Below are 56,314 nucleotides of genomic sequence, written 5' to 3'. Positions count from 1 at the left end.
CGAGGTCATCGCCGACGCGCAGGCCCAGGGCGCGGACCTGCTGGTCTTCCCGGAAGGCTACCCGCAGGGCTACCTGACCCAGGAAGGCCCCGCCCGCCGCCAAGCCCTGAACCTCGCCGGCCCCGCCTTCGCCGCGATCCTCGCCCGCCTGCCGCAGCCCGGCCCCACCGTCGTCCTCGGCCTCATCGAGGAAGACCACGGCGCCCTCTTCAACACCGCCGCCGTCATCGCCCACGGCCGGTTGCTCGGCCGCTACCGCAAGACCCACCTCCTGGCCGGCGAAACCTGCTTCACCCCCGGACCCGACACCCCCGCCTTCGAGGCCGCCGGCCTCCGCTTCGGGATCAACATCTGCTACGACACCAACTTCCCCGAAGCCGCCCAGGCCGTCGCCGCCACCGGCGCCACCCTGCTGGTCTGCCCCGCCAACAACATGATGCCCCGCCCCACCGCCGAAGCCTGGCGCGACCGCCACAACCCCATCCGCGGCGAGCGCTGCCGCGAGACCGGCCTCTGGCTGATCTCCGCCGACGTCACCGGCGAGCGCGATGGTCGTATCGCCTGGGGTCCCACGGCGGTCCTCAACCCCCAGGGCCAGGTGGTGGCCCAACTGCCGCTCGACCAGCCGGGGCTGTTGGTGTTCGACCTGCCGGGCCAGGCTGCATAAACCGGACGTCCAAGGAGCCGACCATGACCACCACCTCCCCCCAGACCCCCGCCCAGCCCAGCTACTGGAACCAGGCCGGCGGCCAGGCCTGGGTCGATCTCCAGGGGCTGATGGACGGCCTCAACCAGCCCATCGCCGACGCCGTGATCGAGGCCGGCTTCCCCGGAAAGGGCGGCTGCGTGCTGGACATCGGCTGCGGGGCCGGGACCACCACCCTCGACATGGCCAGGCGCCTGGGGCCCGCCGGCGCCAGCGTCGGCGTCGACGTCTCCGCCCCCCTGCTCGACGCCGCCCGCGCGGCGGCCCAGGCGCAAGGGGTCGCCAACGCCCAGTTCCTGGAGGGCGACGCCCAGACCTTTGACCTTGGAACCGCGGCCTACGATGCCGCCATCTCCCGTTTCGGCGTCATGTTCTTCGCCGATTTCGACCAAGCCTTCGCCAACCTGCGCCGCGCGCTCAAGCCCGGCGGCAAGCTCGCCTTCGTCTGCTGGCGCAGCCCCGCCGACAACCCCCTGGCCGGCGCCCCGGCCGACGCCGCCGCCCCCTACCTGCCGCCCATGCCCCAGCCCGACCTCAACGCGCCGGGCCGCTGGGCCTTCGCCGACCCCGAGCGCGTACGCGGCATCCTGGCGCGAACCGGCTGGCGCGACATCGAGATCGCCCCCCTCGACGTGGATACCCCCATCGCGCTGCCCGACCTGATGACGCTCAGTCTGCGCATGGGCCCCCTGGGCGCGCGGCTGCAACAGGCCGACGAGGCCACCCAGGCCAAGGTCCTGGCGGCGATGACCGACCGGCTGCGCGCCTGCGAGGTGGACGGCAAGGTGGCGATGACCGCCGCCTGCTGGCTAGTGACGGCGCGGGCCTGACGGAAGCCGCCTATCCCATTTGTGCGTCATCCCCGGGCTTGTCCCGGGGATCCATGATCTCCGCCTCGCCGCAGATGGCTTGGCCGACGCCACAGGTCCTTGCTGAACCACGGAGATCATGGGTGGCCGGGACAAGCCCGGCCATGACGATCAGGGGGATCGCCGATGACGCGCCGCCAGCGCATCCACCCGCGCCACCTCGTCCAGCCCGCGCGCCCAGTGGCCCTCCTCGCGGGCCCAGGCCAGCATCTTGGCGAACGCCGGGTCCCGCCGCTGCCAGGCCATCAGCGTCACATAGTGCGGCATGCCAGGGACCTGGGCGACCTGGCGCAGAGAGGCGCCGGTCGTCATCTGCGTCAGGATGTGGTCGAACAGGGCCGGGGTCAGGCGCGAGGGCTTGGCGCTGCGGCGCATCTGGCCGCCGAGCTTGGCCAGACGCAGGGCCTTGGCGAAGTCCGGCCGCAGCCGCTTCCAACGCCGGATATCCACCTTGCCCGGCAGGCCCTTGGCCGCCGCGATCTCCGCCATGGTCTCGCCGGACGCCGCCCGCTGGATGATCCTGTCGGCGATGGCCTCGGCATAAAACTCCCACTTGCGGGGCCGCATCCGAGCCGCCAGCGCGACCGCCTCGGCGAGAGCGGCCACGAACTCGGGCCGTTCCGATTTCCAGCGGTTGAATCGATCTCGGTTCGGCCACTCCGGGCGCCGCACCAGGTCGCGCACTGCGTGCCCGCGCTTCACCTCCATCAGGAAGGCTTCGGCGCGCTCGGGATCGAACACCGGCCCCGCCGTGGCGCTGACCTCCATGCCGCGCCGCCATTGCCTCGCGTACATCAGCCGATCGGCGAAGGCCTCGTCCTCCTTCGCCCAGCGATAGATCGTCTGCCGGCAGGGGAAGCCCGGCCGCTGCTCTAGCTGGTGCAGCCGCGCGCCCTTCTCCACCGCCTCACAGACGCGGACCATCATCTCTTTGCGGGGATAGGCGGCGGCCATGAGCGCAGGATACCAGCGAGAGGCGAAAAGAACAAACTAAGAACAACACTTCTCGCGAGCGAGGAGCGATAGCCTCCACAAATTCCGCTCATCCCGGCGAAGACCGGGACCCAGATTCACCCAGGGCCCCGGGAGATGGTCAGCCTGCGCACTCGGGCTTGCATGAGACCGCAGTGGGTTTCACCTGGGTCCCGGCCTTCGCCGGGATGAGCGGCTGTCTTGTCGAGCTAAGGACACCGCGCCCCCACGGTGAAGATTCTTTTCCAAACGGCGGAGCTTTCTCGCGACGGCGGCGTTTGGTTTTCACGGGGGTTGGTGACGGCCCCCTCCGAGATGATTTCCAGAGGGCCTTCCATGACCGCGACCACGACCCCCGCCGACAAGGAATTCATGGGCGAACTGACCGCCCTCATCCCTCACATGCGCGCCTTCGCGCACTCCCTGTGCCGCAACGCCGTGGAAGCCGACGATCTGGCCCAGGACGCCCTGCTGCGGGCCTGGAACAACCGGGCCAGCTACCAGCCGGGCACCAACATGAAGGCCTGGACCTTCATGATCCTGCGCAACCAGTTCTATTCCGACAAGCGCCGCTCGTGGCGCTCGACCCAGCTCGACCCGGAAACCGCCGAGCGGACCCTGGTGGCGGTCTCCAATCCCATCGCCACCCTGGAGCTGGACGAAGTCCGCCGCGCGCTGGCCATGCTGCCGGACGACCAGCGCGAGGCCCTGATCCTGATCGGCGCCGGCGGCCTGTCCTATGAAGAAGTCGCCGACATCTGCGGCAGCGCCATCGGCACCATCAAGAGCCGCGTCAGCCGCGCCCGCGACCGCCTGGCCCTGATCCTGGCCGAAGGCTCCTACGACCAGGACGAGGTCCTGCCGTCGTCGGCCATGTCGACCCTGATGAACACCCTGGACCGTCTCTGCGCCCCGCGCATGGCCGCTTAGCTAAAGAACCCCCACCCGGAGCTCTCGTAGCTTCGGGATACCGAAGAAGCCGCCGCTGTCCCCACAGCGGCGGCTTTTTCTTGGGCGCGACATTCCCACCCCCAAAGATCGTCATCCTCGGGCTTGTCCCGAGGATCCATGATCTCCGACGTCCAGAACGCGCGCGGCGGCGCCGTCCAGCTCGGGCTGGCGACGCGGCGCGTATGGATCCTCGGGACAAGCCCGAGGATGACGACTGGAGTTGAGCTAGTGCTGGCTTTCCGGCATGCGGACCACCAGGCCATCCAGCTCGTCGCTGACCTTGATCTGGCAGGAGAGGCGGCTGTTGGGCTCCACGTTCTCAGCGAAGTCGAGCATGGACTCTTCCATGGCCGACTTGGTCCCGGTCTTGGATTCCCAGGCGGCGTCGACATAGACGTGGCAGGTGGCGCAGGCGCAGGCCCCGCCGCAGTCGGCGTCGATGCCCGGCACGTTGTTCTTCACCGCGCCTTCCATCACCGTAAGGCCAGCCTTCACGTCGATGACGTGTTCGGTTCCGTTGTTCTCGATGTAGGTGACCTTGGCCATTTACTCCCCTTCGCCGCCTTAGGCGGCGACCTCTTTCATGGAAACCGATGGGTCCGCAAGCCTGTCGAGATTGACCGGTTTGCGGTTCCCGATGAGCTGACGGCCCATCATGTATTCCGGCGGGGCGTTGACCGCCTCCACCGATTGAACCTGATCGCCCTTCAAATGGAAGATGGCGAATTTGCCTGACGCAGGGTCCCCGCGCACCAGGATGTGGTCGGCGTCGAAGGGCAGGCCGGCGATCTGGAGCTTCAGATCGTACTGGTCCGACCAGTTCCACGGCACTTCGGGCGTGGGCGCCGGGCGCCCGGTGATGGCGGCGGCCACCTGCTTGGCCTGTTCCAGCGCGCTGGGCACGCTCTCGGGGCCGAACATCCGGTCATAGTGGGGCATCGGGCGGTGGCTGCAGTCGCCGATGGCGAAGATCGAGGGATCGGAGGTCCGCGCCTCCAGGTCCACCACGATCCCGCGGGCGGTGTCGAGGCCGGCGTCGGCGGCGATCTCGTCATTGGGCTTGCCGCCCACGCCGACCAGCACCGCGTCGGCGGGAATGACCCGGCCGTCGGCCATCTTCACGCCCGAGATCTTGCCGGCCTCGCCCACCAGGCGCTCGATATGGGCGCCCAGTTCGAAGGTGACGCCGCGGGCCCGGTGATAGTCGGTGAAGAAGGTCGACAGCACCTCGCAGGCGCTGCGCGACAGGATGCGCGGCTCGCGCTCGAACACGGTGGCCTCAGCGCCCAGCGCCCGGGCCGAGGCCGCGACCTCCAGGCCGATATAGCCGCCGCCGATAATCGCGATGTGGTGACCGGGCTTGAGGTGGCCCTTCAGCTGCTCGGCGTCGGCCGCCGAGCGCAGGGAGAGAACCCCCGCAAGGTCGGCGCCCGGCAGGGGCAGCTTGTTGGGCCGCATGCCGGTGGCGATCACCAGGATATCGTAGCTGAGCGTCGAGCCGTCGGAGAGCGCCACGGTCTTCTCGGCGCGCTTCAGGCTCACCGCCGAGATGTTGGGCCGGAAGTCGATCTGGTTCTCGGCGTAGAATTCCAGCGGCTTCAGCGCCAGGGAATCCCCGTCGGCCTCGCCCTTCAGCCAGGCCTTGGAAAGCGGCGGCCGCTGGTAGGGCGCGAGGGGCTCGTCGCCCACCATGGTGATGGGTCCGGCGAAGCCGTACTGGCGCAACAGGGCCACGAGCGTGCCGCCGGCATGCCCCGCGCCCAGAACCACCACGTGTGCGTCCACTGAACTCATGACAGCCCCATGCAGAAAAATGACGGGTGCGTCAACTTACCGAACAGAGTTCGGATGGTCAGACGACCCGTTCGGCCAGCGTCTTCTTGATCTCGGCGATGGCCTTGGCAGGGTTCAGGCCCTTCGGACACACCTGGGCGCAATTCATGATGGTGTGGCAGCGATAGAGCTTGAAGGGGTCCTCCAGGGCGTCCAGCCGCTCGCCGGTGGCCTCGTCTCTGGAGTCGATCAGCCAGCGGTAGGCATGCAGCAGGGTGGCGGGGCCGAGGTACTTGTCGCCGTTCCACCAGTAGCTGGGGCACGAGGTCGTGCAGCAGGCGCAGAGGATGCACTCATAGAGGCCGTCCAGCTTCTCGCGGTCCTGCGGGCTCTGGATCCACTCCTTCTGCGGCTCGGGCGTGGTGGTGTGCAGCCAGGGCTCGATCGAGGCGTACTGGGCGTAGAACATGGTCAGGTCGGGGATCAGGTCCTTGACCACCGGCATGCTGGGCAGGGGGGCGATGGAGCACTCGTGGCCCGGCTCGTCGGCGTGGCCGTGGGTGCAGGCCAGGGTGTTGCGGCCGCCGATGTTCATCGCGCAGGAGCCGCAGACCCCCTCGCGGCACGAGCGGCGGAAGGCCAGCGTCGGGTCGATGGTGTTCTTGATGTGGATCAGGACGTCCAGGACCATGGGGCCGCAGTTGTCGACGTCCACGTCATAGGTGTCCCACCGGGGGTTCTCTGTCCCCTCGGGATCGTAGCGGTAGACCTTGAAGGTCTTGGTCTTGCCGGACCCGGCCGGGGCCGAATGGTGGCGGCCCTTCTGGACGCGGGAGTTCTTCGGCAGGGTGAGCTGGACCATCAGAGCGCTTCCTTGGCGGCCGGGCTGCGGACCCGGCGAGTGAATTCTTGGGGGGACTGCCCCTCGCGGCGGGCGAGGATCAGCACCCCGTTGTGGCCGTCGTGGTGGGTGGAGACGAGGTTCATCTCCTCCACGCCGTGCTCATTGAGCAGGCGCACGACGGCGGACAGGTCGTAGTCAAACATCATCACCAGCCCCTTGGGCGGGGGCGGCGGCGCTTTGGAGCGGCGCAAGGCAGGCGGCACGAAGGCGCGCCAGCCGGTGCGGGGCGCGGGCCCCGGCTCATCGTGGCGGGCGTCGCGCCAGACCGTCAGCTGCAGGCTGAGCAGCCCGCCGGGCGACAGGCGCTCCAGCAGGTCCTCGATCAGCGCCATCCCGCGTTCCGGCGGGATGTGCTGCAGGACGATGAAGGAGTTGATCCAGCCGAACGGGCCGGCCGGCAGCTCGCCCACATAGGTCGCCACGCCGCGCTTGCGGGCCTCGTTCAGCATGCCAGGCGAGATGTCGTAGCCGATCGTCTCGCCGGCATAGGCCGCCATCGCCTCGGTTAGCCGCCCGGCGCCGCAGCCGAAGTCCAGCGCCCGGCCCTGGGGCGCCACGCCGTACAGCCGCTGGAACTGGGCGACCAGCCTGTCGACGTGGTCGACGCCCGAGCCGAAGAACTGGGCCAGGGCGTCGTCCGTCAGGTTCTCGGTCCGATAGCTCGGATGCGTCAGCACGCCCCAGTAGGGCTGGGTCGCGCCCAGCTCCTGCCAGTCGGCGTCTGTGTCGCGCAGGAGCGCCTGGACCGCCATGCTCGCCTAGTAAACCCGCGCCTTGGGCGGGATGTAGGCGATGTCATTGGTCATGGTGTAGTCGTGCACCGGCCGGTAATCGATCTTCACCGCGCCCGTCGCGTCGTCGAACCAGGTCAGGGTGTGCTTCATCCACTCGCCGTCGTTGCGGGCGGGGAAGTCCTCGTGGGCGTGGGCTCCGCGGCTTTCGGTGCGGTTGTGCGCCCCCACCACCGTGGTCACCGCCTGGCCGATCAGGTTGTCGAGCTCCAGGGTTTCCATGAGGTCGGTGTTCCAGATCAGGCCTCGGTCGGTGACCTTGAGGTCGGCGCGTTTGGCCTGAACCTCGTCGAGGCGCTTGACCCCCGACGCCAGGCTGTCGCTGGTGCGGAACACCGCGGCGTCCTCCTGCATAGCCATCTGCATCTCGAGGCGAAGCGCCGCCGTCGTTGTGCCGCCCGAGGCGTTCCGGAACTTGTCGAACCGGGCCAGGTGGGCGTCGGTCTCGGTCTTCTTCAGCTCCGGCTGGGTCGCGCCGGCCGTAATGGTCGCCGCCGTCCGCAGCGCCGCTGAGCGGCCAAACACCACCAGGTCGATCAGCGAATTGGACCCCAGCCGATTGGCCCCGTGCACCGAAACGCACGCCGCCTCACCCACCGCCATCAGCCCCGGAACCACCTTGTCCGGATCATCGCCGTCCCGAGTAACCACTTCGGAGAAGAAGTTCGTCGGAATACCGCCCATGTTGTAATGCACGGTTGGAAGCACAGGAATGGGCTCTTTAGTGACGTCAACACCTGCGAAGATCTTAGCGCTTTCTGAAATCCCCGGCAGGCGCTGGTGCAGAATCTTGGGATCCAGGTGATCCAGGTGCAGGTGGATGTGGTCCTTCTTGGGACCGACGCCGCGGCCTTCACGGATCTCGATGGTCATGGCGCGGCTGACCATGTCGCGAGGCGCCAGGTCCTTCACCGACGGCGCATAGCGCTCCATGAACCGCTCGCCTTCGGAATTGGTCAGGTAGCCGCCCTCACCCCGGGCGCCCTCGGTGATCAGGCAGCCGGCGCCGTAGATGCCGGTGGGGTGGAACTGCACGAACTCCATGTCCTGCAGCGGCAGGCCGGCCCGCAGCGTCATGCCGCCGCCGTCGCCGGTGCAGGTGTGGGCGCTGGTGGCCGAGAAATAGGCCCGGCCATAGCCGCCGGTCGCCAGGATCACCTGCTGGGCCTGGAACCGATGCAGGGTCCCGTCATCCAGCTTCCAGGCCGTCACGCCCCGGCAGACGCCCTCGTCCATGATCAAATCAAGGGCGAAGTACTCGATGAAGAACTCGGTCGAGTGGGCCAGGGACTGGCCATACATCGTGTGCAGCATGGCGTGGCCGGTGCGGTCGGCCGCGGCGCAGGTACGCTGGATCGGGGCCTCGCCGTAGTTGCGGGTCATGCCGCCGAAGGCGCGCTGATAGATCTTGCCCTCGGGCGTGCGGCTGAAGGGCACGCCCCAGTGCTCCAGCTCGTAGACCGCGGCCGGCGCGTTGCGGCAGAGGTATTCGATGGCGTCCTGGTCGCCCAGCCAGTCAGACCCCTTGACGGTGTCGTACATGTGCCAGCGCCAGTCATCCTCGCCCATATTGCCCAGGCTGGCGGAGATGCCGCCCTGGGCCGCCACGGTGTGCGAGCGGGTCGGGAAGACCTTGGAGATGCAGGCTGTCTTCAGACCAGCCTGGGCGCAGCCCAGGGCCGCGCGCAGGCCAGAGCCGCCTGCGCCTACGACGACGACGTCAAACTTGTGATCGATGAACTCGTAAGTCGCCATGGGACCGATCAAGCGCCTCCCAGCGCGACCTTGAGGATGGAGAACACCGCCAGCGAACCCGCCAGGCCGCAGACGAAGAGGTTGAGCAGCAGCAGCGCCGACTTGGTCAGGGTCTTGTGGATGTAATCCTCCACGATGACCCGCATGCCGGCATGCATGTGCAGGAACGAAATCGCCGTCAGCAGCACCATCAGCACGGCGTTGACCGGCTGACTGATCCAGGCGACCGCGCCGTAATAGTCGGTTCCCGCCAGGGTGATGACGCCGAACACGGCCCAGAGCACCAGGGGCACGAGGGCGACGGAGGTGATCCGTTCGGCGAGCCAGTGGCCGACGCCATGCTTGGCCGAGCCGAGGCCGCGGGCGCGGCGAAGAGGGGTGCGGTAGTTGTCCATCAGAGCGCTCCCGTCATCCAGGCTATGGCCCAGACCGCGAGCGTCGCGGCCACGGAGAAGGCGAAACAGGCGACGGTCACCATGTTGGCGATCGGCAGGCTGAAGCCCTTGCCCGAGTCCCAGACCAGGTGCTGAACGCCCTTGGCCAGGTGGTAGAAGATCGACAGGGTCAGGCCGAACATGACCACCTTGCCCGGGAGCGAGCCCAGCAGCTCCATAAAGGTCTGATAGGCGTCGGGACCGGCGGCCAGGGACATGGCCCAGCCGGCCAGGATCAGGGCGCCGACATAGAGCGCCACGCCGGTCATCCGGTGGAAGATCGACCCGGTCATGGTGACGTGGAATCGCCAGTGGAAGGCCAGCGGGCCGCCTGAGGTCAGGTGCGGCGACAACGGGCGCTCGCGAAGGCCGGTCGGGGTTTCAGCCATGACGGTTTCCAAGAGGATTAAGCGGCTCCGCTTTTAAGCGCCGGTCGCCCGGTGTCAACGAAGCCGGGACCAGCGGCGGCCCCCGAAGCCCGGGTGACAGTCGCGAACGCAGCGCCTCAAAACTTCGCTCAACGCGAAGGATGACCGGCTTCCACAAGCCCCGCAATCTGTCTTACATGCAGTCATCCTTCGCGGGAGACGAAGATGCGGTTTGATCTTGTGGACCTTCGGCTGTTCGCCGATGTCGTGGAGGCCGGCTCCATCACCCATGGCGCGGCCCGCAGCCATATCGCCCTGGCCGCCGCCTCGACCCGCGTGCGGGCCATGGAAGAGGAGATCGGCGCGGCCCTGCTGACCCGCAGCCGCCAGGGCGTGGTCCCGACCCCGGCCGGCCAGACCCTGCTGAAGCACGCCCGGCTGATGCTGGAGCAGTCGGCCCGCCTGCGCGAGGACCTGGGCGCCTATGCCGGCGGCCTGTCGGGCGAGGTGCGGCTGTTGGCCAACACCAACGCCTCGACGGAATTCCTGCCCGAGGCGCTGGGCCGCTTCCTGGCCGACAACCCCAAGGTCCGCGTCGACCTGGAGGAGCGGCTCTCCGACGAAATCGTCGGCCTGATCGCCGAGGGCGTGGGCGACATCGGCATCGTGGCGGGCACCGTGGATGTCGGCGGCCTGGAGACCTTCCCCTTCCGCTCCGACCGCTTCGTCGTCGTGGCGCAGAAGGGCCATCCCCTGGCCAACCACGCCCGCGTGGCCTTCGGTGAGGTCCTGGCCTACGACCTCGTCGGGCTGGAGCGCACCAGCGCCTTGCAGCGCTTCCTGGCCGACAAGGCCGCCCGCCTGGGCTCGGGCCTCAACCTGCGCGTCCAGCTCCGCAGCTTCGACGCCGTCTGCCGGCTGGTGGAGGCCGGCGTGGGGGTCGGCGTCGTGCCGCAGTCCACCGCCGCCCGCGTCGCCCAGACAACGCCCTTGTCGGTGATCGAACTGGAGGACGACTGGGCCGTCCGTGACCTCACCCTCTGCGTCCGCAGGTTCGCCGACCTGAGGCCGTATGCGCAGGACCTGGTGACGAGCCTGCGAGCGCCTTGAGCCGGAGTCGCCGCGCCGCTATGCAGGGCCGCGCGGCGCCCGCCGTCCGCACCCCGCGAAAGACACCGTGGCCTTCCTTCGCAACAAGACCGTCAATCGCCTGAACCTGCACTACGGCATGCACGCCCTGGCCATGAGCGGCGGCGGGGTGTTCTTCGCCGTCTTCCTGATGGACGCGGGCCTGCCCCCCGCCATGGTCCTGGCGGCCATCGCCCTGATCCTGGGGGGCCGCTTCTGTCTGCGCCCCCTGGTGCTGCCCCTGGCCAAGCGCTTCGGCCTCAAGGGGGTGATGATCGGCGGGACCTTGGCGACGGCCCTGCAATACCCGATCCTGGCGCAGGTCCACGGCCTGGGGCCGATGCTGTTGGTCCTCTGCCTGGTCTCGGCGATCGGCGACACCCTCTACTGGACCTCCTACCACGCCTATTTCGCCGCCCTCGGCGACGCCGAGCATCGCGGCCACCAGATCGGCGCGCGGGAGGCCCTGGCCTCGGTGGTGGGGATCATCGCCCCCCTGCTGGGCGGTTGGGCCCTGGTGACCCTGGGGCCCGCGGTCGCCTTCGGCGTCACCGCCGGGGTTCAGATGCTCTCTGCCCTGCCGCTGCTGGGGGCGCCGCAGGTGGCGGTGGCCGACACCGCGCCGGGCGCCATCCGGGCCTCGATGATGGGATTTGCCCTGTTCGCCGCCGACGGCTGGACCGGATCGGGCCTCTATTTCGTCTGGCCGATCACGCTGTTCGTCACCCTCGGCAAGAGCTTCGCGGCGTTCGGCGGCGCCATGGCCCTGGCCGCCCTGGCCGGCGCGGCGGCGGGCCTGCTGCTGGGCCGCCATATCGACGCCGGCCACGGCCGCCGGGCGGTGTGGGTGGCCTTCGCCGTCCTGGCAATCACCATCCTGGCCCGGGCCGGCGCCACGACCCCGGCCATGGCGCTCACCGCCAACGCCCTGGGAGCCTTGGTCCCCTGCCTCTACACCCCCACCCTGATGACCGCGGTCTATAACCTGGCCCAGGGCTCCCCCTGCGCGCTGCGCTTCCACATGGTCACCGAAGGCGCCTATGACCTGGGCTGCGGCCTGGGATGCCTGTCCGCCGCCGCCTTGCTGGCCCTGGGGGCGAGCCTGCCCGTCGCCCTGCTGCTGGCCCTGGCCGGCGCGATGACCAGCCTCATCCTGCTGCGCCGCTACTACACCGGCCTCCCCGAGATCGCCGTCGCGGCCTAGCTCTCCGCCAGCCAGTCCGCCGAGCGCATTTCCTGCAGGCGTGACGCGGTGCGTTCGAACTCGAAGGCGCCGTCGCCGGCCGGATAGAGGGCGATGGGCTCGGCTTCGGCCAGCACGATCAGCCGGGTGTGGGCCTCGTAGAGGGCGTCGATGAGGATCACCAGGCGCCGCGCCTCCTCCCGCCGGTTGGGCCCCAGCCTGGGCAGGTCCTCCAGGAACACGGTGTGGAAGCGCTGCGCGATGGCCACATAGTCGTTGGGGCCCAGCGCCACCGAGCAGAGGCTGGCGAAGGAGGCGCGCACCATGCCGCCCGCCGCATGGGGCAGGTGCACCTTGCGGCCCAGCACTTCCAGGGTCTCGCCGACCTCGGCCTCTTTCCCCAGCATATCGCGCCACAGGGCCTCGAAGCTGCGCGCATTGTCGGGATCGTTGGGGGAGAACCAGGTTCCCGCCGCCCGCAGCCGGTCCAGGCGATAGTCGTGCCCGCCCGCCACGCTGACGACGTCCAGGCGGGCCTTGATCATCTCGATGAAGGGGACGAACAGCTGGCGGTTGATGCCGTCCTTGTAGAGGGCGTCGGGTGTGCGGTTGGACGTGGCCACCAGGGTCACGCCGCGGGCGAATAGCGCCTCGAACAATCTCCCCAAGATCATCGCGTCGGCGATGTCGGTGACCTGGAACTCGTCGAAGCACAGCAGCCGCGCGCTCTGCGCCACCACATCGGCCACCGCTGGGATCGGGTCGTCGCCCCTGTGCTGGCCGAACCGGGCCTTGCGGGCCGCCGCGTCGCCCGACCGCCACTCGCCGATCAGCCGATGGGTCTCGCCCATGAAGACGTGGAAGTGGGTGCGGCGCTTCTTGGCCACTGGGGCGGTCTCGAAGAACAGATCCATCAGCATGGACTTGCCGCGCCCCACCGGCCCCCAGAGATAGACCCCGCGCTGGGCCTCCGGCTTGCGGAAGAAGGCGGTGAGGCCCGAGGGTTCGGCGCCCTCAAGGTCGCTTTCCAGCCGCACCAGGGCCGCGAGCCCCTGGCCTTGCGCCGGGTCCGGGCGGATCGCACCCGCGGCGAGGCGGGCGTCGTAGGCGGCTTGGAGCTGGGAGGCCATCGCCTTGGGCCTAGCCCGCGCCGCGTGGGATCACAACAGCGGGAACAAGCCCGCGCTCAGGATATGATCAGCGGCCGGGCGTAACGGCTCCGGCGGCCGGGGCGGCCTTCGCCACCTGCGCCAGTTCCTTCCTCACGAAGCGGTAGGTTTCCCGCTGCTCGCAGGCGCAGGCCCGCATCTCGCCCTTGGCGTTCCACCAGACGAGGGTAGGATAGCGGATGCCGACCGGGTCGCTGACCGTGACCCCGTTGTCCTTCAGCAGCGGACGCAGGTCCTCGGTCATCTTGCGGCCGGCCTCGATCACCGCGCTGCGGGCGATGTCGCCGTCGGCCGGGATGATTCCCGGGGCCGTCCAGGCATCAGGGACATTGGCCTCCCATTCCTCCATCAGCTTCCAGGCGCCGGGCGTGCCGTGGCGGATCCACAGCTCGGCCACCGTGGTCCGCTCCACCGGGGTGGACTTGGCCAGGCCGTTCTTGTCGCGCCGGGCGATCTCGATGACCCGGGTGTCGATCCCCTGCTTCTGCAGCGCCGGGAACTCCTCGGCCTTGAACCGCAGACAGTCGGGGCAGGTCCGGAACGAGACCATGTAGAGCTTGCCCTTGGTCAGGCCCGGCGAGGCCCAGCCGGCGCTTTCCAGGATCTTGGTGATTTCGGCCTGGTGCTTGGTGATGGTCTTGGGCCGCCAGCGCAGGTCGTTCTGCCAATAGGCATAGCCGCCCACCCCGGCCAGAACCACCACCAGGATCAGGATCGCCCAGGTCCGGAATTTCATCGCCAACTCCTTGTTCGGATCGACCTTAGCGCATCGTCGGGATGACGAAGGCCGAGTCCTCGCTGGCGCCCTCGGGCCAGCGCGCCGTCACCGTCTTGACCTTGGTGTAGAATTTCACGCCCTCCATGCCGTGCTGGTTGGCGTCGCCAAACGCGCTGCGCTTCCAGCCTCCGAAGGTGTGGTAGGCCACCGGCACCGGGATCGGCACGTTGATCCCCACCATCCCGACATTGACCCTGGCGGCGAACTCGCGGGCCGCGCGGCCGTTGCGAGTGAAGATGGCCACCCCGTTCCCGTACTGGTGCTTGGAGGGCAGGTCGACCGCCTCCTCGAAGCTCTCAGCCCTGACGATCTGCAGCACCGGCCCGAAGATTTCCTCCTGATAGGTGCGCATCGTGGGCTTGACCTGATCGAACAGGGTCGGACCGATGAAGAAGCCCTTCTCGTAGCCCTGCAGGGAGAAGCCGCGGCCGTCGGCCACCAACTCAGCGCCCTCATCGACCCCCATCTGGATGTAGTCGGCCACCCGCTGGCGGTGGGCGGCGGTGACCACCGGGCCGTACTGGGCGCTGGCGTCCGACGAGATCCCCACCTTCAAGGTCTCCATCTCGGCCAGCACCTTCTCGCGCACGGCGTCGGCGGTCTTGGCGCCCACCGGCACCACCACCGGCAGGGCCATGCAGCGTTCGCCCGCCGAGCCATAGGCCGCCCCGATGATGTCCTTCACCGCCTGGTCCAGGTCGGCGTCGGGCAGGATGATCCCGTGGTTCTTGGCCCCGCCCATGGCCTGGATCCGCTTTTCGTGCGCCGTCCCGGTGGAGTAGACGTAGTGGGCGATATCCGAGGAGCCGACGAAGCTGACGGCGGCGATGTCGGGATGGGTCAGGATGGCGTCGACGCTGACCTTGTCGCCGTGCACGACGTTCAGCACGCCCTTCAAGTCCATGCCCAGGGCCGCGCCGGCCTCCATGAACAGTTCGGCGAGCCGCACCGGCAGGGTCGGGTCCTTCTCCGAGGGCTTGAGGATGAAGGTGTTGCCGACGGCGACTGCGATCCCGAACATCCACATCGGGATCATGCCCGGGAAGTTGAACGGGGTGATGCCTGCGGCCACCCCCAGCGGCTGGCGCATGGAATAGACGTCGATGCCGGGCCCGGCGCCCTCGGTGTATTCGCCCTTCAGCGCATGGGGGATGCCGCAGGCGAACTCGATCACCTCCAGGCCCCGCTGGATGTCGCCCTTGGAGTCAGCCACCACCTTGCCGTGCTCGGAGGAGAGCAGCTCGGCCAGCTCCTGCATCCGGGCCTCGACCAGGCGCTTGAACTCGAACATCACCCGGGCGCGGCGCTGCGGATTGACGGCGGCCCAGGCCGGTTGGGCCCGCAAGGCGGCCTGGACGGCGGCGTCCAGCTCGGCTGGGGTGGCCAGGGCCACGCGGGCCTGCACCTCGCCGGTGTTGGGGTTGAAGACCTCGCCATAGCGGCCGGAGGTCCCGGCGACGGACACGCCGTCGATGAAGTGTGTGATCTCGCGCATGCAGCGGTTCTAGGACGGGATCGCCGCCGTGGGTAGGGGTCGAGCCTCTTGCACCGGACAAGGGGGCGAGGGCATCCTGCCCCTCATGAGCAGCGTCGCCACCCAAGCCCTGCCGGCGCGGCGGGCCTATCACGACCACATCGTCGACACCCTGATCGCCGAGCGCGCGCCAAAGCTCTCGGGCGGGGCGGCGTGGCCGCTGATCCGCCCCCTGCTCTACCGCCTGCTGGACTACCGCAAGGCGCGCGCCATGGCCGACGCCATCGGCCCGCTGCCCGGCCGCCAGGCGCTGGACTATGTCTCCGACCTGCTGGACGTAAAGGTGAGCGTGCACGGCCTGGAAAGGGTTCCGGCCACGGGCCGCCTGGTGCCGATCTGCAACCACCCTACCGGCATCGCCGACGGGATCGCGGTCTATGACGCGCTCAAGGGCCTGCGCCCCGACATCTGCTTCTACGCCAATTCCGACGCCCACCGCGTGTCACCCAACTTCGGCGAGGTGCTGATCCCGGTGGAGTGGCGTCAGGAGAAGCGCACCCGTGAGCACACCCGCAACACCCTCAACCTCACCCGCGAGGCCCTGGAGGCCGAGCGTCCCCTGGTGATCTTCCCCGCCGGCCGCCTGGCTCGCCGAGGCAAGGGCGGAGTGCTGGCCGAAAGCCCCTGGATGAGCAGCGCGCTCTCCATCGCCCGCAAGTACGAGGCGCCCATCGTGCCGCTGCACCTGGACGGGCCCTGGTCGACCCTGTTCCACTTCTTCCATGGCTTTTCCCCCGAACTGAGGGACATCACCCTGTTCCACGAGCTGCTGAACAAGCGGGGACAGTCGTTCCACCTGACCATCGGACAGGTGGTGGCGCCCGCGCGCCTGGACCCGGACGTCACGACGGCCACCGAACAGCTGAAGGCCTATGTGCAGCACGTCCTGCCCAAACACCCCGACCAGGCCTTCGCATGATCAGCGAGGCGGTGGGCGACTTCCGCCTGGACGACGAGGCCGCCACATCGGCGCTCGGCGCGGCGCTGGCCGGGGCGTTGCGCATCGGTGAGGCCATCTGCCTGACCGGGCCCCTGGGGGCGGGAAAATCCACCCTGGCCCGGGCCCTGATCCGCAGCCTCACCACCCCCACCGAGGATGTGCCGAGCCCGACCTTCACGCTGGTTCAGTTCTATGAGGGGGCGGCCCTGTCCGTCGCCCATTTCGACCTCTACCGGCTCACCAGCGCCGACGAGGCCTATGAGATCGGCCTGGATGAGGCCCTGGAGGACGGCGCGGCCTTGATCGAGTGGCCCGAACGGCTGGAAGGTCGTCTGCCGCCCGACCGGCTGGACATAGAGATCACAATTGAGGGGGACGGGCGCCGGGCGCGCCTGACCCCCAGCGGCGCCTGGGAAGGACGTGGGTTTGAATTCCGATCGTGAGGCCATCAAGTCCGCCTTCCTGGCCCAACATGGCTGGGGCGAGGCCGCCCGCGTCCCGCTGAGCGGCGACGCCTCGACCCGGGCCTATGAGCGGCTGCATCCCGCCATCGGCCCCAGCCTGATCTTCATGGACCAGCCCCCCAACGCCGAAACCGCGCCGTGCCATCCCGATGCGACGCCGGGAGACCGCGCCAAGGCCGGCTACAATGCGCTCGCCCGCCTCGCCGCCGGCCGGGTGGACGCCTTCGTGGCCGTCGCCGAATGGCTGAAGGCCCAGGGTCTGTCGGCGCCCACCATCCTGGCCCATGACGCGGTCCAAGGCCTGGCGGTGCTGGAAGACCTCGGCGACGACCTGTTCGCCGTGCTGATCGAGGGCGGCCAGGACGAAGCGCCGCTCTACGACGCGGCCATCCAGGGCCTGGTGCGCCTGCACGAAGCCGCCGCGCCGACCGTCCTCACCGCGCCGGGCATCGCCTGGCCGCTGCTGGACTATGACGAGACAGCCCTGAAGACCGCCGGCGACATCCTTCCCGAATGGCTGCCGAAGCTGAAACCCGAGCTCAGCTTCAGCGACGCGGCCGTGGCCGAGTGGGACGCCATCTGGGCGCCGATCCGCGCGCGCGGGGCGGAAGGCGCCAGCGTCTTCTGCCATCGCGACTACCACGCCGAGAACCTGATCTGGCTGCCCGAACGCCAGGGCGCCGCCCGGGTCGGCCTGCTGGATTTCCAGGACGCGGTCCGCGCCCACCCGGCCTGGGACATGTCGATGCTGCTGCACGACGCGCGGCGGGATGTCTCGCCGCAGCGGGAGGCCGCGGCGCTGGACTCCTACTTCAAACTCCGCCCCGACCTCGACCCTGCCCAATTCATGGCCGACTACCACGCGCTCGGCGCCCTCAATATCGTCCGCATCCTGGGCATCTTCGCCCGGCTGGTGACCCGCGACGGCAAGCCCCGCTACGCCGCCTTCATGCCCAGGCTCTGGCGCTATCTGGACGCCTGCCTGGCCGATCCGGCGCTAAGCGACCTCAAGGCCTGGTTCGACAGGTACGTGCCGGAAAGCTCGCGCACATGACCACCCCCGGACCCAAGGTCGCCATGGTCCTGGCCGCCGGCGTCGGCAGCCGCATGCGACCCCTCACCAACGACCGCCCCAAGGCCCTCGTCACCGTGAACGGCAAGGCCCTGATCGACCACGTGCTGGACCGCCTTCACGAGGCCGGGATCGAGACGGCGGTGGTCAACGTCCATCACTTCGCCGACCAGATGGAGACCCATCTGGCCGGCCGCACCAACCCCAAGGTGATCATCGCCGACGAGCGGGCCGGCCTGCTGGACTCCGGCGGCGGCATCAAGAACGCGCGGGCTCTGCTGGGCGACGACCCGATCCTGGTGGCCAATATCGACTCCCTCTGGGTCGGGGGCGAGGTCCCGCCCATCGAGGCCATGAAACGCGCCTGGGACCCGGCGAAGATGGACATCCTCATGCTGCTGGTCCCCCGGGACCGGGGCATCGGCCTGGAAGGTCCGCGCGGCTTCCGCCTGGACGCGCAGGGCCGCGCGACCCACATGGCCGACGACGCCAACCCCGCCCCGCTCGCCAATGTCGGATTCCAGATCATGAAGCCGCAGCTGCTGGACGATCAGCCGGAGGGGGCCTTCTCCATCCTGCCCATCTGGTGGCGGCTGCAGGATGAGGGCCGCATCTACGGCGTGGCCATGGACGCCTTCTGGCTGCACGTCGGCGATCCCGCCGCCCGGGACGAGGCCGAAGCGAGGCTGACGTGATCCCCCTGCTCGCCTCGGCAGGCCCCCGCTGGTTCAACATTCCGGCCCACCGGCCCTTCGTCCATGACCTGGCCCAGGGCCTGTTCGATGCGCTCAGCCCCCTGGGGCCTGAGGCCCTGTCCCAGGCCGTGGTCCTGACCCCCACCCGCCGGGGCGCCCGGGCGCTCGCCGACGCCTTCATCGCCGCCGCCGGGGGCCGCGCGGTGCTGCCGCCGCAGATCCGGCCCCTGGGCGACCTCGACGAGGGTGAGCCGCCGTTCGAGCCCGGGGACCTGGCCATCGACCTGCCGGCCGCCATCGATCCCCTGCGCCGCCGCTTCGAACTGATCGCCCTGGTGAAGGGCCACGAGAAGCAGCTGGGCCGCGACCTTGACGCCTCCGCCGCCCTGGAACTGGCAGACGCGCTCGGATCCTTCCTCGACAGCCTGCAGATCGAGGAGGTCAGCGCCAAGGGCGGCCTGGCCGACCTGGTCAGCGCCGACCTGGCCGAACACTGGCGGGTCAGCCGCGAGTTCCTGGAGACCGCGCTCACCGCCTGGCCCGCCCGCCTGCGCGAACTGGGAGTCGTCGATGTCAGCCAGCGCCGCGTGGCCCTGCTGCGCGCCCTCTCCGAGACCTGGGACCGCAGGCCGCCCGTGGGCATCCTGATCGCCGCCGGCTCCACCGGCACCGCGCCGGCCACCGCCGATCTGCTCACCGTCATCGCCCGCGCCCCCCAGGGGGCCGTGATCCTGCCCGGCCTCGACGAGAGCCTGGCGGAAAAGGCCTGGGCCCAGGTGGGGGAACAGCACCCCCAGGGGGCCATGAAGCGGCTGCTGGTCCGCGCGGGGGTGACCCGCACGGAAGTCCTGCTCTGGCCAGCCTCCGACACCCTGGACACCGCCGGCCGTTGGCGGCGCCGCGTGATCAACGAGGCCCTGCGCCCGGCCGAGGCCACCGCCGACTGGCTGAGCGTCATCGAGACCCTGCGCGCGGAAGGCGAGACCGAGGAGATCGACCCCATCGCCGAGGGACTGAAGGGTCTGTCGGTGGTCACCGCCCGGGGCGAGGAGGAGGCCGCCACCGTCGCGGCCCTGCTGCTGCGCGAGGCCCTGGAGGTCCCCGGCCAGACCGCCGCCCTGGTGGCCCCCGACCAGACCCTGGCCCGCCGCGTCGCCGCCAAGCTCGCCCGCTGGGGTGTCGGCGCCGACTCGTCGGCCGGCTCAGCCCTGGCCGGCTGCCGCTGCGGGGTGCTGGCCGCCCTGGTGGCCAAGGCGGCCGATGACCCCCTGGACCCCGTCACCCTGCTGGCCATCGCCAAGCACCCGTTCGTCCGCCTGGGCCTCGACCCCGAGGCCCTCGACCGCCGCCGCGCCGCCCTGGAACTGCACGGCCTGCGCGGCCCCCGCAAGACCACCTGGGCCGCCCTGGAGGCACAGCTCCGCCGCAAGGCCGCCGACTCGCGGATCGAACCCGGCGCCATCGAAGAGGCCCAGGCCTTCGCCGCCCAGCTTCGCGAGGCCCTGGCCGGCCTACAGACCCCCTACGCCGACGACGCGGCGCGCCCCGCCGAGGCCGCCCGCACCCTGGCCCAGACCATGGAAGCCCTGGCCGCTGACGAGCATGGCGACACCGGCGAGCTCTGGGCCGGCCACGGCGGCGAGGCCCTGGGCCGGCTGCTCTCGGGCCTGATGAGCGAGTCCGACGGTTCGCCCGCCGTCAGCCGCCGGGGCTTCGCCGACCTGCTAGCCCGGCTGATGTCGGGGGAGAGCATCCGCTCCGGCGGCGCAACCCATCCGCGCCTGCGCATCCTGGGCGCCATCGAGGCCCGCCTGACCCGCGCCGACCGGCTGATCGTGGCGGGGCTGGAGGAAGGCGTCTGGCCCCAGGGCGCGGCGCTCGATCCCTTCCTGTCGCGGCCCATGCGCCAGGCCCTGGGCCTGCCGCCGCCGGAGCGCCGCGTCGGCCTGGCCGCCCACGACTTCGCCCAGGCCGCCTGCGCCCCGGAAGTCATCCTGCTGCATTCCGAGCGCCGCGAGGGCGCGCCGGCCGTGAAGTCCCGCTGGCTCTGGCGCCTGGAGACCTTGGCGAGAGGCGCCGGCGTCGACCTGCCCACCCGCCCGGAGATCCTTGACTGGGCCCGCTCCCTGGACGCGGCGGCCGATTATACCCCGGCCAAGCGCCCCGCCCCGCGCCCGCCGGTCGCCGACCGCCCCCGCGAGATGGCCGTCACCCGGGTCGAGGCCCTGACGCGGGACCCCTACGCCGTCTGGGCCCGCGACATCCTGCGGCTCTATCCGTTGGAGCGCCCCGACGAGGCCGTGGAGGCCCGCGCCCGCGGCACCGCCATCCACAAGGCCTTCGAACGTTTCGCGCAGGCCCATCCGGTGGAGGTCCCCTCCGACGCCGCCGCGATCTTCGAGGCCATGTACGTCACCGCCCTCGAAGAAGCCGGCATGCCGCACGAGGCCCTGGCCCGCGAGAGCGCTCTGGCCCGCGAGGCCGCCCTGTGGGTCGCCGACCTGGAGCGCCGCCGTCGCGCAGATGGCCGGACCATCCATGTCGAGCTGAAGGGCGAGCTGGAGATCAATGCGCCGGGCGGCCTGTTCAAGGTCAATGCGCGGGCCGACCGCATCGAGATCACCCCCGACGGCTACGGCCACATCCTCGACTACAAGACCGGCAAGGCGCCCTCGCAGAAGGTGGTGGACACCGGCTTCTCGCCGCAGCTGACCCTGACGGCCGCCATCCTGGCCTATGGCGGTTTCCCCACCCTGGGCCGCCCCATGCCCGGCGACCTAACCTATCTGGAGGTCACCGGCCGCAAGCCCGCCGGCCGCGAGGAAGTGCGCGCCGCCGCCGGCGAGGAAAGCGAGGCCGCCGCCCGCACCGCCCTCGACGGTCTGGGCAAGCTGGTGGCCCGCTTCGACGACCCGGCCCAGCCCTACCTGTCGCGCTCGGCCCCGCAGTTCGTGAAGACCCACATCAGCGACTATGACCACCTGGCCCGAGTGTTCGAATGGTCCACCAGCGGCGACGAGGAGGGCGAATGACCATCATCCCCTTCCCGACCCGCGAGACCGACCCGCAGCGCGTCGCCGCCGATCCCGAGCTTTCGGCCTTCGTCACCGCCAATGCCGGCTCGGGCAAGACCAAGACCCTGATCGACAGGGTCGCCCGCCTGCTGCTGGCCGGGGCCGAGCCCGCCACCATCCTCTGCGTCACCTACACCAAGGCCGCCGCCGCCGAGATGCAGCGCCGGCTGTTTGGCCTGCTGGGGGACTGGTCGGTCTGTGACGACGGCCGCCTGCGCCAGGCCCTCTCGGACCTCGAGGGCCGGCCGATCGGCGACTACGACCACATCCGGCTCTCCCAGGCCCGCGCCCTCTTCGCCCGCGCCCTGGAGACGCCCGGCGGCCTGAAGATCCAGACCATTCACGCCTTCTGCGAGAAGCTGCTGCGCCGCTTCCCCTTGGAAGCCGGCGTCTCGCCTGGCTTCCGGGTGATGGACGATGCCGCCTCGGCCGCCATCGCCGACGCCGCGCGCAAGGCCGTCGCGCGGCTGGCGCTCACCGGGCAGGGCCTGGTGGCCGAGGCCTATGCCCGGTTCTCTGTGGCGCTCGATTTCCAGAGCTTCCAGTCGATGTTCGGCGCCTTCGAGAGCGCGCGCGGGCGCCTGGCCGCCTATCTCGCCCGCACCGGCGGCCTGCCCGGCGCCGTGGCCGACGTCTGGGAGGTGTGCGGCTTCCCCGAGCCCGTCGATCCCGAGGCGGTCGAACTCCAGGCCGTCGCCGCGCTGAACCTGCGCACCTGGCGCGAGGCCGCGCAGGTCCTGGCGCAAGGGGGCAAGGCCGATGCCAAGAACGCCGCCGCGCTCTCAGCCCTCGCGAGCGAGCCCAGCTTCCAGGGCGCGCTCACCTGCCTGTTCACCGACAAGGGCGAGGGCACGCCGGCGACCTGGGTCGCCAAGACCAGCGGCCTGAAAAGCCACGAACCCCTGCGCTCCGGCCTGCTGGCCGACCAGGAGGCCCTGGAGGAAGCCCGCGCCTACCGCCGCGCCGCCCAGGTGGCGACAGACACCCAAGGCGCGCTGATCCTCGCCAACGCCTATCTCACCGCCTACGCCCTGGAGAAGGCCTCCTACGGCGCGCTCGACTTCTCCGACCTCATCGAGAAGACGCGCGACCTGGTGGCCGAGAGCCCGGCGGCGGCCTGGGTGCTCTACAAGCTGGACGGCGGCATCGACCACATCCTGGTGGACGAGGCCCAGGACACCGCGCCGGACCAGTGGGCCATCGTCCGGTCGCTGGCCGGCGAGTTCTTCTCCGGCGCCGGCGTGCCCACCGCCACCCGCCTGGAGCGCAACATGTTTGTCGTCGGGGACGAGAAGCAGTCGATCTACTCCTTCCAGGGCGCCCGGCCCGAACTACTGATTCAGGAGTTCGAGTTCCACAAGGACCGCGCCACCGGCGCCGGCTTCCGCTTCGAGCGGGTGGACCTGCTGGACTCGTGGCGCTCCACGCCCCAGGTCCTGACCTTCGTCGACGCCACCTTCTCCTCGCCCGAGCTGGCCTCGGCCATCCTGCCCCGGGTGCTGGCCGAGCCCATCGTCCACACCCCCCGCCGGGTCGACCACGCCGGCTGCGTCGATATCTGGCCCCTGGAGCGCGAGGAGAAGGGCGACGTCCGCGAGGCCTGGGACGCCCCCCTCGACCAGGAGACCGAGGCCAGCGCCAACAAGCGGCTGGCCGCCAGGATCGCTGGCGAGATCGCAGGACTTCTGGCCCGCGGCGACGGGGTCTTCGACAAGGAGACCCGCGCCTGGCGGCCCGCCCGTCCCGGCGACGTCCTGATCCTGGTGCGCCGCCGCAAGGCGCTGTTCGAGGAGATCCTGCGGGCCCTCAAGCACGCCAAGATCCCCGTCGCCGGCGCCGACCGCCTGGCGCTGTCGGAGCACATCATCTTCGACGACCTGGTGGCGGTCGCCCGCTTCGCCCTGTTCCCCGCCGATGACCTGACCCTGGCGGCCCTGCTGCGCAGCCCCTTCTGCGACCTGTCCGACGACAGCCTCTACGCCCTGGCCAAGGGCCGGAAACTGACCCTCTGGCAGACCCTGGCCACCCGCGCCGAAGAGCAGCCGGAATGGACCGCCGCCCACGCCCTGCTCACCCGCCTGCTGGAGGAGGCCCGCGAGCGGCGGCCCTTCGAGTTCTATTCCCGCCTGCTGGGGGCCCGCGATGGCGAGGCCCGCTCCATGCGCCAGCGCCTGCTGCGCCGCCTCGGCGGGGAGGCCGAGGACGCCCTGGACGAATTCCTGGCCCAGGTCCTGGCCGCCGAGAGCCGGGGGATCGAGGACCTGGAGAGCCTGACCGCCGCCTTCGCCAGCCTGGACATCACGGTCAAGCGCGAGATGGAGGCCGGCCGCGACGAGGTCCGGGTCATGACCGCCCACGGGGCCAAGGGCCTGGAGGCGCCCATCGTCTTCCTGCCGGAGACCACACTCTCCCGTGGGGCGCGCGGCACGCCCCTGCTGGAGACCGAGGGCGGCGGCTTCCTGTGGTGCGCCACCGCCAAGGGCGACTGCGAGGCCTCGGCCACCGCCCGCGAACGGCGCGCCGCCCGCGAGGAGGACGAGGCCTACCGCCTGCTCTATGTGGCCCTGACGCGGGCCCGCGACCGCCTGGTGCTCTGCGGCCGGGTCGCGGCCAATGCGAAGGAAGAGAACCTCAAGGGCTGGTGGGGGGCGCTCACGGCGGCCTTCAGCCACGCCGACGTGGACCCGCACAAGCGCGCGATCACCTGGGGCGGGATGGATATCCTGCGCTTCGGCCCCGATCCCGAGGCCCGGGGCAAGGCCGCTGACACCGCGGTCAGCGCGAACGCCGCGCCCGCCTGGACGCAAACCGAGGCGGTCACCGAACCCCACGCCCGCTACGCCTCGCCGTCGCAGCTGGGGGAGGACGCCGCCACCCCGGCCGCCTCGCCTCTGGCCACGGTCCAAGGGTTGGGCCGCTTCCGGCGCGGCGACCTGATCCACCGCCTGCTGCAGGTCCTGCCAGACCTTCCCATCGCAGATCGCCCCGCCGCCGCCCTGCGCCTGCTCGCCCGCGAGCGTGACCTCACCGACGACCAGCGCGCCGAGATGACCGCCGCGGCCCTGGGCGTCCTGAACGATCCCCGCTTCGCCGAGGTGTTCGGCCCCGGCAGCCGCGCCGAGGTGGCGCTGGCCGGAACCGCCGGCAAGCTGCCCGCCGGCCTGGCCATCTCGGGGCGAATCGACCGGCTCGTGGTGCTGGCCGACCGTGTGCTGGTGGCCGACTTCAAGACCAACCGGCCCTCGCCCGACCGCATCGAGGACGCCGACCCGGCCTATCTGCGACAGATGGCGATCTATGCCGCCGTGCTGGCCGACATCTTCCCCGGCCGCGCCATCGAGGCCGCGCTGGTATGGACCGACGGGCCCAAGCTGATGGCGATCCCAGAATTACTTATCGGTCAAACCCTTGCCGAGCTTGGCCGCGCCGGTTGATACCAGGACAGGCGCCGCCTATGTGGCGGATCGAACATCGCGGCCATTCGTTGAGGCCGCAGGAATTTAAGGAGCTTTTGATGAGCACCGTAGCGGTCACCGACGAGTCCTTCGAAAAGGACGTCCTGCAGTCCTCCAAGCCCGTGCTGGTGGATTTCTGGGCCGAATGGTGCGGCCCCTGTAAGCAGATCGCGCCGGCCCTGGAGCAGATCGCCGCCGAACTGGGCGAGCAGGTCACAGTGGTCAAACTCAATATCGAAGACAGCCCCACCACCCCCTCGCGCTACGGCGTGCGCGGCATTCCGACCATGATGCTGTTCAAGGACGGCCAGATGGCGTCGATGAAGGTGGGCGCCATGCCCAAGCAGAAGATCATCGAATGGCTGAACGAAGCCGGGATCTAAGCCGACGCGGCCCTTCTCCCTTTGTGGGAGAAGGTGGCCCTGCGGAGCAGGGTCGGATGAGGGGTCGATAGCCACATCCGAAAGCAGCTACGCCACGAGCACGGATGAGGGAGCGCGACCCCTCATCCGTCAGCTTCGCTGACACCGTCAGCAAGGGGAGAAGGACCCTACAGCGCCCCGTAGGCCTGCAGCGTCCGCAGCGCCGCCACGGTCACCACGCCGCGGTATTCCAGCTGCGGGCCCGGCCCTACCGTCTCCCAGCTGATCGGCCAGCCGCCGTCCTGCGCCTGCCGCGCCTCCAGCGCCGCCAGGTGATGGCCCAGCACCGCCTTCGGGAACAGCTGGTGGCAGAAGCTCAAGGGTGACGGCGCCCAGTCCAGCGGCTTCTTCACATAGCCGACGGCGTCGACGTCCAGCTCCACCAGCCCTGGAATGCGCGCCGCCAGCCCGGCCAGCGCCGTCTCGGCGCGAGCCCGGTCCGCCGTATGCTCCAGAAAGCCGATCATCGGCATCAGGTCGTGGAACTTCTCCGTCTGCGAGCCCTCCACCACCGACCAGCAATAGGCCTCGCCCTTGGCCACCCACGGATGGTCGATCCCATGTTTCAGCAGGAGCCCGACGATCGCGGCGGTGGGGTTGATGTCGGCCGGTGGGGTTTGCCCCTCCACCGCCCACCAGGCCGCGTGGGGCGCGGCGTTGACGCTGGGCAGGGCGAAGGGCAGGCCCCCGTCAGCCGTGGCGATACTGGCCAGCCAGTCGCAGGCGCGGCCCGCCAGCAGCGGGTCGAAGGCGTCCACCGCATCGAGGATCTCAAACGCGATCTGCACGTCCACCGGCTGGCTGTGCGGATCGCGCTTGTCCGGCTCCAGGGCCGAGCCGAACCCGCCGTCGCGGCCCTGATAGGCCGCCAGCGCCCGAACCACCGGTTCGGCCGAGGCCCCCTCGAAATGATGCTCGAACAGCCGCCGCTCCAGCAGCCGGCCATTGCGCAGCAGGAAGTCGCGCGCGCGGTCGAGGACGTCGGACATGGGGCTTCTCCCGTTCAGAACAAAACTAGAACAAGAGAGCGGGGCTGTGCAACCTATTGCTCGTCATCCTCGGGCTTGTCCCGAGGATCCATGATCTCCGTCTTGCCATAGAGGGCGAGACCGTCGCCGCAGAGGAACATCTGAACCACGGCGTTTATGGATCCTCGGGACAAGCCCGAGGATGACGGTCGTGGGTGGGCCTAGGTCGGCCAGGTCTCGGGGCTGAGCGCCAGGACTTCCCCGGCGAAGTGGAGGCCGCCGCAGATGATCACGTGCGGCGCCGGACCCTCGACCTCAAGGGCCATGGTCGTGGCCGTCGTCACGTCCGGCGCGGTCTCGGCGACAAGCCCTGCCGTCGCCGCCGCCGCCGCCAGGTCCTCAGGGCTCAACGCCGTCGTCGACTCAAACGTCGTGGCGATCACCCGCGCGCCCAGCCGCTTGAGCGGCTCAAAGAAGCCCACCGAGTCCTTGCGGGCGTATTGCGCCACCACCAGGGTCACCGGCCGCCCGTCGCGGGCCAGGCGGTCCACGGTGTCGGCCAGCGCCCGGCCGCCGTGGGGATTGTGCGCCCCGTCCAGCCACAGGTCGGCGCCGCGCGCCACCGCCGCCGCGCCCAGCGGTCCGACGGTGAGGCGCTGGAAGCGCGCCGGCCACACCGCGCCCGCCACGCCCTTGGCCAGCGCCGCCTCGTCGATGCGCGGATCGCCCCAGGTCAGCATGGCCATGACGGCGAGGGCCGCATTGCCCACCTGGTGCGGGCCGTAGAGGGCCGGCATCGGCAAATCCAGCAGCCGGTCAGGCGTCTGGACCAGCATGCGGCCGTTCTCCTCCCAGGCGTCGATGTCGCGGCCCATGGCCAGCATCGGCGCGTTCAGGCTCTGCGCCTCGCGTTCGATGACCTCGAAGCCTTCCTCCATCTGGCGGGCGACGATCACCGGGCGGCCCTGCTTGATGATCCCGGCCTTCTCCCAGGCGATCTTGGTGAGCTCCGGGCCCAGCATCTCCAGGTGATCATAGTCCACCGGGGTGATGATGCAGACGGCGGGCGCGTCGAAGACATTGGTGCAGTCGAACCGGCCCCCCAGGCCCACCTCGATGACGCAGAGGTCAGCCGGCGTCTCGGCGAAGGCCTTCAGGGTCATGGCCGACATGATCTCATTGAAGCTGATCTCGCCGCCGGCGTTGATGGCGACGGAGGAGTCGATCAGCTCGCGTAGCTGCGCCTCGCCGATCAGCTCACCGGCGATGCGGATGCGCTCGGCGAAGCGCACCAGGTGCGGCGAGGTCAGCACATGAACCTTCAGGCCCGCGGCCTCGGCGATGGCCCGCAGATAGGCTGTCGTGGAGCCCTTGCCGTTGGTGCCGGCCACATGGATCACCGGCGGCAGGTGATCCTGCGGCCGGCCCATGGCGTCGAGCAGGCGCAGGACGCGCCCGGTGGACAGGTCGATCAGGGACGGAAACTCGTCGCGCAGCCGCGCGATCATCGCGTCGAAGGCGCGGATCTCATCATACATGGGGCGTGGCCTGGAGAGGGCTGGAAGGGACTGCGGCGGGTTGAAGAAGACCGCCCGCGACCCGCCGATTGTGAGCTAGGCGGCTTTTGAAGCTGAGCGTCCCATCATGAGGGTCTTGAGGAGCGAGCCCAGCACGGTGGTCATCTCGCTGCGGGGCACCACCCGGTCCACCATGCCGCGCTCCACCAGGAACTCGGCGCGCTGGAAGCCTGGGGGCAGGGTCTCGCGGATCGACTGCTCGATCACGCGGCGGCCGGCGAAGGCGATCATGGCGTTGGGTTCGGCCAGATGGATGTCGCCGAGCATGGCGTAGGAGGCGGTCACCCCGCCGCTGGTGGGGTCGGTCATCACCACGATATAGGGCAGGCCGGCGTCCTTGACCTCGTTCAGCGCCACCGTCGTGCGCGCCATCTGCATCAGGGACAGCGTCCCCTCCTGCATGCGGGCGCCGCCCGAGGCGGTGAAGATCACGAAGGGAACCTGACGGCGCACCGCTTCCTGGGCGGCCTTGATGAAGGCCTCGCCCGCCGCCATGCCCAGCGATCCGCCCATGAAGGCGAAGTCCTGCACCACCACCACGGCCGCTTGGCCCTTGATCTGCCCATGGGCGATGACCATCGCGTCCTGCTCGCCGGTGGCCTTGCGGGCCGACTTCAGGCGGTCGGGATAGGAGCGGTCGTCGGGGAATTTCAGCGGATCTTCCACCACGGTCGGCGAGGCGATGCGCTCATAGACGCCCTCGTCGAAGGTGTAGGCCAGGCGCTGCTTGGCGCCGATCCGCATGTGGTTGCCCGACGGGGTGACCCACAGGGCCGCCTCCAGGTCCGAGCGATAGATCATCTCGCCGGTATCGGGGCATTTGACCCAGAGATTCTCCGGGGTCTCGCGCTTGGCCACCAGGTTGCGCACGCCCGGCGCGATCTTGGCCAGCCATCCGCCCCGCTCCCGCGGCGTCGGAACGCTCGGGGGCTTCTTGTCGTTTCTGTGCTCAGCCATCGCCATGTGGGATCTACACCGTCGGGCTAGCGACTCGCGCGAAGCGCACAGCCTTAGCCAAGGATTCTACTTTGGAAAGAACCCGCGTGGTCACGGTTTCGTTCATTGCCAAGCCTGCGGCGATTTCATCAACGAGGGCTGAACCCACCACCACGCCGTCGGCCACCCGCGCCACCGCTTCGGCGCGCTCGGGCGTCTTGATGCCGAAACCGACGCAGACCGGCAGGCCGCCGGCCGCCCGCACGCGCGCCACATGGGGCGCCACGGCCGCCGCATCGGCTTCCTTCACCCCGGTCACACCCGCCACCGAGACATAGTAGGCAAAGCCCGAGGTGCGCCGCGCGATCACCTTCAGGCGCGCATCGTCGCTGGTGGGGGTCGAGAGCAGCAGCAGGGACATCCCCTCGGCGTCGAGGGCGTCGGCTAAGGGGTCAGCCTCCTCCGGCGGGATATCCACCACGATCAGTCCGTCGGCCCCGGCCGCCGCCGCGTCCTGGGCGAAGGCCGCAAAGCCGCGATTGATCAGCGGATTGGCGTAGCCCATCAGGATGATCGGCGTGGTCTGGTCGCCCTGGCGGAACTCGGCGATCATGGCCAGGGTCTTGGACAGCGTCATGCCGTTTTCCAGGGCGCGCAGGGCGGCGCGCTGGATCGTCGGGCCCTCGGCCATGGGATCGGAGAACGGGAAGCCCACCTCGATCAGGTCGGCGCCGGCGGCGGGCAGACCCTTCAGGATTTCTAGGCCGCGGTCATAATCGGGATCGCCGGCCATGATGTAGGTCACGAAGGCGGCGCGATTCTCCGCCTTCAGGGCGGCGAAACGCGCGTCGATGCGGGCCTTGGTCAAATCGCCATCCCCAGGTGGGCGGCGACGGTGGCCACGTCCTTGTCGCCGCGGCCCGACAGGTTCAGCACCACGATGCCGTCCTTGCCGACATCGCGGGCCACGTCGCCCAGCCGGGCGATGGCGTGCGCGCTCTCGATGGCCGGCAGGATGCCCTCGAGCTGCGCCAGCAGCTTGAAGGCCTCGAGGCTCTCCAGGTCGGTGGCGGTGAGATAGGTGGCGCGGCCGACGTCGTGCAGCCAGGAGTGCTCGGGCCCGATGCCCGGATAGTCGAGGCCGGCGGAAATCGAGTGGGCCTCGGTGATCTGGCCCTCGGGATCCTGCAGCAGATAGGTCATGTTGCCGTGCAGGACGCCCGGGCGGCCGCCGTTGATGGCCGCGGCGTGACGGCCGGTCTCCATGCCCTCGCCCGCCGCCTCGACCCCGATCAGCTTGACGGTCTCGTCGTTGAGGAAGGGGTGGAACATGCCGATGGCGTTGGACCCGCCGCCGACGCAGGCGACCACGGCGTCGGGCAGGCGGCCCTCGGCCTCCATCACCTGGGCCTTGGTCTCGCGGCCGATCACCGACTGGAAGTCGCGGACCATCTCCGGATAGGGATGCATGCCCGCCGCGGTGCCGATCAGGTAATAGGTGTCGTGGACGTTGGTGACCCAGTCGCGCAGGGCCTCGTTCATGGCGTCCTTGAGCGTCGCGGACCCGGAGGTCACCGCCTCGACCCGGGCGCCCAGCAGGTTCATGCGGAAGACGTTGGGCTTCTGCCGCTCCACGTCCACAGCGCCCATATAGACCACGCAGGGCAGGCCGTACTTGGCGCAGACCGTGGCCGAGGCCACGCCGTGCTGGCCGGCCCCGGTCTCGGCGATGATCCGGGTCTTGCCCATCCGCTGGGCCAACAGGATCTGGCCGATGCAGTTGTTGATCTTGTGGGAGCCGGTGTGGTTCAGCTCCTCGCGCTTCAGATAGATCTTCGCGCCGCCGAAATGCGCCGTCAGCCGCTCGGCGAGATAGAGCGGGCTTGGCCGGCCCACATAGTGGGTCATCAGCCCGGCCAGCTCGGCCTGGAAGGCCGGGTCGGCCTTGGCGGCGCGATAGGCGGCGTCCAGCTCGTGGACCAGAGGCATCAGGGTCTCGGGGACATAACGTCCGCCATAGTCCCCGAACCGCCCATTGGCGTCGGGATAGGCGGCATAGTCGTTGGGTTTGGCGGTGGGCGCGTTCACGTCACTATCACTCGGCTCGGGATCGGGGCTCAGGCAATACGTTCAGGCGCGGCGTACGGCTTCAAGAAACGCCGTGATCAAGGCCGGGTCCTTTAGGCCGGGACCGCGCTCCACGCCAGAGGAAACGTCCACCATGGGCGCGCCCGACAGCCGCACCGCCTCGACGACGTTCCAGGGATCCAGACCGCCGGCCAGGAACCAGGGCCGCTGGAACCGGTGGCCCATCATCAGGGTCCAGTCGAACCGCGCGCCGTTGCCGCCCGGCAGCTCGGAGTCCTGCGGCGCCTTGGCGTCGAACATCAGGTGGTCGGTCGACGCCTCATAGGCCTTGGCGGCCGACAGGTCGTGGGCCGTCGAGATCGACAGCGCCTTGATGATGCCGGCCCCGCTGCGCGCGGCGATGGCCCGTGCGCGGGCCGGGGTCTCGGCGCCGTGCAGCTGGAACAGGTCCGGCTTGAGGATGGCTGTCAGACGGTCCACCAGCTCGTCGTCCGGATCGACGGTCACCGCCACGATCTTGATGTTCTTGGTCCGCGCCTGCGCCGTCAGCCGGGCGGCGGCGTCCGGCGTGATATTGCGCGGGCTCTTGTCGAAGAACATGAAGCCGATGTGGCTGACCCCGCCGGCCACGGCGGCGCTCACCGTCTCGGGCGTGGACAGGCCGCAGATCTTGGTGGGGACGGGCATGGAGCGGATAAGGGCTATCGGCCCACGGAATTCAAGACTTGGCCTGGGTCTTCAGCAGATCGCGGATCTCGATCAGCAGGGCTTCCTGCGGCGGCGGCGCGGGTTTCTCGGACGGCGCGGCGGCCTCGTCGCGGCGGCGGATGGTGTTCACGCCCTTGACGATCAGGAACACCACCCAGGCCACGATGGTGAACTTGATCATGGTGTTGAGGAAGGCGCCGTACTGGATGGCCACCAGTTCGTTGGCCTTGGTCAGCGGATTGTCGGGCTTGAGCACCAGCTCCAGGTGCGAGAAGTCCACCCCGCTCAGCAGCAGGCCGATCGGCGGCATCACCACCTGGTCCACCAGGCTCTTGACGATATCGTTGAACGCCGCGCCGACGATGACGCCGACGGCCAGGTCGATCACATTGCCGCGGGCGATGAACTCGCGGAATTCACTGAAGATGCTCATGGGACGCCTATTCGTCGGCGTTGAGCCGTTCGCGCAGTTCCTTGCCGCTCTTGAAGAACGGCACGTGCTTGGCGCGGACCTCGACGGCCTCGCCGGTGCGCGGATTGCGTCCGGCCCGGGCGTCGCGCGAGCGGACGGACAGCGCGCCGAAGCCACGCAGTTCCACCCGGCCGCCGTTCTCCAGGGCCTGGATCATGCGCTCAAGGATCACGCCCACCACGCGCTCGATATCGCGCTGGGTGAGGTGCGGGTTTTCCTCAGCGAGTTTGGCGATCAGCTCAGACTTGATCATGCCTTCTTCCGGTCGTTCGGCTGCGGAACATGGTCGAGTCCCTGAGGATGTTCAAGGCAGGAAAAGGGTTTACGGCCCGGTGACGATAATCTTCGCCGAAAGCTTGGGCCGACTTGTCCCAAATCGGGGCCGCGGAAGGGTTGGCTGGCGTATTGGCGGTATCTGTCGGTCACCCGACGCAGCGGGGAAGGTGGCGACGGTCTACCCAGGATAGTGCGGTTTGCGAAAAAGAAAACGGCGGACCGGTTTCCCGATCCGCCGCTCTCAATTCATCTTCGATCCGGCAGAACGATTAGTCGTTCTTGGCCTTCTCACGCAGGGCGGCGCCCAGGATGTCGCCCAGCGAGGCGCCGGAGTCCGACGAGCCGAACTGCTCGATGGCTTCCTTTTCCTCGGCCATTTCCAGGGCCTTGATCGACAGACCCACCCGACGGGCGGCCTTGTCGACGTTGGTCACCTGGGCGTCGACGCGGTCACCCACGGCGAAGCGTTCCGGGCGCTGGTCGGCGCGGTCGCGGGAGAGGTCCGACTTGCGCACGAAGGCGCTCATCGGGGCGTCGTCCTCACCGAAGCGGACTTCGATGCCGCCGGTGGTGACTTCCGTCACCGTGACGGTGATGGTCTGACCCTTGCGGAAGAAGTCGCCCACCATGGGATCGCCGGCCAGTTGCTTGATGCCGAGCGAGATGCGTTCCTTCTCGACGTCGACGTCCAGCACGCGGGCCTTGACCATTTCGCCCTTGTGATACTTGGCGATGGCTTCTTCGCCCGAGGCCGTCCAGTCGAGGTCCGAGAGGTGGACCATGCCGTCGATGTCGTTCTCGAGACCGATGAACAGGCCAAACTCGGTGGCGTTCTTGACTTCGCCCTCCACGGTCGAACCGACCGGGTGCGCCGCGACGAACGCGTCCCAAGGATTGTCCATGGCCTGCTTGAGGCCCAGCGAGACACGACGCTTCGACGGATCAACGTCGAGCACCACGACTTCCACTTCCTGAGAGGTGGAGACGATCTTGCCCGGGTGGACGTTCTTCTTGGTCCAGGACATTTCCGACACGTGGACCAGGCCCTCGACCCCGGCTTCCAGCTCCACGAAGGCGCCGTAGTCGGTGATGTTGGTGATCCGGCCGGTGAACTTCGCGCCGACGGGATACTTGGCTTCGACGCCGTCCCACGGATCGGACTGCAGCTGCTTCATGCCGAGGCTGATGCGCTGGGTGTCGGGGTTGATCTTGACGATCTGAACCTTGACGGTGTCGCCCACGGCCAGGACCTGGCTGGGGTGATTGACGCGCTTCCAGCTCATGTCGGTGACGTGCAGCAGGCCATCGATGCCGCCCAGGTCCACGAAGGCGCCGTAGTCGGTGATGTTCTTGACCACGCCTTCGCGGATCTCGCCCTCTTGCAGCTGGGAGACCAGCTCGGTGCGCTGTTCGGCGCGGGCTTCCTCGAGGATCGCGCGACGCGAGACGACGATGTTGCCGCGCGGACGGTCCATCTTGAGGATGGCGAAGGGCTGTTCCTTGCCCATCAGCGGGCCGACGTCGCGCACGGGGCGGATGTCGACCTGCGAACCGGGCAGGAAGGCCGAGGCGCCGCCGAGGTCGACGGTGAAGCCGCCCTTCACGCGGCCGACGATGGAGCCCATCACCGGTTCGTTCTTCTCGTAGACGCCTTCCAGACGGGTCCAGGCCTCTTCGCGGCGGGCCTTGTCGCGGCTGATGACCGCTTCGCCCATGGCGTTCTCGACGCGCTCGAGGAAGACCTCGACGGTGGAACCCACCACGATGGGGGCGGGATCATCGCCTTCCTGGTTGAATTCCTTCAGGGACACGCGGCCCTCGGTCTTCAGACCCACGTCGATGATCGCGAAATCCTTCTCGATCCCGACCACGATCCCCTTGACCACCACGCCTTCCATGAAGTCGCGGCCGCCCATGGACTCGTCCAGCAGGGCGGAGAAGTCGTCGCGGGAAGGAGACAGGCTCATATCGTCAGCCATAATATTCTTTCGTCTTTCAGATGACGCCGTCCGTGAAACGGAAGTGTCGTCCGACACGCATCAGCGTTCGGAGTCCCGGCGTCGGGTTAAGGGTTGCAAACCGAAGGCGTCGGGGCGGGCCCCAGCGCGGTGAATTTCGCCCGCAGCCATCGAGGGAAAGGAACGTTTGGATTGCCCGTCAGGAAGTTTCCCACCGGGCTCGCGCCGCCTCGACCGTGCGGCGGGCCGCATCGGTGGCCTGCTCTATAGTCATTTCAGTGGTATCCAGCAAGACGGCGTCGGCGGCGGCCACCATGGGGCTGTCGGCGCGGCCGCCATCGCGTTCGTCGCGCTTGCGGATGTCGTCGAGGATGTCGGCCAGCGCCACCTGCTCGCCCTGCCCCACCAGCTGCTTCCAGCGCCGCTCGGCGCGCACCTCCGGGCTCGCGGTCACATAGAGCTTGGCCGGCGCGGTCGGGCAGATCACCGTCCCCATGTCGCGCCCGTCCAGCACCGCGCCGTCCGGCTGCCGCGCGAAGGCCAGCTGCAGCTCGCGCAGGGCCAGGCGGACGGCCGAGTGCACCGCCACCCGGCTGGCGCACTCGCCGGCCTCGCGGGTCCGGAACGCCGGATCGTCCAGCATGGCGGCCGTCAGCGTCATGGCCACGGCGCCGGCGTCCTGCTCTGAGTCCAGGTCCTTGCCCGCCCGCGCCGTCAGCACGCCGACGGCCCGGTACAGCAACCCCGAATCCAGCACCGGCACGCCATAGAGCGCCCCCAGCCGATTGGCGATCGTCCCCTTGCCCGAGGCCGCGGGCCCGTCGACGGTGATGATGAAGGGCGGTTTCAAGAGACTATCCCGCGCAATTTTACCTGCCCCCTAACGATCGTCATCCCCGGGCTTGTCCCGGGGACCCATGATCTCCGCCTCGCCACAGATCGCACCGGCGCCGCCACATCACCTTGCTGCACGTCGGAGATCATGGGTGGCCGGGACAAGCCCGGCCATGACGAAAAAGAATTGGAGGCCACCTCGCCCCTCACGCCAACGCCCCCCCAAGCCCGCGCATCATCTCCACGAACCCCGGGAAGCTGGTGGCGATCATCCCCGGCTCGTCGACGCTGACCGCGTCGTTGGAGGCCAGGCCCATCACCAGGTGCGACATGGCGATCCGGTGGTCACCCTTGGTGACCACGCTGGCCCCGCCCGCCGCCGGATGGTTGCCCCGCGCCGCCCCCACCACAATCAGCCCCTCCGGCTCCTCCTCGACCCCGATGCCGCAGGCGCTCAGCCCCGCCGCCATCAGGGCGATGCGGTCGCTCTCCTTGACCCGCATCTCGCCGATGCCGCGCATGTGGGTGGGGCCATCGGCGAAGGCCGCGGCCACCGCCAGGATCGGATACTCGTCGATCATCGAGGGCGCGCGGCTTGCCGGCACGTCGACGCCGCGCATGGCCGAGTGCCGCGCGGTGACGTCCCCCACCGGTTCCCCGCCCTCATCGCGCAGGTTCGAGATCACGAGATCCGCCCCCATCTCCTGCAAGGTCGTGAACAGGCCGGTGCGCAGCACGTTGAGCAGCACGCCTTCCACCGTCACCTCCGAGCCCGGAGTGATCAGGGCCGCCACCAGGGGGAAGGCCGCCGAGGACGGGTCGCCGGGGACAATGATCTTGGTCCCGGTCAGACTCTGGCCGCCCGGCAGGTCGATATGGCGCTCGCCATCGCGGTCCTCCACGTGGATCACCGCGCCGAAGGCCCGCAGCATCCGCTCGGTGTGGTCGCGCGTCGCCTCGGGCTCGATGACGCCGGCCCCGCCGTCGGCATGCAGGCCGGCCAGCAGCACCGCCGACTTCACCTGGGCCGAGGGCTCAGGCAGGCGGTAGTCGATGCGCTTGAGCGCCCCCCCAACCAGGGTCAGGGGCAGCCGCCCGCCGGTCCGGCCAGCAAACGTCGCCCCCATCTCGCGGAGCGGCTTCATCACCCGGTTCATCGGCCGCCCGCGCAGGGAGGCGTCGCCGGTGAAGGTCGCGGCCATCGGGAACCCCGCCGCCGCCCCCATGATCAGCCGCACGCCGGTCCCGGCGTTGCCGCAGTCGATGACGTCGTCGGGCTCGGAGAAGCCGCCCTGGCCCTCCACGCGCCAGGCGCCGGGCGCCAGATGGGTCACGGTCGCGCCAAAGGCCCGCATGGCCTGGGCCGTGCGCAGCACGTCATCGCCTTCGAGTAGGCCCTCGATGTCTGTCGTTCCGGTCGCCAGCGCTCCGAAGATCAGCGCGCGATGGGAAATCGACTTGTCGCCCGGGGCGCGCACGCGGCCCCGCAGCGGGCCGCCGCGTTTCGCGGTCAGTCCTGCCGACGTCATGGGAATGCCAAGCCTCCTTAAGGCCTTGCTGTTGTCACGAGGGGGTTTGCTTTTGACAGCGGCGCTGGCGCGTGGCAAGGGACCCGGCTTCATTCGAACCCCTTAGAGGCTTAGCCCTTGGCCAATCCCGAACTGGGCGCAAAGCAGATCTGTCCGAACTGCCAAGCGAAGTTCTACGACCTCACCCGTCGTCCCGCCCACTGCCCGAAATGCGCCACCGAGTTCGACCCCGACGAGGCTGTCCGCAGCCGTCGCAGCCGTTCGCGCGTCGCCCCCACCGACCATGAGGTCGAAGAGGACGGCGAAGCCCAGGTCCGCGGCAAGTCGGAGGCCGATGACGACGAGGAAGAAGAAGAAGTCGTCACCCCGGAACTCGACGAAGTCGTCGACGCCCCCATCATCCCCGGCGACGACGATGATGACGACGACGCCGACCCGGGCGCCGCGCCCGAGGACGAGCTCGCCGGCTTCTCCGAGGACGAGGAAGACCTCGAGGAGGACACCGACGACGTGCCCTTCCTGGAAGACGAGGAAGACGACTTCGACGACACCGAAATCGAGGGTCTGCCCGGCGAGGGCGACGCCGAGGACCGCTAATCTGACTGCGGCAAGCCGCCTGCAAATTTCCTTTGCAGGCGGGCTTGATCGCGACGAACTGTCAGACTAGGTTCCGCGCCTCTTCGGGGAGGGCCTTTCAGCCGCCTCCGGAGAAACCCGAGACCTCGGGGCTTTAGCTCAGCTGGTAGAGCGCTTGCATGGCATGCAAGAGGTCAGCGGTTCGACTCCGCTAAGCTCCACCATAGCGGCCGCTTCCCACCGGAAGCGGCCGTTTCCATTTGGGGTCGTTGTTAGGTGCAAAGAGCGGAAACCCCAACTCCGCTCATCCCGGCGAAGGCCGGGACCCAGGTGAAACCCATTCCCACCGCATTCGGCCCTCAAGCAGCCAGGAACTATCTCGAACCGCTCCGGATGAATCTGGCTCCCGGCCTTCGCCGGGATGAGCGGTTGTGGGGTGACTGCCGACTTCCAAGTCGCGGCCCTTCTGATGCTATCCTCACGTCATCGGAGGAACCCACCCATGTCGATGTACCACGAGGGCCAGCGGGTCCTGCAGGACGCCTTCGGCAGCCGCGCCCTGGCTGACCGCCTCGACGAGACCCTGCGCCACGACGCCTTCACCGACCGCGACTCAGCCTTCATCGGCGAGCAGAGCTTCTTCTTCCTGGCCACCGCCGACGCGGACGGCCGCCCCGACTGCTCCTTCAAGGGTGGCCCGCCAGGTTTCGCCCGGGTCATCGCGCCCGACACGCTGATCTTCCCCGACTATGACGGCAACGGCATGTTCCGCAGCCTCGGCAACCTGACCGCCAATCCCAATGTCGGCCTGCTGTTCCTCTCGGTGGGCGAGCGGCCCCAGCGCCTGCGGGTCAATGGGACCGCCCAGGTCCTGGCCGACGACCCGCTGCTGGCGCAAATCCCCGGCGCCCAGCTGCTGATCCGGGTGACCCCCCGCGACATCTTCCCCAACTGCCCGCGCTACATCCCCACCCTGAGCGTCACCGCCCCGTCCGTGTACGCCCCCGAGGCCGACAAGCCCGTGGTCGAGGCCGACTGGAAAGCCCACCCCATGTTCGCCGACGTGGTCCCGCCGCGGCGGGTTTGAGAAGCCCACCACAAAAAAATCGTCATCCCCGGGCTTGTCCCGGGGACCCATGATCTCCGCGTCACCGCAGGTCGCACGGCGCCGCCACAGATTCCTACTGAGCAACGGAGATCATGGGTGGCCGGGACAAGCCCGGCCATGACGATCAGGGGAGGGAGAACGCAGACACCCGCCACCATTGAAAGCCCCGCGTCCCCGCCCCATCTTCTGAGTCATCCGGCCGCCGTGCCGATTTAGGGCGGTAGCCGGAGAGTCGCTTATTTGCGAGGACTCTGATGACCCGGTCGATCGTCTTCGACTCACCCTTCCTGCTCGGGTTCGAGCACACGCGCAGCCTCATCGAGCGTGCCGCCAAGGCCGCCGCCGAGAGCTATCCGCCGTACAATGTGGAAGAGCGGGCAGGTGGCGGCCTGCGGATCACGCTCGCGGTAGCGGGCTTCACGCCTGACACCCTGCAGGTGACCCTGGAGGACCGCCAGCTGGTGGTGGCCGGCAAGCGCGACGACGCCGGCAAGGCCGAGGACGCCTATCTGCACCGCGGTATCGCCGCCCGCGGCTTCATCCGCGCCTTCGTCCTGGCCGAACGTGTCGAGGTCGTCGGAGCCCTGCTGGAGCACGGCCTGTTGCACATCGATGTGGACCGCCCCGAGCCCGACAAGCTCATCAAGAAGATACCTATCCAAACGGCCGGCTGAACCCAGCGGCCAGTGTACGCGTTGCCTTTCAAGGAGGTGGTCTGATGACACCCAATCTTACGACGGAAGCCTTTGCCGCCCTCGGCGGCCCCGATCTCGTCTATGTCCGGCCGATCAAGGCCGCCGAAATTCTCGCCTCGACCCCGGCCGCGCAGATCGAGGGCTTCAAGCTCGATCCCGACCAGACCCTCTACGCGGTCCACCGCGCCGACGGCGAACGCCTGGCGGTGATGACCGACAAGGACTCCGCCGTCGCCGCCGCCCTGGCCCACGAACTGGCCCCGGTCTCGGTTCATTAAGACAATGGGTTCCTTCTCCCCTTGCGGGAGAAGGTGGCCCTGCGGAGCAGGGTCGGATGAGGGGTCGATAGGCCTATCGGGTTAGGGCGTTTCATGGGTTGCGGAGAGGGACGTGCGACCCCTCATCCGACCGGTCGCTGACCGGCCACCTTCTCCCGCAAGAGGAGAAGGACCCTCACGGCTAAGCCGCGCTCGACCTTGCTTCCTGCACCAGCAGCGCATGGATCGCGTCCGGCGTGCGGGCCTGGCGCAGTTGCTCGCGCAGGTCGGCCTGGCGCAGCAGCCGCGACACTCGCGCCAGCGTCCGCAGGTGTTCGGTCGAGGCGTTGGGCGGGGCGAACAGGGCGAAGATCAGGTCCACCGGCTGGTCGTCGACGGAGTCGAAGGCCACCGGGTGGTCCAGGCGCACGAACACCGCGCGCATGCGCTGCAGGCCGTCCAGCCGGGCATGGGGCACGGCGACGCCGTGGCCGACGCCCGTGGAGCCGGCGGCCTCCCGCTCTGCCAGGGCGTCGAGGATCAAGCCGGCGTCCAGGCTGAACTGCCGCGCGGCGATCTCGGCGACCAACGCCAGCACCTGGCGCTTGTTGGGCGCGCTGACCCGCGGCGCGATGGCCGCGCGTTCCAGAATCTCACCGATCAACATGGTATCGTGACGCCCAAAACAAAACCGAACCGGCCCGTGCAAAGCCAGATCGCACGGACCGTGCCGGAGAAGACCCAGCTCGGAGCGTGACAGCGTGACGTGGAAGCCGGTTCAGGCGCCCGTCACGCTCCACCTCCAAAAACCAGAGCCCTTAACAAGGGCTCTAGGCCGGGGTTCCGTTCGCTCCGTTCCCGTTCAGCGATTTCGTGCGTTCGGGGTCGATCCAGCCGATATTTCCATCGGGCCGGCGGTACACCACGGACAAACCACCGTGAGCGGCGTTCCTAAAGACGATTGTCTGCGATTCCGTCAAGTCCAGGTCCATGACCGCCATGGAAACGGTCATCGTCCTGATGTCCTTTTCCGTTTCCGCGATGACCATCGCCGAGGGCAGGACGTGGGTGTCGTGCGACGTTTGGCCCTCGTCGCCGAGGTCCCAGCCGTCGTCCTCGTCGTCACCCTCGGGGGACTGGATGATGAAGTAGGCGGCGGTCTCGGCGGCGCGCGCCGAGGCCGCGGTGGAATGGCTCTTCAGCCTCCGCTTGTATCGTCGGACCCGCGTCTCGATCTTGGCCAGCGCCACATCGAAGGCGCCGTGGGCGTCGGCGCCCAGACCGTGACTTTGCAGCGCCTGGCCAGTGGCCAGTTTCAACGCGCAGTCGACTCTGAAGGAATGGCCCTCTCGGCTGACGACCACGTCCGCAGCGCCGCCACGGTCGAAGTACTTGCCGATAGAACCGGTGATTTCGTCGGTGACCCGCTCACGCAGGGCCTCCCCAACGGCGACATGCTTGCCGGATACTAAGACTTGCATCCCCTATGAACGCGCCGCCCCGGCGAAGGTGTCAAGCGCCTGCAACCCAACCCACGAGATGGTGTACGGCGGCCATCACGACGCCGGCGCTGAGCAACAGCACCGCCCCCGAAACCGCCGCCAGGCCGTAGCCCAGCAGCGCCAGCAGGCCGTCCCTCTGGACCATGGAAAAGGCCAGCACCGCGATGGTCAGGGCCGGCAGCATATTGCCCAGCGGGATGGGCAGGATCAGCACGAAGGACAGCAGGGTGCAGATCAGCCCGATCAGCCGGTCGCCGATGGGGCCGAACATGAACACCAGCCGTGGCCGGGAAACCTGCTCGATGCGCTCCAGCCAGGGCAGCAGCCGGTCGAACACGCGGGCGAGGTCGGCCCGGCTCATCTCCCGGTCGTCGATGAATCTCGGCAGCCACAGGGTCTGGAAGCCGATCACCATCTGCGGCGAGATCAGCAGCAGGGGCGCCCCCAGGAGGGTGGTGGAGCCCGGCGGCAGCGGCAGCAGGTTGGGGATGGCCAGCACGAACATCAGGGCGCCGAAGGCCCGGCGGCCGAAGCTGTCGATGATCTCCCCCAGGGTGACCTTTTCCGCCGCCTGCTGGCCCAGGGCGCGGATATGGGCCGAGAGGCTGAGGTGTCGCGGAAACGCTCGGTCAGGCATGGGGTCTCATATCGGAGGGCGGGGGCGAGGGCGCAACGCGTGACGTGCAAATCGGTCGCGTGCTTTACAGCGGCGCCGGTTTTCGGCTAGGAGGCGCGCCATGCGGATCGCCGTCATTAAACGCGCCATGAAAACCACCGGGCTCTCGGGGCCTGGGGGCTGGCGCGTGCATACCGCCTAGCAATCCCCAGCACCCCGCCGGAAGGTCGGGTGCTGAAGGTCTCACAGACTGAAAAGACAGCCCCGCCCTCCGGTCCAAACCGGAGAACGACCCATGTCCTTGCAAGCTGAACTCGAACGTCCCGCCCGCCAGCGCCTGTTCAATGTCGCCATCGTCGGGGCCACCGGCGCGGTGGGCGCCGAGCTGATCGGCTGCCTGGAGCGCCGCGGCTTCCCCGTGGGCCAGCTCAAGCTGCTGGCCTCGGCCCGTTCAGCGGGCAAGACCCTGATGTTCAAGGGCCAGCCCGTCGCGGTGGAGGCCCTCACCGCCGACAGCTTCGACGGCGTCGACATCGCCCTGTTCTCGGCCGGCGCCAGCATCAGCCGCCAATATGCTCCCCTCGCCGCGGCCGCCGGTTGCGTGGTGGTGGACAACTCCTCGGCCTTCCGCGTGGATCCGGCCACGCCCCTGGTGGTGCCGGAGGTCAATGGCGGCCTGCTGGCCACCCGGCCGATGATCGTGGCCAATCCCAACTGCGTGGCGGCCATCGCGGTGATGGCGCTCGCCCCCCTGCACGCCCGCAACCGGCTCGTCCGGGTGATCGGGTCCACCTACCAGTCGGCTTCGGGAGCCGGGGCGGCGGCCATGGAGGAGCTGGAGCTGTCCACCGCCGCGCGGCTGGCCGGCGAGGCCTTCACGCCCAAGGTCCTGCCGCACCCCTACGCCTTCAACGTCTTCAGCCACAATACGCCCATCGATCCCGTCACCGGCTACAACGGCGAGGAGACCAAGGTGATGGCCGAGATCCGCAAGCTGCTGGCCGCGCCCGACCTGCGCGTGGCCTTCACCTGCATCCGCGTGCCGGTGCTGCGCGCCCATTCCATGGCGCTTACGTTGGAGTTCGAGGGTCACATAACGGCCATGGAGGCCCAACAGTGGCTCGCCGACGCTCCGGGTGTCCGGATCGTGAACGACAACGAAAACAACCACTTCCCCATGCCCAGCGAGGCCACCGGCGCGGACGACGTATTGGTCGGTCGGCTACGTGGTGACGCGTCTGATCCGAGCGGCCGCTCCCTGACCCTGTTCCTGGCCGGCGATCAGCTCCTGAAGGGCGCCGCCTTGAACGCCGTCCAGATCGCCGAGCAATATGCCCTCTGATCCCTCCGTGGAGACCGACATGTACGAGCTGCACTATTCCCCCGGCACGGCCAGCCTGCTGCCGCACATGATGCTCCGCGAGCTCGCCGTCCCCTTCACCCTGAGGCTGGTGGACCGGGAGGGCGGCGAGCAGGCCGGCGCCGCCTATCTGAGGCTCAACCCCCACGGCCGCATCCCGGTGCTGGTGGAGGACGGCAAGCCCCTCTACGAGACCGCCGCCATCGCCCTTTGCCTGGCCGACCGCCATCCGGGCCTGGCGCCGCCGGTCGGGGCGCCGGACCGGGCCGACTACTACAAGTGGATGGTCCACCTGGCCAACACCACCCAGGCCGAGTTCCGGTCCTGGTTCTATCCCCATGAGTACATTGACGATCCGGCCCACGAGGCCTCGGCCAAGGCCGCCGCCGGCAAGCGGATGATGGCCAATTTCGAGGTCATCGCCGGCCAGCTCGAGGGCCGCGAATGGCTGCTGCCGTCAGGGTTTTCGGCCGCCGACCTCTACCTGCTGATGCTGGTCCGCTGGGGCCGCACCCTGCCCCGTCCGGCTCGGGATAACCCGGTGCTTGCCGCTCACGCGGCCCGGGTCCTGGCCCGGCCGGCGGTACGGGAAACCTTTGAGACCGAAGAGCTTTCGACGCCCTACGTCTAGGCGTGCTTGAGGACCCGGCGGCGTTCGACCGAGGAGGGGATGCGCATGGCCTCCCGGTACTTGGCGACCGTCCGCCGGGCGATGTCGACCCCGGTTTCCTTGAGGATCTCAACGATCCGGTCGTCGGAATGCACCTCGGCCTCGGCCCGCTCGGTCTCGATCAACTGCTTGATCTTATGGCGAACACTCTCCGAGGAGTGGGCCTCGCCGCCGTCGGAATTGGCGATGCCTGAGGTGAAGAAGAACTTCAGCTCGAACATCCCGCGCGGGGTGGCGATGTACTTGTTGGAGGTCACCCGGCTGACGGTGGACTCGTGCATGCCGATGGCGTCGGCCACCGTCTTCAGGTTCAGCGGCCGCAGGTGCTCGACCCCGTAGGCCAGGAAGCCGTCCTGCTGGCGGACGATCTCCGAGGCCACCTTGAGGATGGTCTTGGCCCGCTGGTCGAGGCTCTTGACCAGCCAGTTGGCGCTGGCCATGCAGTCGGCGACGAACACCTTCTCCTGGTCGGTCCGCGCGCCGGCCGAGACCCGGGCGTGGTAGCGCTGGTCCACGAGCAGGCGGGGCAGGGTGTCGGAGTTCAGCTCCACGTGCCACAGGCCGCCCAGGCCCTCGCGCACATAGACGTCGGGGGCCACCGGCTGGCTGGGTTCGCCGCCGAACGCCGCGCCGGGCCGGGGCGTCAGGGCCCGCAGCTCGGAGATCATGTCCTTCAGGTCGTCCTCGTCGACCCCGCAGGCCCTGCGCAGGGCCGAGAGGTCGCGCTTGGCCAGCAGGTCCAGATTGTCCAGCAGGGCCACCATGGCCGGGTCGCAGCGGTCGCGTTCCCTGAGCTGCAGCATCAGGCATTCGCGCACGTCGCGGGCGAAGACCCCGATAGGTTCGAACCGCTGCAGCATGCGCAGCACGTCCTCCAGGAAGGTCAGGTCGCAGCCCAGCCGCTCGGCGGTCTCGGCCATGTCGCCCCGCAGGTAGCCGCCCTCGTCGACGCTATCGACCAGGACGGTGGCCGCCGCATACTCGATGCCGCTGAAGCCCGAGACCATCAACTGGTCGTAGAGGTGTTCGGCGAGCGTCTTCTCGCGGGTCAGGCGCTGTTCGAAATCGTCGGTGTCTTCGAAGGAGCCGCCCTTGCCGGCGCGGGACCAGTCGACGGCCCCTCCCGCGTCCCCGGCGCCGCCCTCGGCGTCCCCGGTATTGCGTTCCCCCGGCGAGGCCTCGGCCTCGTGGCTGACGTCCATGTGGGCCTCGGCGGCGCCCTCGGGGATGTTGTCGGAGGCGAAGTCCTCGGCGTCGCGGGGGCCGGCTTCCACATCAGGTTCGGAGTCGCGTTCGTCGCGCTGGAGCAGCGGGTTCCGCTCCAGTTCGCCCTCGACATAGGTCTCCAACTCCATGTTGGAGAGCTGCAACAGCTTGATGGCCTGCTGCAGCTGGGGGGTGATCACCAACCCCTGGCCTTGCCGCATCTCTAAACGCGCGCCGAGCGCCACAATCGCCTCCTGGCCTGTTTCTTGCTGGACAGGCTAGGCGTGCAATCACGAGGGATTGGTTAACCGGGCTGCGACCTTTTGGTTAACCATGTTTTTTCCGGCCTCGATCTCGCGGACGCAGGGTCCCGGCGCGCAATGACGCGCTAGGCGCGATCAGCCGAAGCGTTCGCCCAGATAGACCCGGCGCACTTCCGGATCATCGACGATTTCGGAGGGCGTGCCCTCGAACAGGACCTCGCCCGCATGGATGATCGCGGCGCGGTCGATGATGTCCAGGGTCTCGCGGACATTGTGGTCGGTGATCAGGATGCCGATGCCGCGGCTCTTCAGGAAGGCGATCACCTCGCGGATATCGGAGATGGCCAGGGGGTCGATGCCGGCGAAGGGCTCGTCCAGCAGCATGAACGAGGGTTCGCTGGCGAGCGCGCGGGCGATCTCCACCCGGCGGCGTTCCCCGCCCGACAGCGAGATGGCCGGCGCCTTGCGCAGGTGCTCGATGTGCAGGTCGGTGAGCAGCTGGGTGACCGTGGCCCGGGCCTCGGCCATGTCCTTGGCGCGCAGCTCCACCACCGCCATGACGTTCTCTTCCACGGTCATGCCCCGGAAGATCGAGGTTTCCTGCGGCAGGTAGCCGACACCCATGCGGGCGCGCTGGTACATGGGCTGGGCGGTGATGTTCTCGCCGTCCAGATAGATCGCGCCGTAATCGGCCGGGATCAGGCCGGTGATCATGTAGAAGCAGGTGGTCTTGCCGGCGCCGTTGGGGCCCAGCAGGCCCACGACCTCGCCGCGGCGCAGGCTGAGGGTGACCCCCTTCACCACCGGGCGGCCACGGAAGGACTTGCCGATATTATCGACCACCAGCCCCTCGCCGGCCAGACCGGGGAGGGCTTGGAAGCTTTCCGGCTTCACCCTAGCGCCGGGCGGCGGGCTGGCCCGCCTGCTGCTTGGGATAGAGCACGGTGCGCACGCGGCCGGGCTTGTTGCGCCCCTTCACGCCGCTCTGCATCTGGGCGTCCCCGGTGGCGACCTTGATCACCAGCTTGGAGCCGCGCAGCACGTTCTGGCCCTGGGCGGCCACGACGTCACCGGTGATGGTGATGGTGTCGGCCGCCGCGTCATAGACCGCCGCGTCGCCGCGCACCCGCTGCTGCGGGGTCACATAATAGACCGAGCCGTTGGCCTCCATGCGGTCGAGCTGGTTGCCGCAGGCCGCGCCGGCCTGGCCGGTCCCGCCCGGCTTGGCCGAGGGATTGGGCTTGTAATAGATCTTCAGCACGTCGGCCCGCAGGCGAACCGTGTCCTGCAGGGCCTCGGCCCCGCCGCTATAGGTGGCCAGGCACCGGGCGTTGACCACCTCAAGCTCATCGGCGGTGATGTCCACCGGGGCGTCGGAGTTCTGCGCCAGTTGCGCCGCCGCCGGACCGGCAGCGATCAACCCGCAGGCGAAGACGCCCACCGCCCATTGCTTCATTTTCGCGAACCTGATCATGCCCATGCCGCCTGAAAGCCTAGTGTGACTCGACGCGCGTGTGTACGCCGCCCTTGAACACCATGCGTTCGCCCTTGTCGTACACGCCATAAGACTTGGCGATGATTTCTCCAAGCGCGCCAGCCCCCTTGATCTCGCCCGCGCCCTCGAGTTCGCCGGTCGCGGTGTTGAAGATGGAGGTGGCGGTGGCGAAATTCACGTCCCCGCCGTTCAATTTCACGCCGCCCTCCAGATTCAGCACCCGCTTGTCCTCGCGGTACACCCCGGCCTTGGCCGAGATGCGGGTGGGGCGCGGCCCCTCCTCGTCGAGGATCAGCATCGGGGTGTCGAGCATGACCCGCTGGTAGTCCTTGGGATCGCGCACGGCGGTCTTGGCGGTGAGGACAAAAGCCCGGCCCTTGTCGTCGCGGCCCAGGAAGCGGGGATTGACCAGCTGGATGGGGGCGTCGGCGTCCTGGGGCTTGTCCTTGGCGCCGGCCAGCGTGCTCTGGATGATGAAGCCGGCCATCACCAGCAGGATGATGGCGATCACCGCCGGCAGGATGACCCGCAGCCGCCGGATCAGGCGCGAGCGCTGGCGCCAGCGCTCGAAGTCGGCGCTGTAGGGCGTGTGGCTCTGGTCGGCGAAGGCGGCGGTCACACCGGCCCTCACATGTGGGCGAAGATGTCGACCTCTTCCCAGCCGGCCACATCGAGCAGGGCGCGGTGAGGCAGGAAGTCGAAGCAGGCGCGCGCCAGATGGTCGCGGCCCTCGCGCACCAGCATGGCGTCCAGACGGGCGCGCAGGGCGTGCAGGTGCAGGACGTCGGAGGCGGCGTAGGCGATCTGTTCGTCGCTGAGCTTGGCCGCGCCCCAGTCGGAGCTTTGCTGGGCCTTGGACATGTCGATGCCGGCCAGCTCCTTGGAGACATCCTTCAGGCCGTGACGGTCAGTATAGGTCCGGGCCAGCTTGGAGGCGATCTTGGTGCAGTAGACCGGCGCCGTGATCACCCCGAGGTGCAGGTAGAACATGGCGATGTCGAAGCGGCCGAAGTGAAAGATCTTCGTGACGGCCGGGTCGGTCATCAGGGCCTTGAGATTGGGCGCGTCATAGGTGGCGCGGTCGAGCTGGACGAGGTGGGCGTCGCCCTTGCCGTCGGAGATCTGCACCACGCAGAGCGGGTCGCGGCCGAGCCGCAGGCCCATGGTCTCGGAATCCACCGCGACCGAGGTCGCGCCGGCGAAGGCGCCCTTGGGTAAATCGCCAATGTGCAGATGATTCGCCAAGGTCGCCTCGCTCCGGCGCAAACTAGATCCTCTCCTATATGGAGAGGGATGGTGCCCAGGAAAGGACTCGAACCTTCACGGCCGTTAAGCCACTGGCACCTGAAGCCAGCGCGTCTACCAATTCCGCCACCTGGGCCCGATCCACCGGATCGCGCGAGGGGGGTTCCTTAGGGCGCCGCCTCTGCCCGGTCAACGCCCCGCTTCACCTTCCTTTCAAGTCGCATTGCGGCGCGGGGTCGGTTCGTCTATCGCAGGCGCTCCAAGAGCCACTTAAATCCGGTCAAAACCCTATGCAGGATCTGGTCACCGTCTTCGGCGGTTCGGGCTTCGTCGGCGCCCAGGTGGTCCGCGCGCTGGCCAAGCAGGGCTGGCGCGTCCGTGTCGCCGTGCGCCAGCCGCACCTGGCCTACAAGATGCGCCTGCTGGGCGACGTCGGTCAGATCGAGGTGGTCCAGGCCAATATCCGCAACGAGGCCTCCATCCGCCGCGCGGTCGAAGGCGCTCATGCAGTGGTTAACGCGGTCGGCGTGCTCTACGAGACCGGCCGGCAGAAATTCCAGAGCATCCACACCATGGGCGCGCGCAATGTCGCTGCGGTCTCCAGGGCCGCCGGCTTGGGCACGCTGGTGCAGATCTCGGCCATCGGCGTCGACGCGGAGTCGGGTTCGAAATACGCCCGCACCAAGGCGATGGGCGAAGAGGCCGTGCGCGAGGCCTTCCCGGGCGCGGTGCTCATCCGCCCGTCCGTGATCTTTGGCCCCGACGACCACTTCTTCAACAAGTTCGCCGAGATGGCGGTGATCAGCCCGGCCCTGCCGCTGATCGGCGGCGGGCATGGCAAGCTGCAGCCGGTCTTCGTCGGCGACGTGGCCAAGGCGGTGGCGCGCGCCGTCACCGATCCGGCCTGCGCCGGCCAGACCTATGAGCTGGGCGGCCCGCGCGCCTATACCTTCCGCGAGCTGATGGAGCTGCTGATGACCGAGATCGGCCGCAAGCGCTTCCTGGTCCCCCTGCCCTTCGCCATCGCCGCCCTGATCGGCAAGGCCTGCGAGATCCTGGCCATCACGCCCTGGACCCCGCCGCTCACCGAGGACCAGGTCGAGCTGCTGAAGAGCGACAATGTGGTGTCGGGAAGCCAGCCCGGCTTGGCCGAGCTGGGCGTCGAGGCGACCGCCGTCGAGGCGATCGTCCCGGCCTATCTCTACCGCTTCCGCAAGGGCGGCCAGTACGCCGACGAGGTCGAGCGCCTGACCGCGATCGCCTAATCTCTGAGGGTTAGTGAGCCGCGAGGCTCAGCCAGACCAGACCGCCGACGCCCACCACGATCCGCCACCAGGCGAAGGGCGCAAAGCCGTGGCGGCCGACGAAGTCCACCAGGGCGCGGACGACGATGAAGCCCACCACGAAGCTGACCGCGAAGCCCAGCGCGATGATGCCGGCCTGGTCGGTGCTCAGCATGTCTTTGTTCTTGTAGAGGTCGACGGCGAAGGCGCCGGCCATGGTGGGGATGGCCAGGAAGAAGGAGAACTCGGCCGCGGCCTTCTTCTCCACCCGCATCAGCATCGAGCCGACGATGGTGGCGCCGGAGCGGGAGACGCCGGGGACCAGGGCGAGCGTCTGGAACAGGCCCACCACCAGCGAGGTCTTCCAGGTCAGCTTCATGGCGTCGTCCTCGCGGGGCGCCGGCGCCCAGCGGTCGATGGCCAGCAGCAGCACCCCGCCGACGATCAGCGACCAGCAGATCAGGCGCGGGCTCTCGAACAGCACCTCCTTGATGACGTCGTGCAGGGCTAGGCCCAGGACGGCGCCGGGGATAAAGGCGATCAGAACCGAAACGGCGAACCAGCGGGCCTCTGCGCTGGTGGGCAGGCCGATCAGCACCTTCCACAGCTTGCCGAAATAGAGGGCCACCACCGCCAGGATCGCCCCCAGCTGGATCAGCACCGCGAAGGTGTCCCAGAACCCGTCGGGCAGGCCCAGCAGCGACTTGGTCAGCAGCAGGTGGCCGGTGGAGGAGACCGGGATGAACTCGGTCACCCCCTCGACGATCCCCAGGATGATGGCGGCGATCCAGTCGGACATGCGGGCAACTCTCGGCGCGATGATGAAGAAGACCCCAAGGGGAGGGATCACGGTAAATTTGAGGTTCATCCCGTTTGTAGACGATTAGTGTCGTGGAGATGGTCTGGAGGCGCTCGAAGCTTGAACGAGGTCGGCCATATAATCTATCTATTGGACTATCATATTCCGGGGCCTTGAAAAGGCGCGTAAAAGCCTCTCGCCCATGAAGGGGCGGAGGACCGGCCATGGCCGAGCGAATGCTGAAGTTCACGACGGTCGAGCGGACCACGCCCCCCAAGCGGGCGGCGGCCGCCCGTTCGGGGGATTTCCACGAGATCTACGCCGACTTCATCGACGCCAAGGCCAGCGAGCAGGCCTCGCGCTGTTCGCAGTGCGGGATTCCGTTCTGTCAGACCCACTGTCCGCTGCACAACAACATCCCCGACTGGCTGCGGATGACCGCCGAGGGCCGGCTGGAGGAGGCCTACCAGCTCTCCCAGGCCACCAACTCCATGCCCGAGATCTGCGGCCGCATCTGCCCGCAGGACCGGCTGTGCGAAGGCTCCTGCACCATCGAACAGTCGGGGCACGGCACCGTCACCATCGGCGCGGTCGAACGCTACCTGACCGACAAGGCCTGGGAAGAGGGCTGGGTCCAGCCCCTGATCCCCGGCCGGGATCGCGGACAATCGGTGGGGATCGTGGGCGCGGGGCCGGCGGGCCTGGCCGCGGCCGAGCGTCTGCGGGAGATGGGCTACGCGGTCACCGTCTATGACCGCCATGACCGGGCGGGCGGGCTGTTGATCTACGGCATCCCCAGCTTCAAGCTGGAGAAGGACGTGGTGATGCGGCGCACCCAGCGCCTCGCCGACGGCGGCGTGGAATTCCGGCTGAACTTCAACGTCGGCGTCGACGCCACCCTCGATGATCTGCGCGACAGGCACCACAGCGTGCTGATCGCCACCGGAGTCTATGCCGACCGCGACCTGGTGGTCCCCGGCGCGGGCTCGGCCGGGGTGACGCCCGCCCTCGACTACCTGATCGCCTCCAACCGCGCGGGCCTCGGCGACGATGTGCCGGCGTTCGCCTCGGGCCAGCTGCACGCCAGGGGCCGCGATGTCGTCGTGGTGGGGGGCGGCGACACGGCCATGGACTGCGTGCGGACCGCCGTGCGCCAGGGGGCCAAGTCGGTGACCTGCCTCTACCGCCGCGACCGCGCCAACATGCCGGGCTCGGCCCGCGAGGTGTCCCATGCGGAGGAAGAGGGCGTGGTGTTCGAATGGCTTGCCGCGCCGCGGGCCGTGCTGGGGGAGGCCGACATGGCCACAGGGGTGCGCGCCGCCCGCATGCGCCTGGGCGCGCCCGACGCCACGGGCCGCGCCGCGCCCGAGGAGATCGAGGGCGCCGACTTCGAGGCCCCCGCCGACCTGGTGATCAAGGCGCTCGGCTTCGATCCCGAAGACCTGCCGAAGGCCTTCGCCGCGCCTGATTTGGCGGTCAGCCGCTGGGGCACGGTGAAGGCCGATTTCGCCACCCTGATGACCAACCTGCCCGGCGTGTTCGCGGCCGGCGACATCGCGCGCGGCGCCTCCCTGGTGGTCTGGGCGATCAAGGACGGCCGCGACGCCGCCGACGCCATCCACCGCTACCTGACGGAGCCCGCGCTCGTCGCGGCGGAGTGATGACCATGAGCCAATATCCCGCTCATCCCGGCGAAGGCCGGGACCCAGGTGAAACCCACCAAGCGCCCCAGATGGATCTGGGTCCCGGCCTTCGCCGGGATGAGCGGTGGGGGGATGAGGACACGCAGCGCTTCCTCGAGAACCGCCAGAAGCTGATCGACGGCCACGCCTATGATCCCGACAGCGAGCGGGACGCCTGTGGCGTGGGCCTGGTCTGCGCCCTGGACGGCCAGCCGCGCCGCGAGGTGGTGGAGCTGGCGATCCGGGCGCTGAAGAGCGTCTGGCACCGCGGCGCCATCGACGCCGACGGCAAGACCGGAGACGGCGCCGGCGTGCTGGTTTCCGTCCCGCAGGACTTCTTCGCCGACCAGGTCAAGCGCACGGGGCACAAGCTGCGCCCCGGCCCCATCGCCGTGGGCCAGGTCTTCCTGCCGCGCAACGACCTCAACGCCCAGGAGGCGGCCCGCACCATCGTCGAGGCCGAGGCCCTGCGGTTCGGCTTCTACATCTATGGCTGGCGGCAGGTTCCGACCGACACCCGGGTGATCGGCGAGAAGGCCAACGCCACGCGGCCCGAGATCGAGCAGATCATGCTGGCCGGTCCCGCCGGCCTGGAGGGCGAGGCCCTGGAGCGCGCCCTGTTCCTGTGCCGCAAGCGCATCGAAAAGCGCGTCGCCCAGGCGGGCATTCAGTCCTTCTACCTGTGCTCGCTGTCGGCCCGGTCGCTGATCTACAAGGGCATGTTCCTGGCCGAGCATATCGACGCCTTCTATCCCGACCTGACCGACGAACGGTTCACGGCGGCGGTGGCGATTTTCCACCAGCGCTATTCCACCAACACCTTCCCGGAATGGCGGTTGGCCCAGCCGTTCCGAATGCTGGCGCACAACGGCGAGATCAACACCAAGAAGGGCAATCTGAACTGGATGAAGAGCCACGAGATCCGCATGGCCGCCGACGCCTTCGGCGACTTCGGGGACGACGTGAAGCCGGTGATCCAGGACGCCAGCGGCTCGGACTCCATGGCGCTCGACAACACCTTCGAGGTGCTGGTCCGCGCCGGCCGCGACGCCCCGATGGCCAAGGCCCTGCTGATCCCCGAGGCCTGGGCGCACAAGAGCGATGAGCAGATCAGCCCGGCCCACAAGGCGCTCTACGCCTATTGCAACGCGGTGATGGAGCCCTGGGACGGGCCGGCCGCCATCTGCGCCACCGACGGCCGCTGGGTGGTGGCCGGCAAGGACCGCAACGGCCTGCGGCCCCTGCGGGTCACCTATACCGATGACGGCCTGCTGATCATGGGCTCGGAGGCCGGCATGTGCCGGGTCGACGAGGCCCGCATCGTGCGCAAGGCCCACATCCAGCCCGGCCGCATGGTGGCCGTCGACCTGCTCGAAGGCCGGCTCTACGAGGAGGACGAGATCATCGACCGCCTCGCCGCCCAGCATCCCTATGACCAGTGGCTGGGCAACATGGTGGACCTGGAAACCCAGATCGCCCCCGGTCCCGAACCCCGAGCCTATGGCCGGGAAGAGCTGACGCGCCGCCAGGCCGCCGCCGGGATGAGCCTGGAGGACCTGGAACTGCTGCTGGCCCCGATGATCGAGGACGGCAAGGAGGCGGTGGGCTCCATGGGGGACGACGCGCCGCTGGCGGTGCTGAGCGACCAGTATCGGCCGCTCAGCCACTTCTTCCGGCAGAACTTCAGCCAGGTGACCAACCCGCCGATCGACAGTCTGCGGGAAACCGGGGTCATGAGCCTGAAGACCCGGTTCAAGAACCTCGGCAACATCCTGGCCCAGGACGAGGCCCAGACCGACGTCTTCGTGCTGGAGAGCCCGGTGCTCACCACCGGCATGTACCAGCGGATCATGGGCTTCATCGGCGACACCTCGGTGGCCACGGTGGATTGCAGCATGCCGATCCCGGCCAATGAGGCCCGGCCCGGCGACGCCCTGCGGGCCAATCTGGACCGCATCCGCGCCGAGGCCGAGGACGCCGCCCTGCGCGGCTGCGCCACCATCGTGCTCACCGACGAGGCCTCGGGCGTGGGCCGCGTCGGCCTGCCGATGATCCTGGCCACGGGCGGGGTCCACTCCTGGCTGGTGGCCAAGGGGCTGCGCTCCTACGTCTCGATCATCGTGCGTTCGGCCGAGTGCCTGGACACCCACTATTTCGCGGTGCTGGTGGGGGTCGGCGCGACGGCGGTGAACGCCTATCTGGCCCAGGAAAGCTTCCAGGACCGGCTCGAGCGCGGCCTGACCGGCGAGCTCACGCTCCACGACGTCTGCCGCAACTTCAAGCACGCCATCGAGGGCGGGCTCCTGAAGATCATCGCCAAGATGGGAATCGCGTTGATCTCGTCGTATCGCGGCGGCTATAACTTCGAGGCTGTGGGCCTGTCGCGCGCCCTGGTGGCCGAGTTCTTCCCGGGCATGCCCTCGCGCATCTCCGGCATCGGCCTGGCCGGTCTGGAGGCCAAGGCCGTGGAGGCCCATCGCCGCGCCTGGGACCTTGGCGCCATCAGCCTGCCGGTGGGCGGGCTCTACAAGGCGCGCGCCGCCGGCGAGAGCCACGCCTTCGAAGCCCGCATGATCCACACCCTGCAGGCCGCCTGCAACACCGGCGACTACGCCGCCTATCAGCGGTTCTCGGCGGGCATGCGCAGGCAACCCACCCTCCAACTGCGCGACCTGCTGGACTGGCGCAGCGGTGAACGGCCTGTGGCCCTGGACGAGGTGGAAAGCGTCAACGAGATCCGCAAGCGCTTCCTGACGCCGGGCATGAGCATGGGGGCGCTCAGCCCCGAGGCGCACGGGGTGCTGAACATCGCCATGAACCGCATCGGGGCCAAGAGCGTCTCCGGCGAGGGCGGCGAGGACCCAGCCCGCTACAAGCCCCTGCCCAACGGCGACAACCCCAACTCGGCGGTCAAGCAGATCGCCTCGGGGCGGTTCGGGGTGACGGCGGAATATCTCAACGAATGCCGCGAGATCGAGATCAAGGTCAGCCAGGGCGCCAAGCCCGGCGAGGGCGGGCAGCTGCCCGGCTTCAAGGTCACCGAGCTGATCGCGCGCCTGCGGCACGCGACGCCCGGCGTGATGCTGATCTCACCCCCGCCGCACCACGACATCTATTCCATCGAGGACCTGGCCCAGCTGATCTACGACCTGAAGCAGATCAACCCGACGGCGCGGGTCTGCGTGAAGCTGGTGGCCATGACCGGCATCGGGGCGATCGCGGCGGGTGTGGCCAAGGCCAAGGCCGACGTAATCCTGATCTCCGGCAATGTCGGCGGCACCGGAGCCTCGCCCCAGACCTCCATCAAGTACGCCGGCGGTCCCTGGGAGATGGGGCTGTCGGAGGCCAACCAGGTCTTGACCCTGAACAACCTGCGCCACTCCGTGCGCCTGCGGGCCGACGGCGGCATGCGGACCGGCCGCGACGTGGTGATCGCCGCCATGCTGGGCGCGGAAGAATTCGGGATCGGCACGGCCAGCCTGATCGCCATGGGCTGCATCATGGTGCGCCAGTGCCATTCCAACACCTGTCCGGTGGGGGTCTGCACCCAGGACGAGGCGCTGCGGGAGAAGTTCTCCGGCAGCCCGGAGAAGGTGATCAACCTCTTCACCTTCATCGCTGAGGAGGTCCGCGAGATCCTGGCCTCCCTGGGCTTCCGCTCGATCCAGGAGATCGTCGGCCGCACCGACCTGCTGCAGCAGGTCTCCCGCGGCGGCGAGCATCTGGACGACCTCGACCTCAACCCCCTGCTGGTGATGGCCGATCCGGGCTCGAACCCGCGCTATTGCGTGGTGGAGGGGCGTAACGAGGTGCCCGACACCCTGGACGCCCAGATCGTCCGCGACGCGGCCCCCCTGCTGGAGCGGGGCGAGAAGATGCAGCTGACCTACACGGTGCAGAATACGGCCCGCGCCATCGGTTCGCGGACCTCGTCGCACATCGTCCGCCGTTTCGGGATGACCGGACTGCCGGCGGGACACCTGACCGTGCAGCTGAAGGGCTCTGCGGGGCAGAGCCTGGGGGCCTTCGCGGTCCAGGGCCTGCGCATCGAGCTGACCGGCGAGGCCAACGACTATGTCGGCAAGGGCCTGTCGGGGGCCACCATCATCCTGCGCCCCTCGCCCCACCTGGCGGCGCCGGAGACCAACGCCATCCTGGGCAACACCGTGCTCTATGGCGCCACCTCGGGACGGCTGTTCGCGGCGGGCCTGGCCGGGGAGCGGTTCGGGGTGCGCAACTCCGGGGCCGTGACCGTGGTCGAGGGCTGCGGCGCCAACGGCCTGGAGTACATGACCGGCGGGCGGGCGGTGATCCTGGGGCCGGTGGGCTTCAACTTCGCCGCCGGCATGACCGGGGGCATGGCCTATGTGCTCGATTTGCACGACCGTTTCCTGACCCATCTGAACACCGACAGCGTGGTGGTGCAGCGGATCGGGACCCGGGCCTGGGAGGCGGAGCTGCGCGGCCTGGTGGAGGAGCACGCCCGGGAGACAGGGTCTGTCTTCGCCGCCGGCATCCTGCGCGACTGGGACCGGCACCTCGGGAAGTTCTGGCAGGTCGTGCCCAAGGAGATGGTCCACCGCCTCGACAAGCCCCTGGCCGAGGAAGAGGCGGTGCATCACCGGGCGTAGGTCGGTGGGTAGGCCATAGGTCGGCGCCTCCTCTCCCATTTATGGGAGAGGGTAGGGTGAGGGCTCTTTCTGCTCTTCCGTTGTTGCTCCGAGGCCAAGACGCGCAGCCTTGCTGCGCGCCCCCTCACCCTACCCTCTCCCCC

General features: G+C 69.0%; 52 protein-coding genes and 2 tRNA genes (1 of these 54 cut by a window edge). 22 read left to right on the top strand and 32 right to left on the bottom strand.

Features of this window, described 5'->3' with window-relative positions; genetic code table 11:
* Positions 1–667: the 3' portion of a carbon-nitrogen hydrolase family protein gene (locus JKL49_RS20425; protein WP_249778378.1), read on the top strand. It extends 104 nt beyond the left edge of the window; only the last 667 of its 771 coding nucleotides appear in the window; its start codon lies off the left edge, out of view; the stop codon is at positions 665–667.
* 23 nt (positions 668–690) lie between these two features.
* Complete coding sequence (locus tag JKL49_RS20420) at positions 691–1,536, top strand: class I SAM-dependent methyltransferase (protein WP_215343286.1); 846 nt, start codon at positions 691–693, stop codon at positions 1,534–1,536.
* A 150-nt stretch (positions 1,537–1,686) separates the two neighbouring features.
* Here JKL49_RS20420 and JKL49_RS20415 read toward each other — a convergent pair whose 3' ends face one another.
* Positions 1,687–2,529, bottom strand: a complete 843-nt coding sequence (locus JKL49_RS20415; RefSeq protein WP_215343285.1) for a terminase small subunit-like protein — start codon at positions 2,527–2,529, stop codon at positions 1,687–1,689.
* A gap of 354 nt (positions 2,530–2,883) precedes the next feature.
* On the opposite strand from JKL49_RS20415, the gene JKL49_RS20410 reads away from it, so the two are divergent.
* Complete coding sequence (locus JKL49_RS20410; RefSeq protein WP_249778377.1) at positions 2,884–3,477, top strand: sigma-70 family RNA polymerase sigma factor; 594 nt, start codon at positions 2,884–2,886, stop codon at positions 3,475–3,477.
* 246 nt (positions 3,478–3,723) lie between these two features.
* Here JKL49_RS20410 and JKL49_RS20405 read toward each other — a convergent pair whose 3' ends face one another.
* Genes JKL49_RS20405 through sdhC form a run of 7 tightly spaced genes read right to left on the bottom strand, consistent with a single transcriptional unit; the run spans position 3,724 to position 9,544 of the window.
* On the bottom strand, positions 3,724–4,044 hold the full coding sequence (locus JKL49_RS20405) for a 2Fe-2S iron-sulfur cluster-binding protein (protein ID WP_215343284.1): 321 nt from the start codon (positions 4,042–4,044) through the stop codon (positions 3,724–3,726).
* Positions 4,045–4,062: 18 nt separating this feature from the next.
* Entirely contained in the window at positions 4,063–5,292 is a 1,230-nt protein-coding gene (locus JKL49_RS20400) for an NAD(P)/FAD-dependent oxidoreductase (protein ID WP_215343283.1), read from the bottom strand.
* 58 nt (positions 5,293–5,350) lie between these two features.
* Positions 5,351–6,133 carry a succinate dehydrogenase iron-sulfur subunit gene (locus JKL49_RS20395; protein WP_215343282.1) on the bottom strand — a complete coding sequence of 261 codons (783 nt, stop codon included), beginning with the start codon at positions 6,131–6,133 and terminating at the stop codon, positions 5,351–5,353.
* Positions 6,133–6,927 carry a class I SAM-dependent methyltransferase gene (locus tag JKL49_RS20390; protein ID WP_215343281.1) on the bottom strand — a complete coding sequence of 265 codons (795 nt, stop codon included), beginning with the start codon at positions 6,925–6,927 and terminating at the stop codon, positions 6,133–6,135. Before JKL49_RS20390 ends, JKL49_RS20395 begins: the two co-directional genes overlap by 1 nt.
* Before the next feature lie 6 nt (positions 6,928–6,933).
* A complete protein-coding gene (gene sdhA, locus JKL49_RS20385) occupies positions 6,934–8,721 on the bottom strand; it encodes a succinate dehydrogenase flavoprotein subunit (RefSeq protein ID WP_215343280.1) in 1,788 nt (595 codons plus the stop codon).
* A gap of 8 nt (positions 8,722–8,729) precedes the next feature.
* Complete coding sequence (sdhD, locus tag JKL49_RS20380; RefSeq protein WP_215343279.1) at positions 8,730–9,116, bottom strand: succinate dehydrogenase, hydrophobic membrane anchor protein; 387 nt, start codon at positions 9,114–9,116, stop codon at positions 8,730–8,732.
* Complete coding sequence (gene sdhC, locus JKL49_RS20375; protein WP_215343278.1) at positions 9,116–9,544, bottom strand: succinate dehydrogenase, cytochrome b556 subunit; 429 nt, start codon at positions 9,542–9,544, stop codon at positions 9,116–9,118. Before sdhC ends, sdhD begins: the two co-directional genes overlap by 1 nt.
* A gap of 204 nt (positions 9,545–9,748) precedes the next feature.
* Here sdhC and JKL49_RS20370 point away from each other — a divergent pair, with 204 nt between their 5' ends.
* On the top strand, positions 9,749–10,633 hold the full coding sequence (locus JKL49_RS20370) for a LysR substrate-binding domain-containing protein (protein WP_215343277.1): 885 nt from the start codon (positions 9,749–9,751) through the stop codon (positions 10,631–10,633).
* Between the two features lie 67 nt (positions 10,634–10,700).
* A complete protein-coding gene (locus tag JKL49_RS20365) occupies positions 10,701–11,855 on the top strand; it encodes an MFS transporter (RefSeq protein ID WP_215343276.1) in 1,155 nt (384 codons plus the stop codon).
* Here JKL49_RS20365 and zapE read toward each other — a convergent pair.
* The 3 genes from zapE to JKL49_RS20350 all read right to left on the bottom strand — a co-directional run bounded on the left by zapE (position 11,852) and on the right by JKL49_RS20350 (position 15,276).
* Positions 11,852–12,964, bottom strand: coding sequence for a cell division protein ZapE (zapE, locus tag JKL49_RS20360; protein WP_215343275.1), 1,113 nt, complete (start codon positions 12,962–12,964; stop codon positions 11,852–11,854). The genes JKL49_RS20365 and zapE overlap by 4 nt on opposite strands.
* 67 nt (positions 12,965–13,031) lie before the next feature.
* Positions 13,032–13,739, bottom strand: a complete 708-nt coding sequence (locus JKL49_RS20355) for a hypothetical protein (RefSeq protein ID WP_215343274.1) — start codon at positions 13,737–13,739, stop codon at positions 13,032–13,034.
* Positions 13,740–13,764: 25 nt separating this feature from the next.
* Entirely contained in the window at positions 13,765–15,276 is a 1,512-nt protein-coding gene (locus tag JKL49_RS20350) for a CoA-acylating methylmalonate-semialdehyde dehydrogenase (protein ID WP_215343273.1), read from the bottom strand.
* Between the two features lie 85 nt (positions 15,277–15,361).
* On the opposite strand from JKL49_RS20350, the gene JKL49_RS20345 reads away from it, so the two are divergent.
* The 7 genes from JKL49_RS20345 (at position 15,362) to trxA (ending at position 25,398) form a co-directional block, all read left to right on the top strand.
* A complete protein-coding gene (locus tag JKL49_RS20345) occupies positions 15,362–16,234 on the top strand; it encodes a GNAT family N-acetyltransferase (RefSeq protein WP_215343272.1) in 873 nt (290 codons plus the stop codon).
* Complete coding sequence (gene tsaE, locus JKL49_RS20340) at positions 16,231–16,698, top strand: tRNA (adenosine(37)-N6)-threonylcarbamoyltransferase complex ATPase subunit type 1 TsaE (protein ID WP_215343271.1); 468 nt, start codon at positions 16,231–16,233, stop codon at positions 16,696–16,698. Before JKL49_RS20345 ends, tsaE begins: the two co-directional genes overlap by 4 nt.
* Complete coding sequence (gene amgK / locus JKL49_RS20335) at positions 16,676–17,773, top strand: N-acetylmuramate/N-acetylglucosamine kinase AmgK (RefSeq protein ID WP_215343270.1); 1,098 nt, start codon at positions 16,676–16,678, stop codon at positions 17,771–17,773. The genes tsaE and amgK overlap by 23 nt, the downstream gene beginning before the upstream one ends.
* Complete coding sequence (locus tag JKL49_RS20330; protein ID WP_249778376.1) at positions 17,770–18,486, top strand: nucleotidyltransferase family protein; 717 nt, start codon at positions 17,770–17,772, stop codon at positions 18,484–18,486. Before amgK ends, JKL49_RS20330 begins: the two co-directional genes overlap by 4 nt.
* Positions 18,483–21,518 (top strand): double-strand break repair protein AddB, encoded by a 3,036-nt coding sequence (addB, locus tag JKL49_RS20325; protein WP_215343269.1) that lies wholly within the window; start codon positions 18,483–18,485, stop codon positions 21,516–21,518. Before JKL49_RS20330 ends, addB begins: the two co-directional genes overlap by 4 nt.
* Positions 21,515–24,994, top strand: coding sequence for a double-strand break repair helicase AddA (gene addA, locus JKL49_RS20320; protein ID WP_215343268.1), 3,480 nt, complete (start codon positions 21,515–21,517; stop codon positions 24,992–24,994). The genes addB and addA overlap by 4 nt, the downstream gene beginning before the upstream one ends.
* Before the next feature lie 80 nt (positions 24,995–25,074).
* A complete protein-coding gene (trxA, locus tag JKL49_RS20315; RefSeq protein ID WP_215343267.1) occupies positions 25,075–25,398 on the top strand; it encodes a thioredoxin in 324 nt (107 codons plus the stop codon).
* A gap of 167 nt (positions 25,399–25,565) precedes the next feature.
* On the opposite strand, the gene JKL49_RS20310 is transcribed toward trxA, so the two are convergent.
* From JKL49_RS20310 to aroA, 11 genes are all read right to left on the bottom strand, one after another.
* Positions 25,566–26,426, bottom strand: coding sequence for a hypothetical protein (locus JKL49_RS20310; RefSeq protein WP_215343266.1), 861 nt, complete (start codon positions 26,424–26,426; stop codon positions 25,566–25,568).
* Positions 26,427–26,626: 200 nt separating this feature from the next.
* Complete coding sequence (locus tag JKL49_RS20305; protein ID WP_215343265.1) at positions 26,627–27,943, bottom strand: bifunctional folylpolyglutamate synthase/dihydrofolate synthase; 1,317 nt, start codon at positions 27,941–27,943, stop codon at positions 26,627–26,629.
* Between the two features lie 75 nt (positions 27,944–28,018).
* Complete coding sequence (gene accD, locus JKL49_RS20300) at positions 28,019–28,945, bottom strand: acetyl-CoA carboxylase, carboxyltransferase subunit beta (protein WP_215343264.1); 927 nt, start codon at positions 28,943–28,945, stop codon at positions 28,019–28,021.
* Positions 28,946–28,952: 7 nt separating this feature from the next.
* Positions 28,953–29,786 (bottom strand): tryptophan synthase subunit alpha, encoded by an 834-nt coding sequence (gene trpA / locus JKL49_RS20295; protein ID WP_215343263.1) that lies wholly within the window; start codon positions 29,784–29,786, stop codon positions 28,953–28,955.
* The gene (trpB, locus tag JKL49_RS20290; RefSeq protein WP_215343262.1) at positions 29,783–31,006 is read right to left on the bottom strand and encodes a tryptophan synthase subunit beta; all 1,224 of its coding nucleotides are present in this window, start codon (positions 31,004–31,006) and stop codon (positions 29,783–29,785) included. The genes trpA and trpB overlap by 4 nt, the downstream gene beginning before the upstream one ends.
* Before the next feature lie 42 nt (positions 31,007–31,048).
* Complete coding sequence (locus tag JKL49_RS20285) at positions 31,049–31,693, bottom strand: phosphoribosylanthranilate isomerase (RefSeq protein ID WP_215343261.1); 645 nt, start codon at positions 31,691–31,693, stop codon at positions 31,049–31,051.
* Between the two features lie 31 nt (positions 31,694–31,724).
* Positions 31,725–32,147, bottom strand: coding sequence for a large-conductance mechanosensitive channel protein MscL (gene mscL, locus JKL49_RS20280; RefSeq protein WP_215343260.1), 423 nt, complete (start codon positions 32,145–32,147; stop codon positions 31,725–31,727).
* Between the two features lie 7 nt (positions 32,148–32,154).
* A complete protein-coding gene (locus JKL49_RS20275) occupies positions 32,155–32,439 on the bottom strand; it encodes an integration host factor subunit beta (protein ID WP_215343259.1) in 285 nt (94 codons plus the stop codon).
* A gap of 292 nt (positions 32,440–32,731) precedes the next feature.
* Positions 32,732–34,498, bottom strand: coding sequence for a 30S ribosomal protein S1 (gene rpsA, locus JKL49_RS20270; RefSeq protein ID WP_347340432.1), 1,767 nt, complete (start codon positions 34,496–34,498; stop codon positions 32,732–32,734).
* Positions 34,499–34,619: 121 nt separating this feature from the next.
* The gene (gene cmk, locus JKL49_RS20265; RefSeq protein ID WP_215343257.1) at positions 34,620–35,270 is read right to left on the bottom strand and encodes a (d)CMP kinase; all 651 of its coding nucleotides are present in this window, start codon (positions 35,268–35,270) and stop codon (positions 34,620–34,622) included.
* A 190-nt stretch (positions 35,271–35,460) separates the two neighbouring features.
* Positions 35,461–36,783, bottom strand: coding sequence for a 3-phosphoshikimate 1-carboxyvinyltransferase (gene aroA / locus JKL49_RS20260; RefSeq protein WP_215343256.1), 1,323 nt, complete (start codon positions 36,781–36,783; stop codon positions 35,461–35,463).
* Positions 36,784–36,900: 117 nt separating this feature from the next.
* Here aroA and JKL49_RS20255 point away from each other — a divergent pair, with 117 nt between their 5' ends.
* The 5 genes from JKL49_RS20255 to JKL49_RS20235 all read left to right on the top strand — a co-directional run bounded on the left by JKL49_RS20255 (position 36,901) and on the right by JKL49_RS20235 (position 39,440).
* On the top strand, positions 36,901–37,380 hold the full coding sequence (locus JKL49_RS20255; protein WP_215343255.1) for a TIGR02300 family protein: 480 nt from the start codon (positions 36,901–36,903) through the stop codon (positions 37,378–37,380).
* 127 nt (positions 37,381–37,507) lie between these two features.
* Positions 37,508–37,583 (top strand) — tRNA-Ala (locus tag JKL49_RS20250).
* Positions 37,584–37,861: 278 nt separating this feature from the next.
* The gene (locus tag JKL49_RS20245; protein WP_215343254.1) at positions 37,862–38,446 is read left to right on the top strand and encodes a pyridoxamine 5'-phosphate oxidase family protein; all 585 of its coding nucleotides are present in this window, start codon (positions 37,862–37,864) and stop codon (positions 38,444–38,446) included.
* Positions 38,447–38,721: 275 nt separating this feature from the next.
* Positions 38,722–39,141 carry an Hsp20 family protein gene (locus tag JKL49_RS20240; protein ID WP_215343253.1) on the top strand — a complete coding sequence of 140 codons (420 nt, stop codon included), beginning with the start codon at positions 38,722–38,724 and terminating at the stop codon, positions 39,139–39,141.
* 44 nt (positions 39,142–39,185) lie between these two features.
* Positions 39,186–39,440 carry a DUF1150 family protein gene (locus JKL49_RS20235; protein WP_215343252.1) on the top strand — a complete coding sequence of 85 codons (255 nt, stop codon included), beginning with the start codon at positions 39,186–39,188 and terminating at the stop codon, positions 39,438–39,440.
* 181 nt (positions 39,441–39,621) lie between these two features.
* Here the strand turns inward: JKL49_RS20235 and ptsN are convergent, their stop codons facing one another.
* The 3 genes from ptsN to JKL49_RS20220 all read right to left on the bottom strand — a co-directional run bounded on the left by ptsN (position 39,622) and on the right by JKL49_RS20220 (position 41,558).
* A complete protein-coding gene (ptsN, locus tag JKL49_RS20230) occupies positions 39,622–40,086 on the bottom strand; it encodes a PTS IIA-like nitrogen regulatory protein PtsN (protein ID WP_215343251.1) in 465 nt (154 codons plus the stop codon).
* 163 nt (positions 40,087–40,249) lie between these two features.
* Positions 40,250–40,900: a ribosome hibernation-promoting factor, HPF/YfiA family gene (hpf, locus tag JKL49_RS20225; protein ID WP_215343250.1), complete on the bottom strand. Its 651-nt coding sequence runs from the start codon at positions 40,898–40,900 to the stop codon at positions 40,250–40,252.
* A 31-nt stretch (positions 40,901–40,931) separates the two neighbouring features.
* A complete protein-coding gene (locus tag JKL49_RS20220; protein ID WP_215343249.1) occupies positions 40,932–41,558 on the bottom strand; it encodes an exopolysaccharide biosynthesis protein in 627 nt (208 codons plus the stop codon).
* A gap of 274 nt (positions 41,559–41,832) precedes the next feature.
* Here JKL49_RS20220 and JKL49_RS20215 point away from each other — a divergent pair, with 274 nt between their 5' ends.
* Positions 41,833–42,879, top strand: coding sequence for an aspartate-semialdehyde dehydrogenase (locus tag JKL49_RS20215; protein WP_215343248.1), 1,047 nt, complete (start codon positions 41,833–41,835; stop codon positions 42,877–42,879).
* Positions 42,869–43,528, top strand: coding sequence for a glutathione S-transferase family protein (locus tag JKL49_RS20210; protein WP_215343247.1), 660 nt, complete (start codon positions 42,869–42,871; stop codon positions 43,526–43,528). The genes JKL49_RS20215 and JKL49_RS20210 overlap by 11 nt, the downstream gene beginning before the upstream one ends.
* Here JKL49_RS20210 and rpoN read toward each other — a convergent pair.
* From rpoN to JKL49_RS20180, 6 genes are all read right to left on the bottom strand, one after another.
* Positions 43,525–45,018, bottom strand: coding sequence for an RNA polymerase factor sigma-54 (gene rpoN, locus JKL49_RS20205; protein WP_215343246.1), 1,494 nt, complete (start codon positions 45,016–45,018; stop codon positions 43,525–43,527). The two genes, JKL49_RS20210 and rpoN, sit on opposite strands and share 4 nt — an antisense overlap.
* Before the next feature lie 153 nt (positions 45,019–45,171).
* Positions 45,172–45,897: an LPS export ABC transporter ATP-binding protein gene (lptB, locus tag JKL49_RS20200; protein ID WP_215343380.1), complete on the bottom strand. Its 726-nt coding sequence runs from the start codon at positions 45,895–45,897 to the stop codon at positions 45,172–45,174.
* Between the two features lie 34 nt (positions 45,898–45,931).
* Positions 45,932–46,510, bottom strand: a complete 579-nt coding sequence (locus tag JKL49_RS20195; protein WP_215343245.1) for an LptA/OstA family protein — start codon at positions 46,508–46,510, stop codon at positions 45,932–45,934.
* A 19-nt stretch (positions 46,511–46,529) separates the two neighbouring features.
* Positions 46,530–47,150 carry an LPS export ABC transporter periplasmic protein LptC gene (lptC, locus tag JKL49_RS20190; protein ID WP_215343244.1) on the bottom strand — a complete coding sequence of 207 codons (621 nt, stop codon included), beginning with the start codon at positions 47,148–47,150 and terminating at the stop codon, positions 46,530–46,532.
* Between the two features lie 8 nt (positions 47,151–47,158).
* Entirely contained in the window at positions 47,159–47,776 is a 618-nt protein-coding gene (locus tag JKL49_RS20185; protein WP_215343243.1) for a ribonuclease D, read from the bottom strand.
* Positions 47,777–47,825: 49 nt separating this feature from the next.
* Positions 47,826–47,912: transfer RNA gene (locus JKL49_RS20180), tRNA-Leu, on the bottom strand.
* A 154-nt stretch (positions 47,913–48,066) separates the two neighbouring features.
* On the opposite strand from JKL49_RS20180, the gene JKL49_RS20175 reads away from it, so the two are divergent.
* Positions 48,067–49,041: a complex I NDUFA9 subunit family protein gene (locus JKL49_RS20175; RefSeq protein ID WP_215343242.1), complete on the top strand. Its 975-nt coding sequence runs from the start codon at positions 48,067–48,069 to the stop codon at positions 49,039–49,041.
* Positions 49,042–49,051: 10 nt separating this feature from the next.
* Here JKL49_RS20175 and JKL49_RS20170 read toward each other — a convergent pair whose 3' ends face one another.
* On the bottom strand, positions 49,052–49,858 hold the full coding sequence (locus JKL49_RS20170; RefSeq protein WP_215343241.1) for an undecaprenyl-diphosphate phosphatase: 807 nt from the start codon (positions 49,856–49,858) through the stop codon (positions 49,052–49,054).
* A gap of 224 nt (positions 49,859–50,082) precedes the next feature.
* Here JKL49_RS20170 and JKL49_RS20165 point away from each other — a divergent pair, with 224 nt between their 5' ends.
* Both JKL49_RS20165 and gltB read left to right on the top strand, forming a co-directional pair.
* Positions 50,083–51,519, top strand: coding sequence for an NAD(P)-dependent oxidoreductase (locus tag JKL49_RS20165; RefSeq protein WP_215343240.1), 1,437 nt, complete (start codon positions 50,083–50,085; stop codon positions 51,517–51,519).
* Between the two features lie 71 nt (positions 51,520–51,590).
* The gene (gene gltB / locus JKL49_RS20160) at positions 51,591–56,171 is read left to right on the top strand and encodes a glutamate synthase large subunit (protein ID WP_215343379.1); all 4,581 of its coding nucleotides are present in this window, start codon (positions 51,591–51,593) and stop codon (positions 56,169–56,171) included.
* Positions 56,172–56,314: the final 143 nt, after the last annotated feature.

It is taken from the genome of Phenylobacterium glaciei, from assembly GCF_016772415.1.
GTDB lineage: Bacteria > Pseudomonadota > Alphaproteobacteria > Caulobacterales > Caulobacteraceae > Phenylobacterium > Phenylobacterium glaciei.
Note: the sequence above shows the minus strand (reverse complement) of the source record. Positions and strands in the feature narration are given on the sequence as shown.

What these genes read in the sequence shown, in the direction of transcription:
- JKL49_RS20420 (WP_215343286.1), top strand. Translation starts at nt 691, where the DNA reads ATGACCACCACCTCCCCCCAGACCCCCGCCCAGCCCAGCTACTGGAAC.
- JKL49_RS20415 (WP_215343285.1), bottom strand. Translation starts at nt 2,529, where the DNA reads ATGGCCGCCGCCTATCCCCGCAAAGAGATGATGGTCCGCGTCTGTGAG.
- JKL49_RS20410 (WP_249778377.1), top strand. Translation starts at nt 2,884, where the DNA reads ATGACCGCGACCACGACCCCCGCCGACAAGGAATTCATGGGCGAACTG.
- JKL49_RS20405 (WP_215343284.1), bottom strand. Translation starts at nt 4,044, where the DNA reads ATGGCCAAGGTCACCTACATCGAGAACAACGGAACCGAACACGTCATC.
- JKL49_RS20400 (WP_215343283.1), bottom strand. Translation starts at nt 5,292, where the DNA reads ATGAGTTCAGTGGACGCACACGTGGTGGTTCTGGGCGCGGGGCATGCC.
- JKL49_RS20395 (WP_215343282.1), bottom strand. Translation starts at nt 6,133, where the DNA reads ATGGTCCAGCTCACCCTGCCGAAGAACTCCCGCGTCCAGAAGGGCCGC.
- JKL49_RS20390 (WP_215343281.1), bottom strand. Translation starts at nt 6,927, where the DNA reads ATGGCGGTCCAGGCGCTCCTGCGCGACACAGACGCCGACTGGCAGGAG.
- sdhA (WP_215343280.1), bottom strand. Translation starts at nt 8,721, where the DNA reads ATGGCGACTTACGAGTTCATCGATCACAAGTTTGACGTCGTCGTCGTA.
- sdhD (WP_215343279.1), bottom strand. Translation starts at nt 9,116, where the DNA reads ATGGACAACTACCGCACCCCTCTTCGCCGCGCCCGCGGCCTCGGCTCG.
- sdhC (WP_215343278.1), bottom strand. Translation starts at nt 9,544, where the DNA reads ATGGCTGAAACCCCGACCGGCCTTCGCGAGCGCCCGTTGTCGCCGCAC.
- JKL49_RS20370 (WP_215343277.1), top strand. Translation starts at nt 9,749, where the DNA reads ATGCGGTTTGATCTTGTGGACCTTCGGCTGTTCGCCGATGTCGTGGAG.
- zapE (WP_215343275.1), bottom strand. Translation starts at nt 12,964, where the DNA reads ATGGCCTCCCAGCTCCAAGCCGCCTACGACGCCCGCCTCGCCGCGGGT.
- JKL49_RS20355 (WP_215343274.1), bottom strand. Translation starts at nt 13,739, where the DNA reads ATGAAATTCCGGACCTGGGCGATCCTGATCCTGGTGGTGGTTCTGGCC.
- JKL49_RS20350 (WP_215343273.1), bottom strand. Translation starts at nt 15,276, where the DNA reads ATGCGCGAGATCACACACTTCATCGACGGCGTGTCCGTCGCCGGGACC.
- JKL49_RS20345 (WP_215343272.1), top strand. Translation starts at nt 15,362, where the DNA reads ATGAGCAGCGTCGCCACCCAAGCCCTGCCGGCGCGGCGGGCCTATCAC.
- tsaE (WP_215343271.1), top strand. Translation starts at nt 16,231, where the DNA reads ATGATCAGCGAGGCGGTGGGCGACTTCCGCCTGGACGACGAGGCCGCC.
- JKL49_RS20330 (WP_249778376.1), top strand. Translation starts at nt 17,770, where the DNA reads ATGACCACCCCCGGACCCAAGGTCGCCATGGTCCTGGCCGCCGGCGTC.
- addA (WP_215343268.1), top strand. Translation starts at nt 21,515, where the DNA reads ATGACCATCATCCCCTTCCCGACCCGCGAGACCGACCCGCAGCGCGTC.
- trxA (WP_215343267.1), top strand. Translation starts at nt 25,075, where the DNA reads ATGAGCACCGTAGCGGTCACCGACGAGTCCTTCGAAAAGGACGTCCTG.
- JKL49_RS20310 (WP_215343266.1), bottom strand. Translation starts at nt 26,426, where the DNA reads ATGTCCGACGTCCTCGACCGCGCGCGCGACTTCCTGCTGCGCAATGGC.
- JKL49_RS20305 (WP_215343265.1), bottom strand. Translation starts at nt 27,943, where the DNA reads ATGTATGATGAGATCCGCGCCTTCGACGCGATGATCGCGCGGCTGCGC.
- accD (WP_215343264.1), bottom strand. Translation starts at nt 28,945, where the DNA reads ATGGCGATGGCTGAGCACAGAAACGACAAGAAGCCCCCGAGCGTTCCG.
- JKL49_RS20285 (WP_215343261.1), bottom strand. Translation starts at nt 31,693, where the DNA reads ATGCCCGTCCCCACCAAGATCTGCGGCCTGTCCACGCCCGAGACGGTG.
- mscL (WP_215343260.1), bottom strand. Translation starts at nt 32,147, where the DNA reads ATGAGCATCTTCAGTGAATTCCGCGAGTTCATCGCCCGCGGCAATGTG.
- JKL49_RS20275 (WP_215343259.1), bottom strand. Translation starts at nt 32,439, where the DNA reads ATGATCAAGTCTGAGCTGATCGCCAAACTCGCTGAGGAAAACCCGCAC.
- aroA (WP_215343256.1), bottom strand. Translation starts at nt 36,783, where the DNA reads ATGACGTCGGCAGGACTGACCGCGAAACGCGGCGGCCCGCTGCGGGGC.
- JKL49_RS20245 (WP_215343254.1), top strand. Translation starts at nt 37,862, where the DNA reads ATGTCGATGTACCACGAGGGCCAGCGGGTCCTGCAGGACGCCTTCGGC.
- JKL49_RS20240 (WP_215343253.1), top strand. Translation starts at nt 38,722, where the DNA reads ATGACCCGGTCGATCGTCTTCGACTCACCCTTCCTGCTCGGGTTCGAG.
- JKL49_RS20235 (WP_215343252.1), top strand. Translation starts at nt 39,186, where the DNA reads ATGACACCCAATCTTACGACGGAAGCCTTTGCCGCCCTCGGCGGCCCC.
- ptsN (WP_215343251.1), bottom strand. Translation starts at nt 40,086, where the DNA reads ATGTTGATCGGTGAGATTCTGGAACGCGCGGCCATCGCGCCGCGGGTC.
- hpf (WP_215343250.1), bottom strand. Translation starts at nt 40,900, where the DNA reads ATGCAAGTCTTAGTATCCGGCAAGCATGTCGCCGTTGGGGAGGCCCTG.
- JKL49_RS20220 (WP_215343249.1), bottom strand. Translation starts at nt 41,558, where the DNA reads ATGCCTGACCGAGCGTTTCCGCGACACCTCAGCCTCTCGGCCCATATC.
- JKL49_RS20215 (WP_215343248.1), top strand. Translation starts at nt 41,833, where the DNA reads ATGTCCTTGCAAGCTGAACTCGAACGTCCCGCCCGCCAGCGCCTGTTC.
- JKL49_RS20210 (WP_215343247.1), top strand. Translation starts at nt 42,869, where the DNA reads ATGCCCTCTGATCCCTCCGTGGAGACCGACATGTACGAGCTGCACTAT.
- JKL49_RS20195 (WP_215343245.1), bottom strand. Translation starts at nt 46,510, where the DNA reads ATGATCAGGTTCGCGAAAATGAAGCAATGGGCGGTGGGCGTCTTCGCC.
- JKL49_RS20175 (WP_215343242.1), top strand. Translation starts at nt 48,067, where the DNA reads ATGCAGGATCTGGTCACCGTCTTCGGCGGTTCGGGCTTCGTCGGCGCC.
- JKL49_RS20170 (WP_215343241.1), bottom strand. Translation starts at nt 49,858, where the DNA reads ATGTCCGACTGGATCGCCGCCATCATCCTGGGGATCGTCGAGGGGGTG.
- JKL49_RS20165 (WP_215343240.1), top strand. Translation starts at nt 50,083, where the DNA reads ATGGCCGAGCGAATGCTGAAGTTCACGACGGTCGAGCGGACCACGCCC.
- gltB (WP_215343379.1), top strand. Translation starts at nt 51,591, where the DNA reads ATGGATCTGGGTCCCGGCCTTCGCCGGGATGAGCGGTGGGGGGATGAG.